Raw genomic sequence first — 57,671 nt, 5'->3', positions numbered from 1 at the left:
GGAGAACCGCTTTTGGAAGGAAACAATGGAAGCCTTTCACGTGAATGAAATAACCGAGAAAGAAACGAAGCCGTCACTATCCATTACATTCCTCAGTGAAGCAACAGAGACACCGCTTGCTAAAGCGTATGGCGCGTTTGAAGGTATCGTTCTTGAAAACCATGAGCTTCAGACAGCAAGCAGTTTGCGTTCGACGCGTCATATAGAATTGGAGCTCCCTGACTCAAAAACGTATAAAGAAGGCGACCACATCGGAATATTGCCGAAAAACAGCCAAGAGCTGGTTCAACGGGTTCTCAACCGATTCGATTTGCAGCCGCAGGCTGTGATAAAAATGAACGGCAGCCCGCATATGGCTCACCTTCCGCTGGATCGGCCGATCAGAGTGACGGAGTTATTATCATCTTACGTAGAGCTGCAGGATTCTGCTTCAAGGCTTCAGCTTCGTGAGCTGGCTTCATATACAGTATGCCCGCCTCATAAAAAAGAGCTGGAATTGCTTGTATCGAGTGATGAAATGTACAAGGAACAGGTTCTGACAAAACGTGTGACAATGCTGGATCTGTTAGAGGACTATCCGGCCTGCGAAATGCCGTTTGAACGGTTTTTAGAGCTTTTGCCATCACTAAAGCCAAGATATTATTCAATTTCAAGCTCACCGAAGGTCAAAGCAAATAGGGTCAGTATGACGGTGGGAGTTGTAAAGGCCTCAGCTTGGAGCGGACGCGGGGAATACAAGGGCGTTGCATCCAATTACTTAGCCGGACTCCGTCAAGGTGATACGGTTGCCTGTTTCATTCGGACGCCGCAATCTGGATTCCAGCTGCCTAATGATCCCGAAACCCCGCTGATTATGGTGGGACCGGGTACAGGAATTGCGCCATTCAGAGGTTTCATCCAGGCCAGATCCGTTCTGAAGAAGGAAGGAAGTGCGCTTGGCGAAGCTCATTTATACTTCGGATGCCGGCGTCCTGATCATGACGATCTTTATAAAGAAGAGCTTGATCAGGCGGAAAAAGCCGGTTTGGTAACAGTCCATCGATGCTATTCACGAATGGAAGACGAACCAAAAGTATATGTTCAGCACTTGCTAAATCAAGATGCACAGAAATTAATTTCACTGATCGAAAAAGGTGCGCACGTTTATATATGCGGCGATGGTGCGCAAATGGCTCCTGAAGTAGAGAACACACTGCGTGCGGCTTATGAAGCTGGCAAAGGAGCAAGTCAGGAAGCGTCAGCAGAATGGCTGAAGAAGCTGCAAGATCAAAAACGTTATGTAAAAGATGTATGGACTGGAATGTAAGCAAAAATAAATCCCGCCAGAGATGGCGGGATTGCTTTAGCATGTGAAAAAAACCGGCACGATATTGAAATCTACTGAAAAGGATGTTATAGGGAGTATCGCGCCGGCCTTGTTATTATTATCGTCCGAAAGATATAAAACTTTAGGTTTTTTTCTGGTTTTTTATAAATAAATAGTTATAAAGTTATATATTTGTATCTTGGAGTTTAATTTTCCAGAAACTTAATCAAGCGTTTTTTCCTTTTTATTCTTGCATCTCATCCTGCCGTTTGAGTTAGACTGTCCGATTTGAGACTATGCATTCATCTGTTCGCTTCCTCACACTTCAAGCTAGTCAGAGGATGTTCCATGATGATATAGACGCTCAAGATGTTTTCTGTAATGAAAATCATGAACCAAACGAATCGTCGGTCTGATTAAAAGCAGGAAGCTGCCAACCGCAAACAGCCATATCCCTGCAGACATTAATTCATCGTAAAAGAAGAAAAAGCTGCCGATTAAAAATAAAGCGCCAATGATAAAATCGTTTACTGTATAGAGAACTTTATATCGTTTTTTGAAAAAAAGCTCGTATCGATTTATTTGCTTTTTCATCTCTTTTTCTGCATTAGCTTCCACGATGATCCCTCCATTCTATATTTACTTACCCTCACGTAAACGATAGGTAAACATAAGGGCTTCACAGCTAGAAATAAAAATGATGAGGACCATATACAGGTCAGCCATTTCTCAAGTTAGGAAGGGCGGGGGATTGTGAGTTTTCTTACGCCTATTCATTAACAAAAATTGAAAAACATTGTAATATAAATAGATCATAAACGAAGGGGGTGGCAATATGAATAAAGAATCGAAGGTTATTATCGTATTAGGTGAATTTGAGAACGAAGCGGAAGGAATAATTTTAGAATGCAGAATATAAATTTCCAATAGATTAGGTTTTATGCCTGGTCCATGTCATCTATGTGACAGGCAATCCTTTTTTAAAAGCGGTTTTCAACCTGCAGGATAGCAAAAAAGAGGTCTAAGCAGGACCTCTTTTTTGCTAATCTATTTTATTGCCCGAACGATAAGAGCGGTTAAAGCTTCAGCCCCTTGGGGAATCAAGTGTACGCCGTCAGGGGTGAAATACTCCGGATGCTGGAGAGCTTCTGTATGCCAGTCAACCAACGTAATATTGTTATGCGTGTTAGCCTGCTGCCGCAAAGCTTCATTCACCTTGCTTTCCCATTGCCGGGGAACCCGCGTATTGACAAGATAGATATGAGCTTTTGAGAAAGATGTAAGCAATTGATCGATTTGGCTGTTTGTAAAGTAGCCATTGGTTCCCAGTTCAATGATGACAGATTTATTCGGCTGATTAAAAGACTTGTATTCCTGTGTCAGTTCTAAAGCTTGAGACATTTGTCTTCCCACCTTCCCATCAATTATGACATGTGAAAGAGACTGACGGAGGCTGGAGGCGATATCAAGCATGACGGAATCCCCTATTGCTAATACTTCTTTATCAGCAGCTGCCGGTTCTTTCTGAGATTTTACGTCCTTTTTTTTCTTAGTCTCCTGTCCGTTTGCCTTCGATTCCTCTTGGTCTTTAGTTGAGGCTGTTGTTTTTTGTTTGGATTTGTTTTCTCCGTCTTTATCGGATGCTGCCATCTTTCTATGCTCTGACGTCTGGTTTGTGTCAGCGCTTGTTTCTTGTGTACTATACGTCCATTGCGGATGTTTTTTCTCTCCGGCTATCCCTGACAGTCCCCCTGCAAAAATAAGCATAGCGAGAATGACGAAGCCAATTGACATTTTGCTGATGACAGATGTCGTTTTCCATTCCCGAATTCTATGAATAAAAGCCCGGCGGAAAAATGACTTAACCCCTTCTGTCCGTATCGGCTTCTCAATAAAATGATAGGATAGCTCGGCGAGTATAAATGTAGCGATGATCTTTAGCGCAATATGCCAAAAAACAGGGTTTCCGATTTCTTGAACCGGCGTGCTTAACACAATAATAGGGTAGTGCCAAAGATAAATACCGTAAGACCTCGTTCCAAGCCAACGAAGAGGCCTCCATGACAGCAGAATGCCCAAAAAGCTGCTCGGATGGGATACACATGCAATAAGGACCGCGGCTGTAATGCTTATTAAAAACATTCCGCCTCTGTAAAGAAAAGGTTCGTATTCATCTGTAAAATAGACACACAAAACTAAAATACAAAACGCCGAAAGTTCTGTGACATGCAAAAGGCGCTTCAGTTTGTATGGCAGCCTGTTGGAAGACAGCCTTTTCATCGGCCATATCAGAGCCAGAGCACATCCTATCAGAAGTTCAAACGAACGAGTATCTGTGCCGTAGTACACGCGACTCGGATCTCCGCCGGGTTCATACAGTACGCTCATCATCACGGCTGAACAGAGCGCAAGCAACGACACCGCTGCCGCCAGTTTCGCACGGTTTTTAAATATGTACATTCCAGCAACCAAAAACATCGGCCATACAATATAAAATTGCTCTTCAATTGCCAATGACCAAAGATTTTTAAGCGGTGACGGGGATCCAAAGCTATCAAAATACGAGAGTTTATGAAAAATAAACCACCAATTACTCATGTAAAAGAGAGAAGAGATGGCATCTCCGCGCACAGTGTGCAAAAGTTCCCGGTTGCACACGACGACCCAAATAACAGCGGAAATGATCATAAGGTAAGCCGCTGGCAGAAGCCGCCGAATTCGGCGCACCCAAAAGTCCCGAAAATCAAGGCTGATATCATTTCCATGTGCCGGCAATATAATAGATGTAATTAAGTAGCCTGATAATACAAAAAAGATATCAACTCCGATGAAGCCTCCGTTAGCCCAATTGAAGTTTAGGTGATAAGCGATAACTGCCAGGACGGCAAAAGCCCGAAGGCCATCGAGTCCAGTGATGTAGCGGTGATGCTGTGTCTTGTGATACATGGTATTCCTCCAATCATGTGCAGATATTCTCGTTGTTTTGGCTGCAAGGTTACGCCTTCTTGATATTTGTCAGGTCCTTTGCGAAAGGGTAAACACCCATGACAGATGATGACATGGATGTTTTTCTGTTATCGAACATAACGTTCTCCCATGAGCAGATTTGAGATGACGCTGGTCGGAATTTTAAACTCTGTAACGCCCATATAGCCGGGGGCAACTTCATATTCATCAAATGAAATCACAAGTTTATGGTCTTCTGTAATATAAAACGTTTGATCAGGCTGAATGTGTTTGAATGGTTCTGCATCCTCGTCAGTGACCCAATAGATTTTATTTGGATCTTCCTTCATTTGCTGTTTCATTTGTTCTTTGATGTTTTGGCTGATGACTTTGATATAGCGGTCATCTTTAAATAAGCTTTTTAATGTAAGTAAGATATCATTCTTTTTGTCAATTGTGATATAACGGCTTTGTGTGTAAGATGATGCTTGTGTTTTTTCAATATTACGCCGAATAGAAATTAAATCTGGCGTGTCTGTTACTGTCTCGTAATCACTGTAGATGCTGAGATGTCCTTTTTTGTTTTTGGATGTGGACTGTATAAATTCTTTATACATCTGCTTGCTTTCTTTCAAATATTTCTGGTTGATGCTGTTTTCAAGCTCTTTATTAGAAAGTCCCGACAGAGCAGGCGTTTTGACATCGATGCTTGATTCATCTTTCTCTTCTTTGATCTCAATAAAAGTGATGGCTTTGACGATCTTGCCGATGACAGGGATTTTTGACATCGCTTGAGCTGCATCTGGGTTGATGTTAACAAGTGCAGTGAATAAAATAGCTGCCGCGACAGCTGCTGATGTCGGCCACATGACGATTCTTTTCTTTTTTGGTTTTTGCTGAAGGGCTGTTTCGACAACGATATCCAGTTCTTTAGGAATCTGGACATTTTTATATTCTTCTCTTAATTGCTGTAATCTCTTATCCATTAAGAAAGATCCTCCTTCGTCAACTGAATGCGCATCAGCTTCAATGCTCTGTAAAGGCGCGTTTTGACGGTATTCATGTTTTCCCCTGTAATTTCCGCAATTTCTTCTAGTTTGAGGTCTTCAAAAAAACGCAAAATAATAATTGTTTTATAGTGGGACGGCAATTCGTCGAGCGCTTCATGAAGATCAGTGTCCTTATAGTGATCTTCCTTTCCGGAGCTTAAAAACTCAATCGTTTCGTCATCCATCACCTTTACCTTTTTTTGTTTTCGTAAAAAATCGATAGCTGTACGTACTAAGATTTTATAAAACCAGCTTTTTATCGTCTCAGGGTTTCTGACCGTTTCAACTGAGCTGAGCGCTTTTTTTATAGATTCCTGAATAATATCTAATGCGTCATCTTGATTTTTCACATAACTGAAGGCTAACCTGTAGAAATCTTGCTTATGGTCAGTTATACACGTGACAAGCAACGCTTTTATTGTTTGTTTTTTCTTCATTGCAATAAAGGGCTCCTTTTTGAATATACGTATATCGTAGGATGTTACCTAGGATAGACGGGGCAGTTTGAAAAATAGTTTGCGCAGATATTATTTTTTTAAAAAAAGTGATCAGGAGCGGGAGAGGAGGATCAATTGCTTAAAAATAAACGGAAAAGACCCTATTAATGGGGGAGTTGCATAAAAAAACATGACTTGTTGATACAAGCCATGTTTTTTGGTTACATGGTATACAGGAAATATCATGTGTTCTATTCCAAGTAATGTTTTTTAAAATCTGAGTGGATTGAAAATTTGCGTCGTAACTGGATGAGGTTTTTTCCAAAACTATCTTCTAAAAGCCCTCTATGCTTCTTCATAATTTCCATGAGATACAGATCATGAATGATCACTTCTGTAATAGGCATGACTAAACCTACATGCATCGTCCATGCAGCACGGCTATCGTTGCCAAGAGAGACAATACCTGCTACTACTTCTGAATCATCTCCGCTATATACAAGCCACCGTCCGTCATACTCTTCTGTAATTTCACTGCTCATATCATGAAGGTACACATTAGCAAAATCAGATGCGATATCTCCGTAGGCAATAATGGTGACTATGACACCTTTATTTGCCGCCTGTCTCAGCTCTGATTCCACCTCTTTGAAATCCTCTTTCCAGATCTCCAAGAGGATTCTTTTTTTTGCTGACAATATACAAGCCTTCACCTTTTCAAGAATTTCACTGCGGCCGGTAATATTCCAGATATTTTCCCGGTCATTTGCGGTCTGTTCGAATTTTTCAAAGTATTTTTCAGCCTGGTCAAAATTCTCTTCCGCTTTGAGCCGTCGGTTTTTAATCAGTTCTTTAGCGGGTACAGGGACATACTGAGGCGTGTTTCCGTGGCTTACAAAAACATCTCCTCTTAAGACAAGGCTTTCCAAGACTTCATATATTTTTGAACGAGGCACGCCGGAATTTTTGGCTACCGCATAGCCGGTTAAAGGCGATTCTTGCAATAATGCCAGATAAGCTTTTGATTCATATTCGGTAAAATTGAGGTTTTTTAAAATGTCTAACATATTTTCCTTCATACATCCTCCAATATAAAGAGCAGTCGCTGCCTTTGTAATCGCTATTTTAACAAACCAGATTGATTTTTTCCAAACGTATTGATACACTTTTTGCAGGGAGTTACTTTAGTAGTCACTATATGTTAAGGGGATTCATTTAAAGGGGGAAAGAACATGCACAGCTTACTCGCATACATACCGATCGCTGCCATGATGGTTATCATTCCAGGAGCAGATACGATGCTTGTTATGAAAAATACCCTTAGGTATGGCGCAAAGGCTGGCCGATATAATATTCTCGGATTGGCAACGGGACTTTCTTTTTGGACGGTTATTGCCATTCTAGGTTTATCAATGGTCATTGCCAAGTCGGTGATTCTTTTTACAACAATCAAATATTTGGGAGCAGCATACTTAATTTATTTAGGGATAAAAAGTTTTTTTGCAAAAAATATGTTTTCTTTAGACGACATGCAAGCTCAGGCAAAAACCGCAGCAATTTCTCCGAAACGACACTATAAATCTTCCTTTATGCAAGGTTCACTCAGTAACATTCTCAATCCCAAAACGGTTTTGGTCTATGTCACGATCATGCCCCAATTCATCAATCTGAAGGGAAATGTAAACCAGCAGCTTATTATTTTAGCTTCAATTCTCACCCTGTTAGCGGTGTTATGGTTTCTCTTTCTCGTTTATATCATTGATTACGCAAAAAAATGGATGAAAAACCCAAAGTTCCAGAAAGCTTTTCAAAAAATAACGGGAATCATGTTAGTGGGCTTTGGTATTAAAACTGGTTTAAATTGATGTCACGGCCACTTATCAAAAGACTCCGTTCAAAATATGAACGGAGTCTTTTGATAAGTATGGAGATTAAATCACGGAGGCATGTATGTTTTTATCTTCAGCATACGTTTATTTGGAGACATTTGTACGGGAAAAGATCATGACACTCAATGAGCGGGATCGTAAAACATGGAATATCCAGTGCCTTGCAGCACACTAAAAAGACAAGGGATAAACAGCTCCCTTGTCTTTTTTATGATTTCACTTAGTATGACGAACTTTATAAGCAATCATCAATAAGAGAAACCAAACAGGAGTGACAAATAGGGAAACACGCGTATCTTTCGCGAGTGCCAGCACAACCAGTATGAACACTAGGAAAGCCAGTGTTACGTAATTGGATAATGGAAAAAGCGGCATTTTAAATGTATTCACCTTTGCTGCATCCGGTCTTGTTTTCCGATATTTCAAATGGCAAATCACAATAATGCCCCAAATAAAGATGAAGCATATAGTAGAAACACTTGTGATAAGCGTAAAGACTTGCTCTGGCATTACATAGTTCAGAATAACACCAATAAGAATGGCAATGGCTGAAAAGAACAATGCATTGCTTGGTACATTTGAGGCAGTCAGCTTTTGCAATGGGTCAGGTGCATGATGATCCTTGGCAAGCGAGTATACCATCCGGCTTGTACTAAATAAAGCGCTATTGCCAGCTGAAGCAGCAGATGTCAGTACAACAAAATTAATTATGCTGGCGGCTGCTGTGATACCGACCGCTGAGAATACTTGAACAAACGGGCTTTCAGCAGGATTGATGATATTCCATGGATAAATACTCATAATCACAAGAAGAGCGCCAATATAAAAAAGCAAAATTCGAATAGGGATATTGTTAATTGCTTTAGGGATTACTTTTTCTGGGTTTTCTGCTTCGCCTGCAGTAAGCCCCACAAGTTCAATGCCCGTAAATGCAAACACGACCATCTGGAATGAGAGGATAAATCCATGTAAACCATTTGGAAACATGCCGCCGTGACTCCAAAGATTCGTGAAGGAGGCTATGCTTGACTGTGTGGAAAATCCTTTTATGATCAAGACAATACCGATAACAATCAGTGCCAGTATTGCGATGATTTTGATTAATGCGAACCAGAACTCCAATTCACCAAAAAGTTTTACAGTCGCTAGATTCATGATGAGCAACATCATAAGCGCAATGAACCCTGGCATCCATTGGGGTACACCAGGAAACCAATATTGTGTATAAAGACCGACAGCTGTTAAATCAGCCATAGCAAGTGAGATCCAGCAAAACCAGTACGTCCATCCGGTAATAAATGCTGCCATATTTCCTAAATAATCACTTACAAAATCAACAAAAGAGTGATATCCCGCGTTTGATAAGAGCAGCTCTCCCAGTGAACGCATAATGAAAAAGAGAAATACGCCCGTGATCATGTAAGCAAATAAAATAGAGGGTCCTGAAAAATGTATTGATTTCCCTGATCCTAGGAATAAACCAGTTCCGATTGCCCCCCAATCGCTATGAGTTGTATGTGCCTGTTTTTAAGGCCTCTGGACAATTTCCGTTTGTGCAGAGAATTGTCTATAGTGGAATCGTCCGTCACTTTATGTTTTCCTCCAATAAAAAATATAGTGATCTTGGTTGTTTAGGAATCATAGCTTCCTAAATTTTTTATCTATTATTATAACAGGAAACTGATATTATATTAAATTTTATTGATTTTTTTAATTAAATGTAACTAATGTACCTATTTTTATAAGGTGTCATATCCATCAGGATGTGTAAAGGATTTCTTTTCTGCCGCTCTAATAATATATCCCGCTATTTTTTATTAAAATAATAATGTTATAAAAAGAATAGAGAGTTTACATTCAGTCATATTTATAATGACAAGAGATTAAGTTTTGGGTTGTTTGCCCTGATCTTTAAGATGTATTTTCCGAAGTATCAGAACTTTGTCACCAATATGTTCACGGAGAGTGGTAAACTGTTTACGAATTATTACTTTTGAAGGGGGACAACCTGAGTGAATCATAGATCAAAAACACCAAAAAAGGGCGTCTGTTTAGACAAATAACGAAATTATTTTTTAATCGGTGCAAGCTTTTGTGTTGAGATACGTGCTATTGTTCCTGCATATAAAAACATTTCACAGAATATTGAAAAAGAAAATCCAAGTGCGGACGCAAGGCCATAGAATGAGGTGAGATCCTCAGTACAAGGCATAAAAACTGATGTCCGTTTTTTCAATTTTGACGAATAAGGACAAAGGATGATATAGATGAAAAGAATTGATAAAATATACCATCAGCTCATGCGCAATTTTCATGACTCCAGCTTAGATCATCTTTTAAAGGTACAGGGAAATTCAGCAAAGGAAATTGCTCAGCAATTGAAGATAGAGCGGTCCAATGTCAGTTTTGAATTAAATAATCTCGTGCGGTCCAAAAAGGTGATAAAAATTAAAACGTTTCCCGTGCGCTACATTCCAGTGGAAGTAGTGGAAAGAGCATTCAACAAAAAATGGAATACAGAGATAATGGAAGTTAAAGAACTGAAGGGGCTTTCTGAAAATCAAAAAAAGAACGATCAAAATATTTCTACGAATCCTCTTGAACTTATGATTGGAGCAAAAGGCAGTTTGAAGAAAGCAATTTCTCAAGCAAAAGCAGCTGTTTTTTATCCTCCACACGGTCTGCACATGCTTCTCTTAGGACCAACAGGCTCCGGTAAATCCCTTTTTGCGAACCGGATTTACCAGTTTGCGATTTACTCTGACATTTTGAAGCCTGGTTCTCCGTTCATCACATTTAACTGTGCAGATTATTATAACAATCCTCAATTATTACTCTCACAATTATTTGGTCATAAGAAAGGAGCATTTACCGGCGCCAGCGAAGATAAAGCCGGTTTAGTTGAGCAGGCCGACGGGGGCATTCTGTTTATGGATGAAATCCATCGTCTTCCGCCTGAGGGACAAGAAATGCTGTTTTATTTTATCGACAGCGGATCTTATAACCGTCTTGGAGAAACTGAACATAAAAGAACATCGAAAGTATTATTTATTTGCGCAACTACCGAAAACCCTAATTCTGCTCTATTAAAAACATTTTTGCGAAGAATTCCAATGACGATTCATATTCCATCGCTGGAAGAACGATCTCTTAAAGAGAGAGTTGATCTCACAACGTTTTTATTAGGAAAAGAAGCAGAGCGTATTAAGAAGAATCTAAGTGTGCATATCGATGTATATAATGCATTGATTCATTCTGCGAAGTTTGGGAATGTGGGACAGCTGAAATCAAATGTGCAGTTAGTTTGTGCACATGGATTTTTACATAATCTTGACAGAGATGACGTTGTTGAACTGACCGTTCGGGATCTCCCAGATGAAATCAAGCAAGATTGGATGTCAAGCAGCAAAAACATGAAAAGAAGCAAAACGATTTCTGAATATGTCAATATCACAACCATCATATCCCCGATAGTAGAAGATGAAACAACAAAAATTGATGATGATCTATCATTTAATTTGTATCATTTGATAGAAGAAAAGGTCGAAGTGCTAAACAAAGAAGGCTTGTCCAAAAAGGAAATAAATCAATATATTTTAACGGATATTCATTTGCATGTCAGAAGCTTTTTTAATCAAAGCGCGTTCCGAAATGACAACCTGCTGACATTTGTTGAGGACGGCGTGATTCAAATGACGAAGCAATTAAAAGAAGTTGCTGAACAAGAATTGAATTGCACATTTGACCGTAAATTTATCTATTTTTTAAGTATGCATATTGATTCATTTTTAAAACGCGGTAAGCAAATTGATGTTTTAAATGCGCAGGAAACGGATGAAATCCGTGATACCCATGTGAAAGAGTATCAGGTGGCGCTCATATTTAAAGACAAAATTCAGGAACACTTCAGAGTAACCGTTCCGGAAATAGAAGTCATCTACTTAACGATGCTGATTCATTCCATCAAAACGTTAAAAGAAAACAAAAGAGTTGGGATTGTGGTTGCCGCACATGGAAATAGCATGGCGAGTTCCATGGTTGAAGTAGCGACGGAGCTTTTAGGAAGCACCCCAATTGCGGCCGTCGATATGCCCCTTTCTGTTTCACCTGCGGAAATTATGGAGCGCTTAGCGGGAAAAATACAGCAAGTAGATGAAGGTGAAGGTGTTTTAATGCTTGTTGACATGGGGTCACTTGCAATGCTGGAAAGCAAGCTTGAAGAAAAAACAGGCATCAAAATCAAAACAATCAGCAATGTCACGACCTCAATGGTGCTGGACGCCGTCAGAAAGGTGAACTATCTGAATTTACATTTACATGCCATATATGATTCGGTCACAAAGGATTTTATTGAGTTATGGGATCGGCAGCCTGCCGCCTCACCAGGCAAAAAGAGGGCGTTGGTTTCGATTTGCACAACAGGCAGCGGAACGGCAAAAAAGCTGGAAGACATCTTAACAACGATCGTAAACAAGGCCTCTGATGTGCCCATCCACATATTGACCGTATCATCGATTAAATTGGCAAACAGCATCAAAGAAATCGAAAAAGAGTATGAGATTCTTGCGACAGTAGGAACAAAAGATCCTAAAATCAATGCTCCGCATGTATCTTTGGAGGTATTAATTGAAGGTGAAGGAGAGAAGATGATCCAACAGGCGATCACAAAAGGCAGCATTCCGATGAGTAATGGATTATCGGGCGCAAACATCATTGTACGGGAGCTTTGCGAGGATAGTTTGAAAAAGTATCTGGTTTTTTTGAACCCCCATCACATTATAGAAATCTTATTAGAGTGGCTTCAGACCATTCAAGATGAGTTAGGCATCATTTTCAATAACACAGTGATGATCAAAGTGATTATGCATACGGCTTTTGCCTTTGAAAGGGTGATTAAACAGAATCCGATTGCTTTTTCCGAAGAAGACGAAATAACCGATCAGCTGAATGAGATTTTTGAGGTGACAGAGCGAACATTAATCCCTTATGAACAAAAATTGGGACTGAACATAAGCGATGATGAAAAATTATTTATAGCCGCCATTTTTGCTGAAGAAGTACATGGCCACATGTGTTAAAAGCGGTTTTTTTACGTAAACCTGTATTAAATGGAACGCCATTTTAATACAGGTTTATTTTTATATTCACATGTGTTTCAATCAGCTTTCTTCATGTGCTGCAAAATAAATGAAAACGCTTAACACAGATTCTTTGGCACGATACTTGCATTATAAATGGATGTACGAAAAAGGAAAGGAGCAAACGTGTTATGATTTCAGTCATTATTAGCGGACATGGGGACTTTCCCATAGCATTAAAAGAATCTTCAGGCATGATATTCGGTGAAGAAAATCATCTGATAGCGGTGCCGTTTTTTAAAGGAGAGGGCATCCAAACGCTGCAAGAAAAATATCATCAGACGCTTCAGGATATTCCGAAAGAAAATGAGGTGCTTTTTTTAGTTGATATTTTTGGAGGCACACCATATAACGCAGCGGCTTCCTTCATCGCTAAGGATCAAAGAATGGATATGGCTGCCGGCATAAACCTGCCGATATTACTGGAGGTATTAAGCCTGAGAGAACACATGAAACTCAAAGAAATGCTGAATCACTTAAAAAAAATGAGCCAGCAAAGCTTTCAAGTTTGCAGCGAACATTTAGAAAAAGCAAAAACAGTTTGTGAAGAAAAAAGAGAGGATGAACTATGATGAACATTACATTGGCAAGAATTGATGACCGCTTTATTCACGGCCAAATCCTGACAAGATGGATTAAAGTCCATGCAGCAGACCGAATCATCGTTGTGTCAGATGACGTTGCGCAGGATGAAATGAGAAAAACCCTGATCCTTTCTGTTGCTCCTTCCAATGTAAAGGCGAGTGCCGTATCAATTTCTAAAATGGCAAAGGCGTTTCATAGTCCGCGCTACGAAGGGGTAACGGCGATGCTGCTGTTTGAAAACCCATCCGATATTGTATCTCTCATAGAAGCAGGCGTCCCTATCAAAACCGTAAATGTCGGAGGGATGCGTTTTGAGAATAATCGCCGGCAAATCACCAAATCAGTCAGCGTAACTGAAGAGGATATAGAGGCGTTTGAGACATTAAATGAATTAGGCGTCACACTGGAATTGAGGCAGCTGCCTTCTGATGCCAGTGAAGACTTTATGGAGATTTTGAGAAATGTGACAAAATCATCAAGGGGATGAGATGATGACTTCAATACAAATTATTTTGTTGTTAATCATTGCAGCCATTACAGGTATTGCAAGTGTATTGGATGAAGGACAAACACACCGTCCGCTGATTGCCTGCACTTTGGTTGGCCTTGTGCTTGGCGATCTAAAAACAGGAATCATTTTAGGAGGAACGCTGGAGCTGATGGCGCTGGGCTGGATGAATGTCGGCCTCGCCATGGCGCCTGATACAGCCATTGCCTCTGTGATTTCAACCATTTTAGTGATTACCGCTGATCAAGGCATTGGTGAAGGCATTGCCGTCGCTGTTGCTTTGGCAGCTGCAGGTCAAGCGCTTACTATTTTTGTCCGAACGATTACTGTCTTTTTCATTCACCGTGCTGATAAATATGCCAGGGAGGGGAATATCAAAGGAATTGAAATTATGCATATTACCGCCATGGTGTTTCAAGCGCTGCGTGTCATGATACCGACTTTGATTGTGGCCTTAATCAGTGTGAGCGCTGTTCAGGCGTTCTTGGGAAATATTCCGGAAGTCATTACCAAAGGTTTGCAAATAGGAGGAGGCATCATTGTTGTTGTGGGGTATGCAATGGTGATCAATATGATGAATATCCCTTATCTTAAGCCATTTTTCTATATTGGTTTTTTGTTGGCAGCGTTTACCGATTTCAATTTAGTAGGATTTGGCGCTCTTGGTCTCTGTCTGGCGCTTTTATACCAGCAGGTTATGCAAAAAAATAGCGCCCACGGGGCAGTCGCCGCAGCCGCGGACGGCAGCAATGCAGCTGTCTATGATGATGATGACGATCTTGATGCATAAGAACGAGGGGGGATGAAAATTGGAGAAAGAAAAAAGATTAACAAAGAAAGTCATTTTCAGTATGTTTATCCGTTCGAATTTCTTGCTCGGCTCATTTAACTTTGAACGTGTGCAGGCAATGGGATATTGTTATGTGATGATACCGGCGATAAAAAAATTGTACGGTCCGGGAGCGAAAAGAAACGCAGCTTTGCAGCGCCACTTGGAATGGTTTAATACACATCCGTGGCTGTCCGCACCCATATTTGGGGTGACAGCTGCCATGGAAGAAGAAATGGCGAACAATAAAGGAATAGACGGGAAAGCAATAAGCGGGATGAAAATCGGTTTAATGGGTCCGATAGCGGGTGTGGGCGACCCTATTTTCTGGGGAACCGTACGTCCCGTATTGGCTGCTTTAGGGGCTTCTCTTGCTTTAGGCGGAAACATTGCCGGTCCTCTGCTGTTCTTTTTCCTGCTGAATGCCATCAGATTAACCACAAAATATTACGGTTTAAAGTATGGCTATGTAAAAGGGATGGAGATTTTGCAGGATCTAGCAGGGAATCGTATTCAAAAACTGACAGAAGGCGCTTCCATCCTCGGGTTATTTGTGATGGGGGCTTTGGTCTCCAAGTGGACCACCATCAACATCCCGATCGTTGTCTCAAGAATTAAAGATGATAACGGAAAAGTTGACGTTCAAACTGTGCAAAATATTTTAGACAGCATTATGCCGGGGGTGCTGCCTTTAGGATTGACTTTATTAGTGGCATGGATGCTGAGAAAAGGAGTAAATCCGCTCCTTATTATCGTTGGCATATTTGTGATCGGTATTCTTGGCTATTGGGCTGGATTTCTGGCATAAGCGCTTAACAGTTAAAAGGGGAGAACCTGCAGAAGTCTTTCTCATAACCTCTTTATCATTCGATACAGCTTTTATCACGGATCACTCGTGCAGATGTCTCTCTTGAATGTTTTTATATGTTAGAGAGGAGAGAATCAGAATGAAAAAGAAGCTTATTCAAGTCGTGATCCTATTCACCATGCTGTTTACTATGGCGCTGCCAGTAAGTGCAGCCGATTCAAGCTACTATGATGAGGATTACCGTCCTCAATATCATTTCACACCAGAGGCAAACTGGATGAATGATCCAAACGGAATGGTTTATTATGCAGGGGAGTATCATTTGTTTTATCAGCATCATCCATACGGTCTGCAATGGGGGCCGATGCATTGGGGCCATGCAGTAAGCAAGGATTTAGTTCACTGGAAGCACCTTCCCATAGCGCTGTCACCTGATGAAAAAGGCACAATTTTTTCCGGGAGCGCAGTGGTCGATTGGAATAATACAAGCGGTTTTCAAACCGGCAAGGAGAAGCCGCTTGTCTCTATATATACGCAGGATCATGAAGACGGCCAAGTGCAAAGCGTCGCCTATAGTAATGATAAAGGCAGAACATGGACGAAATACTCAGGTAATCCGGCCATTCCAAACCCGGAAAAAAAAGATTTCCGCGATCCGAAAGTGTTTTGGTATGAAAAAGATAAAAAGTGGGTGATGGTCGTGGCAGCTGGTGACCGAATTCTCATTTATACATCGAAAAATTTGAAGCAGTGGACATATGCAAGTGAGTTTGGACAAGGACAAGGAAGTCATGGAGGCGTATGGGAATGTCCGGATTTATTTGAGCTTCCTGTAGACGGCAATCCGAAACAAAAGAAATGGGTGATGCAAGTCAGTGTCGGAAATGGTGCGGTTTCAGGAGGATCAGGCATGCAATATTTTGTAGGAAGTTTTGATGGAACAACTTTCAAGAACGAAAACCCGTCAGACAAAGTATTATGGACCGACTACGGTAAAGATTTTTATGCGGCTGTTTCTTGGTCCGATGTCCCTTCTTCAGATGGACGGCGGCTTTGGCTAGGGTGGATGAGCAATTGGCAATATGCTAACGATGTTCCTACATCTCCATGGAGAAGTGCAATGACTATTCCAAGAGAAGTAAAATTGAAAGCGTTTTCCGAAGGGGTCAGAGTGATTCAAACACCAGTAACAGAGCTGCAATCGATCAGGGGAGCCGCGCAGAAGTGGAAAAATAAGATGATATCGCCAGAGAGCAGTAATGTATTGGCGGGTATATCTGGAGATGCTTATGAAATGAATGCAGAGTTTCAAGTGAATCCAGGTTCGGCTTCTGAATTCGGTTTTAAGGTTCGAACAGGGAGAAATCAATATACAAAAGTCGGTTATCATCAACAGAGCGGCAAACTGTTCGTTGACCGAAGCCAATCCGGAAATGTCACTTTTAATCCAACCTTTAACACTGGGAAGCAAGCAGCTCCGCTGAAGCCGGTAAATGGAAAGATTAAAATGCGTATTTTTGTTGACCGCTCTTCAGTCGAAGTATTTGGTAATGACGGGCAGCAGGTGTTGACTGACATCATTCTCCCGGATAGATCAAGCAAAGGTCTTGAATTATATGCTGTTAATGGCCGTGCTAAGGTAAACTCCCTAACGATTCATCCTTTAAAAAAAGCATGGGGAGCGTCACCGTTTATATCCAATTTGACTGGCTGGACAACTGTAAACGGTACGTGGGCCGACACAATTGATGGAAAACAAGGACGATCAGACGGCGATTCCTTCATGATGTCTTCAGCATCAGGAGCTGACTTCACTTATGAATCCGATATAATCATTAAGGATGGGAACGGAAAAGGGGCAGGGGCTCTTGTGTTTCGTTCTGATAAAGACGCACAAAACGGTTATGTAGCCAATGTGGATGCGAAACATGATCTTGTGAAATTTTTCAAATTTGAGGACGGGATTGCCTCTGTTATTGCCGAACACCAAACACCAATAGATATAAATAAAAAATATCATTTGAAAACTGTGGCTCATGGCGCTCACTTTAAAATATATTTGGATGACCGTCTAGTCATAGATGCTGAAGATTCTGCATTCTCAGAAGGTCAATTTGGCTTGAACGTTTGGGATGCTACAGCAGCCTTTCAGAATGTCAACGCAAAGACTGATTAGAAAAGGCAAAAGAGGCATTTTAAATGAAGGGGGAATAGAGATTCTTACGCTTTCTCTATAAAAAAGGGCACAGACTCAAACAGTCTGTGCCTTTTTCTTATTTCAACAGGTTCAATGATTCGCGGTTAAATGCTTCCAAATCATCAGGTGTTCTGCTTGTTACAATGTTATGGCTGACGACTACTTCTTCATCTTTGTAATTTGCACCAGCGTTGATCAAGTCTTTGCGAATGCTGCGGTAGCCAGTGATGTCTTTGCCTTTCAGAAGATCCGTATCAATGAGTACCTGCGGGCCATGGCAAATAGCGAAAACAGGTTTCTCATTTTCTACAAATGCTTTCGCGAATTCACCCGGCCGGTCATCTCCGCGAAGCAAATCTGGGGAAAATCCTCCAGGAATTAATAAAGCATCGAATTCACTTGCATCTACGTCGGCGATCGATTTGTCGATCTTCACTTTCTCGCCATGTTTACCGGTAACTTCCTTGCCTGCTTCCAAATCAATGGCAACGACGCTATGGCCAGCTTCTTCGTATGCCTTTACCGGACTTGTATATTCGATATCTTCGAATTGGTCTGTAACGAGAACAGCGATTTTTTTGCTCATATTTATACCTCCTATGAATTCCTATATACCATAGAATAACAGGCACGTTCATCGTCCTTCAAAATATTTGCTTGAGATGTTTTTCGCAAGAGTCCTGGGAAGAGTTGTTTATACGTTTTATGATTTTCATAGGGTAAAAGCGCAGCCAAAACGAGGCTACCTCACCTTTTACAACTATAATGTAGAGATATCAATAACGAATCGGTAGCGTACATCACTGCGAAGAACACGCTCATATGCTTCATCCACTTGATCGGCACGAATCACCTCAATTTTAGGTGCAATGCCATGCTGAGCAGCGAAATCAAGCATCTCCTGTGTTTCTGGAATTCCGCCGACAAGAGAACCTGCTAGGCTGCGGCGGCCCATGATTAAGGAGAATACACTATATTTGTCCGGCTCGGCCGGTGCCCCTACATTCACAAGTGTTCCGTCTATCCGAAGCATTGATAAATAGGCATCTACATCAAGGTTCGCGGATACTGTATTTAAGATTACGTCAAAACGCCCGGCCAATTCAATAAATGCAGCTTGATTACTGGTTGCATAGTAATGGTCAGCCCCTAGTTCAAGGGCTTCCTCTTTCTTATTCATAGAGCGGCTCAGGACGGTTACCTCTGCACCCAAAGCATGCGCAAATTGAATCGCCAAATGACCAAGCCCGCCGACTCCTACAATTGCAACCTTTTTGCCTGGGCCGACGTTCCAGTGTTTTAGAGGGGAATAGGTTGTAATCCCTGCACACAGTAGAGGGCTGGCAACATCCATCTCCAAACTGTCCGGTATCCGAACAACGAACCTGTCAGTGACAACGATTTTTTGGCTGTACCCGCCATTAAATTGACGCCTGCAGAAGTTAGGTTTCTAGAAGGACCATATGTACCTCACCGAATAGTTGGTCATCATTAATTGTGCTCGAAAACGATATTGCTGGAAATCAACAAGATACTATGTTTCAGATTGAGAGAAAGAATAGAGGGCTTATGAATAAAAACTGGCCTATTCCAATTCTTTAAGGAATTTTCAGGCCTAAGGAGCAGGGAGAATGATAGAAAAACAGTATACAATTATCGCGAGTACAGGCTTCGCCCGTGCAGCGGCCTTGTTAGTACGTGCGGCTTGTCAATTCAGCTCCAGTATATATCTTGAATATCTAGGGGAATCTGTCGACCTGAAAAATACACCCAAGTCCCTCATTGATGTGATGTCACTAGGAATTAAACCTAATACCCACATGAAGATAAGAGCTAATGGCGTTGACGAGTATCAGGCTTTACAAGCGATAGAAGATCATTTGCAAAAAAACAAGTTCATAAAGAAATGAGGAGAAAAATCTTCCCTTTTTTATTGTCATTTTAAGGGACTCGCTCCAAGGTCTCCCGTTTTTATACGAGCGTTTTGTTAACTGGTTATCTTCAAAAGAAACCAACTCATTTCTCTTCATTTTAAAGCCGAAAATCTGAAAGAGTAGGGTAATAAAAAAGGCATCCATAAGGATGCCTAAAATGAATCTTTATTGAATCATTACCTATTGCATCTTTTTACTGGTTTACAGCATGGATTTCTTAAGTCACTTCCACAATCATATTCCTCAACGATATTTTCATTCTCTGCAGATTGTGTCACTGGATAGTAATTTTCTACTCTTGTAACATTTCTATTAACATTAACAATGTGAGTCGGCTGAACACGTCTAACAGTACGTTCATTGGTTGTCGTATTTACAACATTTCTTGTGGGAGAAACAATTGTTTCTACATTGTTGCCTCCATTGCCCCCATTAAAACCATTGAAGCCATTGAAGCCATTGAAGCTATTGGTACCGTTGTTCCCGCGACGAGAGCCGAACATGAATTCGTCCACACTTCTAAACCCACCGTTGCTGCAGCTCATCAAAATCACCCTCTCAAAAAATCTTGTCTTACTATATAAGTTATGATGAAGAAAAAAGGTTGTCCTAGACAAGAAACTCATATTATAAAAAATCCGCTATTATTTTAGGATGTCGATACACATGACAAGAAAGGGGGCAAAGTTCTCTGTCATTTTGATTTAGAAAACTAGAACGAGTAAGTCAGGACATTGGTGACGAGTTCAGAAAGTGGTTTCAGATAACAATGTGACTGAAGCTATAAAATTGGAGATCCTACGGCTGCTGGCTGATAGAAGAGGCATATCCTTAAAGTTACGAAATGCGGATGAAAAACAAGTGCAGGTGGTTCTTTATTTTTCAGTCTAATGATGTAGCTTAAATAAGCTAAATGTAGAAAGAATTTGTTTCTCATTTTAGATATATTAAGAGAGGGGGATGAAAATAGTGAAAATAAAAAATCTTGAAATATTTGTTTCTTGTTTTAATCAAACTGTAAGCTTTTATAAAGATATCCTTCAATTTAAAAGGCTGGCGTTAACTGATACATTAGCCATATTTCAAGTCGGAGAAAGCATTTTAACCTTGCACCAAGACGAAGCGAATCGCTATTACTATCATTTTGCGTTTAATATCCATTCGAATATTTTCGCACAAGCTAAAGAATGGCTGAAAAAGAAGGTTGATTTACTTGAAGAAGATGGTGACGATGAAGTGTATTTTGCAAATGCAAAGGCAAGATCGATATATTTTGAAGATCCTGCAGGTAATATTGTTGAGTTTATTTCTCGATTAGAAACCTCTCCGGAAACGAGGTCAAAAGTATTCACGCCCGACAATGTAATAGGTATAAGCGAGATTGGTTTATCTACAAATCATGTTAAAGAATGTTTTGATTACCTTTTAAAGCTGGGAATTCGGCAAAGAAATGATGAACCTTTCTCAAAAAATCATTTACTGTTCATGGGGGAGTATAAAGTAGGAGTCTATATTTTATTAGGTCCCGTCGGGAGAAGATGGATATTCTCGAATAAATACAGTATAGATGCACCACTCATGATAGAAACTGACCGAGGGATCATCAAAAATTTTGATTAGAAATCGCTTTTAATTGGTGTGTGACATATCTTTCATGCATTATTTCGGATTGCATTGCAATTCCTATATTCCCAAATTTTATCCTCTCTCCTGTCTGGAAATTCAGTAATAATGGCACTTCTCATATACCTGTTTGATGGTAATATGATATCAATATATGTAAACGAAAGGGGAGAAGGTGGTCTGCCGAATCATTCCTGAACTGAATGTAAGAAAGCCAGACGCATGACATTTATGATGAGGAGGAGTATAAGTTGAGAAAGCTAAAAATAGCAAGTTTGTTAACCGTTATGGTAGCGTCATTCTTCATTTTTTCTAGTCATGCACAAGCAGTTCAGTATTACACTGTCTCAACAAGCAGCGGTGCGCCTGTAAATATGCGCAGCGGCCCAGGTACAAGTTGGGGGATCGTAACGACTATTCCGAGCGGAACCCGCATCCCGATCTATTGCTACAAAACCGGTACAACTGTAACTGGAAAGTATGGAACGAGTAATATTTGGAATTACACAGAGCGGACGCTTGCCAGCGGGGAGATCGTTCCTGGATTTGTCTCTGATACATATATGTATACAGGCTCAGACGGTCCGGTTGTTCCTAAATGCAGCTGGTAGCATATGTTCTATCATTTTTAAAATGAAGGAATTGAAGAAAGAGGGATGACATTGACTAAACTGAAAATGCTGAGTATGTTAACCGTTATGGTTGCATCATTATTTATTTTTTCCAGTCAAGCACTTGCCGTTCAGTACTTTACTGTTTCAACAAGCAGCGGTGCGCCTGTAAATATGCGCAGCGGTCCAGGTACAAACTATCCTATTATGCTTTCCATTCCTAGCGGCTCGCGTGTTCCTTACTATTGTTACGCTTATGGAACGACTGTTACCGGGAAGTATGGAACGAGTAATATTTGGGATCAAATCCAGTGGAAAGATTCCCGGGGGATCGTGAATATTGGATATGTTTCTGACACATATGTGTATACAGGTTCTGACGGTCCGGTCGGTTACCGATGCAACTAGCTGTATACTCCGTACAATAGAGTCTCTTCTTAGGGCCTATCAGAATGAACCATACCAACTTTGTTGGTGTGGTTTTTTCCTGTTTATAGATAACTCAATCGCTAGGATAGCCCACTCATGAATGATAACTTTAATTACATAAATGAAAGACCGAGGAAATTGTGTTTGTATTTGTATGAACAGTCAAGAGGACAGAAAGTAAGATGATAAAATCATGAAAACATCTCATTTTACCTTTGATCTTTGCATAAGATAAATGTATAATACAAATCGTAATAATTTCGATTTGAGGAGAAGGAGTGTCGTAATGGGAATTTTATTTGCAAAGAGGTTAGGGATATTAGCGATTGGTTCATTACTAGTATTGGCAGGATGTCAGAATTCAGGTTCATCCGAAGGCGAGTCTAAAACAACATCATCCTCATCAGCTGCAGAAGACTCTTCTAAAACGCAAGAGCAATCATCTGAAAGTCACACACACGAACATGCTCACGATCATAATCATGCACATGATGAAGAAACAGAAAAAATTTATGAAGGCGATTTTAAAAACAGTCAAGTAAAGGATCGTTCACTTTCTGACTGGGAAGGAGACTGGCAATCTGTATATTCATACCTGCAAGATGGTACTCTTGACGAAGTATTTTCTTATAAAGCAGAACACGAAGGCGACAAGACAGCTGAAGAATATAAAGAGTATTATAAAAAAGGGTATAAAACAGATGTTGAGCGTATTGTAATTCAGAAAGATACTGTAACGTTCTTCAAAAATGGAAAAGAATATTCTGGTAAGTATACGTATGACGGGTACGAAATTTTAACATATGATGCGGGCAATAGAGGGGTAAGATACATATTCAAACTTGCTAAAGAAGCTGAAGGACTTCCTCAGTATATTCAGTTTAGTGATCATAGTATCTATCCGGCTAAATCCAGCCATTACCATCTGTATTGGGGTGACGACCGTGAAGCTTTACTTGATGAAGTCAAAAACTGGCCTACCTATTACCCGTCAAAAATGGATGGACACGATATTGCCCATGAGATGATGGCGCATTAAAAACGGCCCTTGGCCTTGAGCGTTTCCTCATCAATTGGAAATAACGGACTTGATATTGAATATATTATTATTGATAAGGACTTCTACAGAAGATGCATGTATAGCTGCTGACTCCTCGTCAGCAGCTTTTTGCCCTCTTTACATTTCTTCCGTTTACCCTATCCCTGCCTTATAATACGAAATGAAACGCTTTATTTTTTTGCCTATGCCTGAGTACGTTCAAAAGATAGGGGTGTATCCCAAATGAAATGGATTGTTAAACGGAGTTTTCTTGCTGGAGGGGTTTAATATCAATAAAAATTTATTAAAAAGGTTAATGATTGTTCCAATTTTATTCATCTGTTATGTTTTATTTTTAAATCCTGAAATTATACTAGAAGAGCAATGTCCTAACAAGCCTTATAGTTTAACAATCGTAAAGCACGGGACAGGTATATTTGATAAGAAAATTGTTTTAATATATTACAAGATCAACGGAAAAACAGTAGCTGTTGGGGATTTGGTGTTTTTTGAGAATTTTAACAGAGATATAGATGTTACTTGGGATACGAATACTGATGATGGAACTTGGTGGATAGATAAAAGCGTACATTTAACCATGACCTATGCTAAAAATGTTAAGGGGGATTTAGAAAAGAAAGATATTGATTTTGATTATGGTACTGTTCAATAATAACAATTAGTTTATCTAAAATATGACTATACACTAACAGAACCGCCAGTTGGTTCGGTCGAATTATACTCTGCTCTAAATTGCTTTAGGAGCAGTTTTTCCTTTCCTTACAAACACCATGATTCCAGGGATCATCATAAGTATAGCTGGTATTAAGTAAAACCAATCAATACATATAAGTCCTCCAATCCCTGAGATAAATAGTAAAACACTGCTCAACTTTGGTTTGAATAAGACAACAATTGAAGCGGTAAACCCAATGCATGAAAAGATCAAAGATCCCCATGCCCCAACAAGGAGGTCGCTTGTCATATCAAAGTATCTGATCAAGTGAAAAAATAAATCAAGGTAAGCGATACCTAAAGCTAGGATAGATGCTACAACACCCAATCTGCTCCCTATAAACTTAAAACAAACTCAATGGTTCTCTTCACAATAAACGCTCCTTATATAATTTTCATTTTTATATATGATAATGTAAAAGAAACCTACATGAAAATATAAATGAGAAAAACAACAAAAACCTATGCCCTGTAAGGGTTTCTAAGTTGTTCAAAAATCACTTTATAAATGAGAATCTAAATCTTATTAGTAAACAGAATTAAATAAACAGAAATCAATAATAATAAACTAGCTGCGTTTATTTATCTAATTTCCGTCTTTTCTGCAAGGAACGTTTCAGGATCGTTCAGTCCTTTTTTTGCTTCATACTTGAACACTTTTTCAAGTTTTCGGAGAACATTTTAATCATCTGACTCCAACTCAGCTGGGAGGAATTATTAGGAATTCGGTGATGTAAGCGGAATGTTGAATTCATTTTCACAACAAAATCGTGTATTATTCAACAATTTCGTTCGACAAATTTTGCGAATTGTAGACAACTTCCTGATTATTTGGATAATTATCTGGATAGGAGGAGAAAAGTTGTCATATGTCACTATACTTATAATTGTTGCATTAATCGGAGCATTAGTAACAGCAGTAGTCGGTATCATATCTTCAAAAGTGGAGGTGAACTCTCCAAAAACTCAAAGAGAACCAAAAGGAGAAGAACAGAAAAGTTTTTATATGCTGAAATAAAGTGCAGAAAAGAGCATCTCCTGCGGGGTGCTTTTTAATACAGAGGAGTTGAAAAAAACTGAGTCAAATGAATTTACTTCTAAGATTTTCACTTGAAGTTGCGGCATTGATTTTCATAGGTGTGTTTGCTTGGACTCACTTCAATGGTTTTTTAAAATATGTTTTAACTTTAGTTTTACCAATTGCAGTTATGATTATCTGGTCCGTGTTTGCAGTGCCCAATGATCCTAGCCGAAGCGGTCAAACTGTAATAGCCGTGAACGGGGTTATAAGATTATTTATTGAATTATTGATCTTTGCAATGGCTGTTGCAGCGCTTTATTTTAGTAATTTAAAAACAGTTTGTATTATCTTTTTTTGTCTTATATTGCTACACTATATAACTTCAGCTGGGCGTATAAAATGGCTTCTAAATCAATAAATTATATTAAGCTAAAACTGTGGACAATTTAAAAAAAGCTCATAGAGCTTCAGAAAGATGAAGATTGGTATTTTATAGTTCCTTGGTTCAGAAACTTTGTCAGCATATGGTGAGTTAATCACATAACAAAACGCCATATAGGTTTCTTATGGCGTTTTGCCGAACAGGGAGGTGCGCTGCGGAGGAGTTAGTCTATTAACTTAATATCTAAAGAAAGCTGCTCCCACAATGATTAACAAGATGAATAGCACCACAATTAACGCGAAGGAACTACCGTAACCATTAGACATATGTCCACCTCCTTTAGTGAGGATAGTATAAGATATGCTAAACGATAGTTTTCGACATAGATTGACGTCTAAATAAGAAAAAATGAATTTTTTGTCTAAAAAATAAACGGAAACGCCATAAAGGTTTCTTATGGCGTCAAACAACATGGAGGTACTCCTACATATCAATTAAATAGGAACGCCTTCTGGATAGCCTCCGAAGAAAGCTGCTCCCACAATGATTAATAAGATAAATAGCACCACGATTAATGCAAAGGAGTTACCATAACCATATGAGTATCCCATATGTCCACCTCCCTTAAAAAGAGATAGTACATGATATGCGGGTCGAGTTACTTCGATAGGGATGCTAGTTGAAATGAAATTTAAAATGATTTTTTAGTCTAAGTTGAAATAGAGGCGATTGGGACGGCAAGTATGTCCACATCGCATCTTGTCAGAGGCACGGGGGAGAAAGGTTAAAACCGCTATTGAAGCAGAATGGAAGGCGCCGGGCGGGAAATCAGGCTCATCTCATGCAAAACAAGTGCCGCCAAGAAAAAAACATTATGCCCACGTAGCAAAAAAACGAGAAAATACATTGGCACAAAATTATATACCTGCTCATTTTTATATGCACCTCTGCTTGGATGTTATGTAGGGGGTGCTTATTTTTGTTTGTATATCCCAGGCTGTTACACTCCTTAAAGAAAATTTTTGATCATGAGAACTACATGACCGAACCACTATTATCTCTATAAATGGATGTGTACATTATTAAAAATTTTATCCTAATTCTTATAATATGTGTTTCTTTCTGATTTGGAGTGTATACATAATTAACTATCTATACATCATTAGCAATTTAAATATAAATTGTGAAGAAATAAACCTTCTCAACTATCTCTCTGTCGTCTTGGCAACGATTAAATGCACCTTACAAGTGAATGAAGCATTATAGCCCAACACTTAACCAAACGATAAACTCGAAGGATTGGATTAAAAAAGAGTTGTATTCTGATATTCATTTGGATATATTGTATATAAAGTATATATACAATATGATAGTGAGGTTTATATGCAAATTATCATTTCAAATCATTCAAAAGAACCTATTTATGAGCAAATTTATGCTCAAATTAAAAAACATATTTTGACCAATGAATTACACGCAGGGCAATCCTTACCTTCAATGCGACAGTTAGCGAAGGATTTGGATATAAGTGTTATTACAACAAAACGTGCCTATGAGGAACTTGAGAAGAACGGATTCATATATTCAGTTGTTGGGAAAGGTTCTTTTGTATCGGAGCAGGATAGTGAGATGATTAAAGAAAGAAAAATGAAGGTAATTGAAGAGCAATTGTTGACGGCAATTCAAAACAGTAAAGAAATTGGCATCTCACTTACAGAATTAAAGGGCATACTTACACTGTTATATAGGGAGGAAGAATAGTGGAAAATGTTATTGAATTCAAACATGTTTATAAATCATTTGGTGATTTTCAGCTAAAAGATATTTCAATGACAGTTAAAAAAGGATTTATAACGGGTTTTATCGGTGGTAATGGTGTTGGTAAATCTACAACGATTAAACTTATGATGAACTTATTGCAGCCAGATAGCGGATCGATTTCAATATTTGGGTTAGATCATAAAGAACATGAAAAAGAAATAAAGCAACGGATTGGTTTTGTATTTGATGAAAATATTTTCTACGCACATTTAACATTAGCAGAAATGAAGGAGATTATAAGGCCCTGCTATATGAAATGGGATGATCGCCTATTTAATTCCTATGTTGAAAAATTTGAACTGCCGTTAAATAAAAAAATCAAATCATTTTCTAAAGGAATGATGATGAAAGCTTCTTTATCAATAGCCTTATCACATCATGCAGAGTTAATTATTATGGATGAACCTACATCGGGGTTAGACCCAATATTTCGCAGGGAGTTTCTAGATATACTACATAATATAATGCAAGATGGAAAGAAAACGATCTTCTTTTCTACTCATATTACAACAGATTTAGACCGTATTGCAGATTATATTACTTTTATTCATAATGGCGAGCATATTTTCACAAAGAAATCGTATCAAATTCAAGAAGAGTACGCCATTGTAAAAGGAGGCAAGGAGCTATTAGATCGAGATACAGAACAGGAGTTCATCTCCATTCGGAAATCTAATGCTGGTTTTGAGGCATTAGCAGCCAATAAAGCACGTATAGAAGATGTGTTTGGTGACTTAGTTTTGATCGAAAAACCAACGATTGAAGAGCTGATGTTCTATACAAAGAAAGGGGCTAAGTAAGGTGTTTCACTTAATAAGAAAAGATATCATTTTACAAAAGAAATCTCTTATGATATTACTGCCGGTTTTATTTGTTTATTTAACGTTAAATATATCATATATCTGGTCAGGTTTTGTATTTAGTATTGTCATAATAATGAACGTTTTTTCAATGGATGAAAAAGCCCGAATAAATACTCTGCTGAATTCACTTCCTTATACACGCAGGGAAATTGTTAGTTCAAAGTATATAGGGGTGCTTATTTTTACTTTAATTGTAGTTCTTACAATTTTTATAGGAAATTTGATCATTCATAGAGAACTAACATTCTGGATAGATCTAATGTTTATCGTATGCCTTGTGATGGTATCTGCTTCATTTATCTTTCCATTTAGTTATCAGTTTAAAAGCCAATATTTGTTCAAAGGCTCACTTATCTTATTTGGTATTTATATGGTATTAGTTAATACCTTGTTCCGAAATGTGAATGATATAATCAGAGAAAATATTAGAATATTACTATCAGTACAAAATCTTAATGTTTATTTGTTTATTCTGCTTTCGGTTATAATTCTATATGTTTGTTCTTGGCTTCTATCGATACGTATTTATAGAAATAAAGAATTTTAAAGGAAGGGTGTAGAAATTCTGCAGAAAGAGATTTTTACTGAGTGGTTTAATCATCCCTATTCTCATATGTTGCAAAAGGAACGGTATCTTAAATCAATGTTTGTGATGTATTTTTTGAAGTTAGATGTTACTCATGGTCCAAAAAAGCGAAATTCAAACAATATTGAAGTGAAAAAGAGCCCATCTCCTTTTATGAGAAGGGCTATCCACATATTTAACATTGGTTTCTGAGTGATACATAGCTTTTTCGAATGCAGCTATTCATTTTTATTTTCGTAATCAATATCCTGCCCGATCGGATCATGAAGGGACACATCTTTTTTTGTATTTTTCAATACGCGTAAATGCATGATGAGGATAGCTTTATTCATTACAAAAGGGGGGAGCATAGTTTCCTGTCACTGATTGATTAAATAAATGTTGGGTTAGCTTCCTGTAATACATGTTCAAACGGGGCACTGCGCATGTCTTAGAAGCTCCTGAGAATGGCAGAACAGTGATTCAAATAAGGGCAGCCTTGCGCAGGTTTAATCATGAGATAGATTTTAAGGTTATGTAAATGAATAATTTAAAAAAACCACTAAAATGTGGTTCTTTGTATGCGCTAACGTGGTATTCACTATTCTTCATCTTCAAAGAAACCGAATAGTTTTTCTTCATCATATTCATATTTACGTCCTAGATTATCTGTATCTCTTTCGTGCTGTAAAAGAACTTTATAGTTTTTTCCCTTTGAAGATTCATTTTCAGTAACACTTAGGACGGTTACTTTATCGTTCTCATATGTCTTTGCAAAAAGTCTAATCTCCTCAATTGTATCCTTTAAATCAGTTTCATCACCATTAAAAAAGTCTAAAGAAACTTCAGTTGTGTATTTTTCAGTCATGGCTAGCTCCCCGCTAAAAAATGTATTAGTTCTTAAAGGATAACGGAAAATCTAATCACCAGCTATCACTGGATGGTGAAAGAGGTTCAACAGTGGCAGAAAGTACTCTATGGTTCAGCAATTCTAATGTCAAATTGGGGTGTTGCTCAGTATGGATGAGATGGCGATCAATGGCGGTGCCGGATAATTACATAAATAAAGGAAGCAAGGAAATTAGGATGGGAAAGCAAAAAAGGTAAGTAGCACCGGGTAAAAGTATCGGGGGAGATATATACAAAAACAGTGAAAAACGTCTTCCTGAAGCTGATATAAACTATACCACAGGTTACAGAGGGAGTGGCAGATTACTCTATTCGAATGATGGATTAATATATAAAACAACAGATCATTATAAAACGTTTGTTAAGTTAAAATAATGGAGGACAGTTTTTAATGAAAAAAATAGTTGTAGATGGAAAAGACTTTGAAAATAAAGAAGGGTTACATGATGCATTAACAGATAAATTAGATTTCCCAGACTACTATGGGAAAAATTTAGACGCTTTATGGGATTGCCTTACAGGGTGGATAGAGTTGCCGTTAACTTTAGTCTGGAGAAATTTTGAGTTAAGTAAAAAGTTTTTAGGTTCATATGCTGATGATGTATTAGATGTTTTACAAGAGGCTCAACAGGAATTAGAGGATGAGTTTAAAATAATAGTAGAATAGACTTTCTTTTTTGGTTTTGTGAATTTGAAAAGTGAATCTTAGCGGCTTACTTAGGTTCAAGAATGCTGCTGAGGTATTTTATGTTTATTCAGACTTTAAGAGTCAAAAACTAAAGCGAAACTTGAAGAGTTCTTGAAATAAAAAAGGCCCTCTTGAAAGGGAACTGACCCCTGTTTTTGATACAGGGATCAAAACCCCTTTTAAACAGCATTATTACCTTCCTCTGATAATGAAATATAGATTGTATAAACATGGATAATCTGCATTAATTGGTTAAAACGAGCGTTGTTAGGAGTATATTTATGTCTGTGAAAATAATTATTGACACTAATATATTTTTAGGATTTTTTGGATCCAAACAAACATCTTTAAAAAAGTTACCAGCAACTCTCTGCGGCATCTCGCCGTGTTCAATTGTTTAGTCCTTTTTTTTCATAACCTTTACAAATCTGAAAAAGTCATCATCATCCGGCAGGGGCTTGTCATCTTCGCGTCCATTGCGATGCATATGCGGATCAGAGTGATGTTCATTGTAGAACTCTACGATATGGAATCCACACTTATTCACATAGAAGTTGATATTTCGCTTTTCGAAATAAGGTGTCACGGTTTCCCAAAGCACAGTATCCGGATACTGTGCTTCAATGGCTTTCCAAGCAGAAAGACCAATCCCTTGGCTGTGATATTCTGGAGATACATAGAATAAATCTAGCGAATTATGATGTGTTTGGCTGTTGATACGTACTACTGCACCACCGACCTTCTTACCATCCTGAAGAATATGGTATACCATTGCTCCGGGAGCATTGAAAGACTCCTGAACATCATTGTCCGATGGAATCGGTCCATCTTCACAATCACCGAACGTTTCAATCACGGCAATCGCAAAGGCTTCTTGTAATTTTTTTTGGAATTCTGGCAGATCAGACTCATTTGCTAGTTCCAGAATAACTTTTGGTTCCTTTTTTGTTTTCATGATTGCTCACTCCTTCATTTGCTATAATATCGAGTCCAGTCGTTCAGTAGAAACATTCCAGCTGTTCTACGAGCCCTTTTCACAAAAAGTGATTCCGTCGCTTTTTCTTCCGCAGTAAATTTGGCGTTAAAATACTTGCTGCAAAAGCTCTTTCCTGTCTTTTTGCACAATTTTTTTCTTTGTTTCCTTGGAAAACAAGCTGCAAGTAACCCTTATTTACTATCGTTCACTAGCGTATTAAGTGTCTTACGCGGGATTAGTTATTCTTCTCAAATTTTTTCTATCACAAATCACATAAAATAGTTGAATGTGTTGCCATTGACTATAGGCATGCGCAATAGATTCATTTTAAATTCGATCACGATTCACGAGCTATACACATTGAGTAAACTCTGGTGAATTTTCTGTCAGAGTTAGCCCAAAGAAGCACTAAATAATATAAAAATAACCAGTCCATACTAATCAAATCTGTCCGTTTAATACCTACTTCCGTCAACAACTAACTTGAAGTCCGTGCAATCTGGGAAAAGGGGTTATTTCTGAATTGATTTTTCCGAATGCAGCGGAGTTGCTTTGGAGCGCTCGTTTACTTTGCCGTACGTCAGCTTGCGCCATATCAATTCCATCGGACCGTATTTAAACCGTCTCAACCACAATGTACTAAAGATCATTAGCACGAAATACACGGCCAGGCTGAACATGAACGTGCCGGCAGATTGAATATGACCTGCAAGCCCGAATCCGTACCTGAGGAACAGAACTGTTCCAATGATAGAGTGAAGCAGATAACAGGTCAATGACATCCGTCCGACTTTAGTGAATATCATCATAGGGCCTCGCAGCTGAGGAACGTACAGAAACAGCATTGCAAAAGTACTCATATAAAACATACTTCCGGTTAAGCCGCCATTTTGACCCAAGACAGAGGAAATGTTCGAAAAATTAAACATGTCTAGCAATATACTGCTTTGTGTTATTAGAAAAGCGATTGTGCTAATGATCCAGATACGCTTCCATATAGGCTTTTTCGCTTCCATATCTTTGAAAAATTCCATCTTAACAAAGTACACGCCCAGCAGAAACATGAGAAACATGGAATAGATCATATGGAAAGAGCTAGCAGCCATCGTGACCATATCTGTCCACCGAGCGCTTATGGATTCTATGTAGGTAAGGCTGCTGTGGCTAAACAAAGTAAACTCTGAAAAATTCGGGTTTTTTTGCCCTGCAGTATTGATGACATTGTACAACATTGTGAAAACAGGAGTCAGGAATTGAAACACGATAAGTGCGATAATCCATCTAAGTACCGTTTTGGCCGTACGTTTATAGAAGGCGAGTAACAGGAAGCCGCTTATGGCGTAAAAGGACAATATGTCACCGACCCAAACAAATGTGATGTGCAAAATGCCAAATCCCAACAGGATAGATAACCTGCGGGCAAACAGCTTGTTGGGACTATCTACCTTCTGCGCGGCTCGATCCATAAAGATCATAAACCCGACTCCGAACAGGAAGGAGAATAACGTAACGAATTTCCCTTCGGCAAACCAGGAAACCAGATTGTGCAGTACGTCATCGGAGGTCATTTCGAATCCCTTTACTGAATCTACGATCAGAAAATAATTGACAATAATAATGCCCAGCAAGGCGAATCCGCGTACGATGTCCAGAAAATGAACCCGTTCCCGCAGACTCACCGGTTGCCCGTATCCTTCTTTTTGTACAGTCATATCAATGCTCCTTTTCCATTTATCATTGCAATGTGTGGTTCGGATCTGAAAAACCTGAGCCTTACAATGGATAAATATAAAGCCCGAATCTTAACAATTTATGAAGAGTCATCATTTTTTTAGAAAATGTGACAAGTTTGTGGCGGGCATCAGCTTTCATAAATTGTTAAGATTTACGTAGTATCTTATAACGTACTTAACTATGAACGATATATAGTAAGGATACACGATAAATAACATCAAGAATCATGAGGTGAGAGAGACATGACCCATCGAATATTAGTCGTAGAGGATGATCAGGATATTGGTGATCTTTTGGAGGAATCCCTTATGCGTGCAGGCTACGAGGTGCTAAGAGCCAAGGATGGCAAGCGAGCATTGCAACTTGTGAATGACTCGCTTGATTTGGTTATTTTGGATATTATGATGCCAGGCATTTCGGGAATTGAAACATGTCAGCACATCAGGAAATCCTCTAACGTCCCGATTCTGTTTCTGACGGCCAGATCGAGTACACTCGATAAAACTGAGGGATTACTCGCCGGCGGCGATGATTATATGACTAAACCATTCTCGGAAGAGGAACTTCATGCTAGAGTGATTGCTCAATTACGCAGATATACTATCTATCAGGAAAAGAAGGAACAGGAAGAAAGATTTCTTATCGGGGGCAAACTAAGAGTGAGCGAAGAATTTAATGAGGTCTGGAAAGAGGAGCAGCAAATCAAGCTGTCAGATCTGGAATATCGTATCCTGAAACTTCTGATGAGCAAACGCAACAAAATATTTTCTGCCCAAAATATATATGAGAGTGTCTGGGAACAACCTTACTTTTACTGTTCCAACAATACGGTGATGGTGCATATTCGGAAGCTGCGCTCCAAAATTGAGGATGATCCGGCACGTCCGGTTTATATAAGAACTGAATGGGGAAGAGGATATCGATTTGGCGCATCGTAAATTTACGCTAACCAAAAAACTGGCTTTGCTAATCATGGTTGCTTCGATTGTGAGTGGTGTGATCTTTCTGACGTTGCAAAAGATCACAGATGATCTGCTCGAGGGATATCTGAGTTCGGATGAATATTATCACGAGGAGTCAGCAAGATACATTCAAAAATTCAGCAAGTACGTTTCAGAAAATGAGTTGTCTACATCAGATAGAAAAGCGTTTGGCGAGTGGGTCAAAAAAGAAAATTACATTAACCTCACCATATTCAAGGATCAGGAGCTGCAATATGATTCCATTTATTCCGAATCGGATTATGGAAAGGAAAAGCTGACTCAGTACGCTCAAAATCATTCACATCCTGTCAAGTTTAGAGATGGTGAAGGGCGAGTCATTATCGACGGTTTCTACTCTTCCCGATATTATAATCTGGCCTTTACATTGGATTTGCTCGGGGCAACCCTCATCTTTTTAATCATTGTTCTCTTTGGCATTCGCCAAAGTCTTCGCTACCTTAAAACGATTCACCAAGAGATTCATATTCTTGAAGGGGGCGAACTGGACTACGAGATGACGATAAAAGGGCATGATGAATTAGCGATGATTGCAAAGAGCATTGAGGATCTGCGGAAAGCTTTCTTGGACAAACTTAAAGCGATCGAGGAATTGCAAGCTGAGAGCCGCAGCCTGGTTACCGAAATGTCGCACGATATGCGTACACCGCTGACGTCGCTGATCATGAATCTGGAGTTTGCCAAAAAAGAGGGAGGCGAAGCGGGTACCAGCAAAGATCGGTATGTAGCCAATGCTTATGATAAAGCACTGCAATTAAAAAGCTTGTCTGACAATCTGTTTGCGTATTTCCTGCTGGAAAGGGAATATGAGGCCGATCTGGAGACCGTTGCAGTGAAAGAAGTGATCTACGATCTAATCTCAGATCAGATTGCTATCCTTCATCAGGAGCATTTCCGGGTCCATATTTCAGGCGAGCTGCCGGAAACCTATATTAACGTGAATTTGGAGGAGCTTGGTCGTGTATTTGATAATGTGATGTCAAACTTATTTAAATACGCAGATCCGGAAGAAGAAATCAGCATCACGTTTGTATCGGATCAAGATATATTTGAGATCCATGTTAGCAATATGATTAAACTTGCGGATATAACACCGGAAAGCAACGGACTTGGTGAAAGAAGCATTGCGCGAATGATGTCCCGCATGCAGGGACAGTTTCACAGTATACAAAAGAATTCTAAGTACTACATTGTGCTGCGATTTTGGAACACCAAGATGTAGACTGAGAATAAAAACCACGAATATATTGAAATAGGAGACAACATGATGAGATTTTCCAACAAATTCAAAAAGGTGCCTTGCCTGTTACAAGCGCTGCTCAATGTCTGTCTGTTCTTCCTGGCGATAGCCTTAAGCGCACTTCTGATCAGCGAGACATGGTACATTGTGCAATTCGTATACAAGTCACTGTTCAACAAAGTGGACAGCTATTATGAGATGCTTGGAGAACTGCTTATATTCTTCATGTACTTTGAGTTCATTGCTTTGATTATCAAATACTTCAAATCAGACTTTCATTTCCCGCTTCGCTACTTCATTTATATTGGCATCACAGCTGTCATTCGTTTAATTATCATCGATCATGATCAGGCGATCTCAACGTTCTGGTGGGCGATGGCTATTCTTGCAATGATTTGTGGATTCTTTATTGCCACTAGACGAAATTCTGTTGTTGAACATTAATAAATTAATTCACTTTATGCCGATACGCCGCCGAAATGTCCTAATTGGTGAATGGGAACTGGAACAGAATAAAAAAATTGATAATCGGTATTTATAAGTCTAGCTGTCTAATGTCAGCTCAGAAATCTGTAGTGGATCAAAGTGGATTGTGGTTGTAAGTGGATATCTGAATGTATTTTTTGGCTACTTTAACAGACATGTCCCGATGCCATAGCATTAACTGTCTTGAAATGAAAATCGCTTCTTTATTTTACAAGGAAGAGGTTAAAATTCTTAATAAATAAGATGAAAAAGTTAGGATGTACGTTTATTGTTTTTTTATCTCTATTTTTTACCATAATTGATGTAAACGTATAGAAATGATAACAAATGAATATAAAGTGTGTAATGAAAATAAGCTTTCTAATAAGATAGATTTACTATATTGAGGGCCCAGTGATATAGAAAACAGATCGATGGTTCAAACCATCGGTTTTTTATTTGGACAAACAGTTATTACATAGCATTCCCCAAGGGGTGATGCATTTTATGAAGGTGATAATCATCGAGGGACCGCAAGCTGACAAATGCATGAACGATTCCTCTCATTATTTAATAAAACTTGATAGGAAGAAGATCCAGAGTGATGGCAATGTATATAAGGGTATCGACCGAGAAACAAGCGATCAAGGGATCGAGCAACTGCACTCAGATCGTGGCCTGTATAAAGAAGCAGGGATGATGCGATTAAAGAATTCATAATCAAGTTATCTGTATGATCCAGATTGTCTTTCTCATAGAGCTTATTAGTATACAAAAAATGATTTTCATAACTCTTTCATCTATACTTTCTTTATTTCTTTTAAAAGAAACTTTAGTGAAAATATAGAAAAGCCGGAATGTTCGATCCGGCTTCTTCAGCATTATTTCCCCTTCGCTTTCTTCCGCTTTTCCTTCTCCGCCCGATAAAACTCATGAAACATCTTCATCAGCGCCCGTTTCTCAATCCGCGATACATAGCTGCGCGAAATACCAAGTTCTTTGGCAATCTCACGCTGCGTTTTTTCCTTCTTTAAATCAAGCCCAAACCGCCCGACAATCACTTCTTTCTCACGGTCATCTAAAATGTCAATGTATTGCTTCACTTTTTCAAGCTCCATATTGAGCTGGATCGTATCAATCACGTCTTCATTTTCTGATTTCAGGACGTCGATCAGGCTTATTTCATTCCCTTCTTTATCCTGCCCGATCGGATCATGAAGGGAGACGTCTTTTTTTGTTTTTTTTAGTGCGCGCAAATGCATGAGGATTTCATTATTAATTACAAAAGGGGGGCGCACAGATTTCTCGTAACTGTTTGATTAAATAAATGTTGAGTCAGCTTCCTGTAATATATGTTCAAACGTTTCTTCGCAAACGATGGGGATACCTTAAAAAGCCAAGCTACATATTCAATTGCATGTGATTGTATGTACGAAAGATTAATATTACGCAACATGAAAGTTGGAATGCAAAAGTGATATGTAAAATAATTCGACTGCCACTCTAAATAATCAGTCCAAGTTGCAGGCATTGTTTTTTTATCGCCTTCATGTCTATATATGGCAAAATTCATGAGCGAAATCATACCATTGTTCAATACGGCTTTTTCGGCTGTCCAAGCATATGTTATAAATTCCGATGTGTTTAAGTGCGAAGCTTGTAACAGGTTTAAACGACAGTCTGATGTCTAAAGCTTCGGCAATCCGTTCAAAATTAATTTGTTCAGGCTCTGTAATATCAATCTTCCTGTTTAAGTTTTCAATCCAATCCTCTAAATGACTGTTTGTATACCTCAAGATGAAAAACCTCCTTAAACGACAATCTAAAAATTGGATTCGTTAAATATTATAGGAAAATCAAGACTTTTTTCATAGGAAAATGCGTCTAAGGAGATGGAATATGAATCCGTTTGATAATGGCTGTTTTCGTAAGTATGATGATTTTAACACTCATCTGGATTTCCCTCGAAAAGTAAAGGTCTTTAGGGAATTATGTCAAAATAATAGTAAGTACCTTATGCAACAAACAGGGAGTTTGGTTGATTAATAAGGAGGGGGAAGTATGAAAAAAAATATTCACATATTGGGAGCCTCTGGTGTCGGAACTTCAACATTGGGTGTTGCATTATCAAAGCGTTTGCCTCATACGCATCTTGATACTGATAATTACTATTGGTTAGATAAATTCACTAAAAAAGAGAAATTCCTGAAAGAAGAAAGTTGCTTGAAAAAGACTTAACAATAAATGAGAAATGGATTCTTTCTGGTGCAGTGTGTGGCTGGGGCGATAATCTAAAAAGCTACTTTGACCTTGTCGTCTTCTTATGGATTCCACAAGATATACGGCTTGAGAGATTAAGGCATAGGGAATTTCAGCGTTATGGAAATGAAGTGTTAGCCGGTGGCAGTAAATATGAACAATCAAAAGCATTTTTAGAGTGGGCTTCTTTATATGATACTGGTGGAATGGAAGTTAGAAGTAAAGCATTACACGGACATTGGATGGCAGATTTATCTTGTCCAGTGTTAAAAATTGAAGACGATTGCTCAGTCAATGAAAGAGTTGACCGTGTCTTGGATTATCTGAATTCTAATTAAACTAACGGATAGCGATAGCTGCATCAGAAAATAAACCCAAAAATCAAAGACAGTTCCAGTATGACATTTAATGAGCTGTTTTTTTATACCGCTATCAGTTTGCCTACGCAGTGATTTATTTTTGGTAGCATCTCCACAACAGAGAAGAGATTGTTCTTCATAAGGAAGTTTTTGGTTCAGTTGCAGGAAATGGAACCTAAAAGATTAGATACACCCTGAAACCTGTCCAGCTAGTGCTTATGCTGGTTACCATTGAGTGAAAAGCCCTTGCCGATCCTTTTTTATTATTAAAATGCAAGTGAAAGAGGCAAAGAAATTAAAATGGACTTCAAAGGAGTTTAATCATGAAAATAAATGATAAGATGAAAGAGGTTCAAAGAAAATATAGAGAAGAGATTAAAAAACAGAAACAAGAGCAAGAAGATAATAAAAATCTTAGTAAAGAAACAATTATTGTTGTAACGATAATTGTATTGTTTATTTTTTTCACTTACACCTTGCAAGGCTTTTAACAAAAAGATCCTTTTTTCCCTTTTCGATACTCTGCAATTTTCCTCACAATAAACGCTCAATTTTTTTAAATGAGAATATAAAAGAAACATAAATGAAAATATAAATGAGAAAAACAACAAAAACCCTTGTCGTGTAAGGGTTTCTAAGGGATTCAAAAATCACTTTATAAATGAGGATATGATTGAGATATAAATGAGAATCTAAATCTTATTAGTAAACAGAATTAAACATAATAAACAGAAATAAATAATAATAAACTAACGGCGTTTATTTATCTGATTTCCGTCTTTCCTTTAATTGCTCCGTTATAATCTCCAAAGCAGCCTGTAAGATTTCATCAGTTACTTCTCCGTCTTTTGCTGCAAGGAACGTTTCAGGATCGTTTAAGCAGTTGATTCTGAGTCACCGGTGGATATTCTGTCGGCTAAAGTGGTTTCCGTTTCACCAATTGAAATAAAGCTTAATGAAAATGACAAATTAATAATACCTGCTGATTTGATCATTGTTCCAAAGCGGCTGCGGGCCGGTGAAGAAGAAGCGTTGAATACTGGTGAAAGTGTGATGGTTGTCTCCTTAAAATTTAATAATAGTAATCCTGAAAAAATAAATAATTGTAAAGACCTAATCTATGCTTTAGAATAACTATAATATTTTGAAAACTTCATCCGAGGTGGGTTATGAAAACTATTGGTCTTATTGGTGGAATGAGTTGGGAATCTTCAGCTGAGTATTATCGAATTATCAATGAAGAAATAAAAAAGAAGTTAGGAGGGCTTCACTCGGCAAAATGTCTTTTATACAGTGTTGATTTTAAGGAAATTGAACATTATCAATCTGTAGGGGCTTGGGATAAAGCAGGTGAAGCTTTAGGGGAAGTTGCAAGATCATTAGAAAAAGCGGGTGCAGATTTTATTGTAATATGTACAAACACTATGCATAAAGTTCTTGGATATATACAAGAAATGATCACTATACCTATTTTGCATATTGCCGACGCAACTGCAGAACAAATTATTAGACAAGACATTCGTTCAGTAGGATTGCTTGGTACTAAATATACGATGGAACAAGATTTTTATAAATCACGTATTGCGTCTCATGATATTAATGTCATTGTTCCTGATGATGATGAAAGAGAATTAATAAATAATATTATTTATCAAGAACTATGTCTAGGTGAAATTAAACAGTCTTCCAAAAACGTTTATAAGAAGATCATAAATAATTTGGTGGATAGAGGAGCAGAAGGAATCATTCTTGGATGCACTGAAATTGGATTATTAGTAAAGGTAGAGGATTCAAAAGTGCCATTATTTGATACGACTTTAATCCATGCTCAAAAAGCAGTAAATAAATCTCTTTCGATTTCTTCTTAGAATGATTACTTCTTATATTTTAAAACCGCTCTTTAGGAGCGGTTTTTATTATGGTTCATTCAATCAATAAATGGAAAAACGTTATAGGAGTGTTTATTTCATGACCCTTTCCCCAGAAATTGAATTTGATGATATTGAAGATGACAGCGAAGTCATAGAGACCTCACCTACAAAATAGATTTTGAAAATGGCCGTATCACAAATGAAATCATCACAGGCCTTGAAGCGATCAAGCAGTTTGTATATTTATCCCTTCATACTGAGCGATATGCATATTGGTACCTTATTCATTGAAGAAAGTAACGATATGAATTCATGGACCACAGTCTCTTCATTGGTCGTTAAAGCAAAAGCGCTTGGCGAACTGAATGGATTCACTTAACTAAACGCTATTTCCGTTTCAGATACGTAAATGGTAACCTACAGCAATCTGAATTTTTACTATACCAGTCACTAGGCGCCGGTGAAGAGGATATAAACATTAACCACACTGTTCCTATTACAGCAGTTGCTCTGTTCTCAGTCCAGTTAGATAAAAGCGGGTTAACTAATGATGGTCGTTTAAAAGTTCAAACTGAAGGCTTGAACCTTAACTCATTAGACACTCAAGCAAAAACAATGGATGTTGTCTTTCACGATAAAACAGAAACCATAGGTGAGGGTAACCCATTCACCGTTGGATCATTCAAAACGTTACTCATTGAATTTTATGGGACGGCTGAGACAAGTGAATTGAAGTTCTGGGGTTAAATCCTTATCGGGAACAAAAAGAGCCTTGAGAGGGCCAAAAGTGGATGACGGAACATTTGCCACTAGCACAAAAGGAAAATCTGAAGCCTGATCTTTTGACATTACCGGTTTTAAAGAAATTGTTATGGAGCTTACATCTTTAACAAATGGAAACTTTTCAGTTAGAGGGACGGCCGTCTCATAAGATCCGGCTGTCCTTTTTTATTTGCCTCGGAGGAGGTGATTAGAAATGGAGGAGACAAGTTTGTTTATCAATTTTGAAACATTAGATTTAGCAAGAGTATATTTATTTGGAGGGGTGAAGTACCTTGATTTACTTCTAGTACTTAGCATAGTTGACGTTTTAACAGGAGTAATTAAGGCATGGAAATTCAAAAAACTGCGAAGCCGGAGCGCATGGTTTGGATATGTCCGCAAACTGCTTAATTTCTTTGCGGTCATTTTTGCAAATGTTATTGATACAGTCCTCAATTTAAACGGCGTCCTAACCTTTGGTACCGTTCTTTTTTATATCGCTAATGAAGGTTTGTCAATAACTGAAAACTTAGCACAGATTGGTGTTAAAATACCATCATCAATAACAGATCGATTACAAACAATTGAGAACGAAAAAGAACAGAGTAAGAATAACGCAGACAAAGCTGCTGGCTAAGCCAGTGGCTTTTTTTATTACACAGACGGAGGGAGAGAGGATATATGGCCATTAAAGTTGTAAAGAATCTAGTCTCCAAATCAAAGTATGGATTGAAATGTCCAAACCCCATGACGGCGGAATACATTACCATCCATAACACTGCGAATGATGCTTCAGCAGCCAATGAGATTTCTTACATGAAGAATAACTCTAGCTCAACGAGTTTTCACTTTGCGGTAGACGATAAACAGGTCATTCAAGGCATTCCAACAAATCGTAACGCTTGGCACACAGGAGATGGAACAAACGGTACAGGGAATCGTAAGTCGATTGGTGTCGAGATTTGTTATAGCAAGTCAGGAGGGGCACGATATAAGGCAGCGGAAAAACTCGCTATTAAGTTTGTAGCTCAACTACTTAAAGAACGCGGATGGGGTGTTGATCGAGTCCGCAAGCACCAATACTGGAACGGTAAGTATTGTCCGCATCGTATTTTGTCAGAGGGAAGATGGAATCAAGTTAAGGCTGCCATTGAAAAAGAATTAAAGTCGCTAGGTGGGAAAATAAGTACAAGCAAAACAAGTACAGCTAAAAAGAAAACAACAAGCTCAAGTAGCAAGAAAACGTCATATACGCTGCCTTCTGGCATCTATAAAGTGACAAGCCCGATGCGAAAAGGAGACGACGTAAGGCAAATTCAAAAAGCACTGGCTGCACTATACTTCTACCCGGATAAAGGAGCTAAGAATAATGGAATTGACGGTGTGTATGGCCCAAAAACAGCAGATGCAATTAGACGATTCCAGTTAATGCATGGCCTTTCTGCTGATGGAATTTATGGACCTAAGACTAGAGAGAAAATTGAAGCGTTAATGAAATAAAAAAGGCTCTCTTTTCAAGAGGCCTTTTTTATAAAATTAATCCTCAATATTTTCGATTACCTGTCTAACCATCTCATGTATTTGGTCAAACTGCCATTCTATATCACCTATTACTAAATGTAACTGTAGTAATTCTGAAGTTAGTTTTTCTTTATCTTCAATTTGACTTAAGTTAGCTAAAATTTTATTCATTCTTGCATCTATTTGCGGAAGTTCTTTAATATTTTCCTCTTCTTCTAAAAGTTCTTCTGTTGAAATTAATGTACTATTATATTTTTCATTTAATTCTTTTAAAGCATTTAAGATTTTTTCGATGTTTTTCATTTTTTATATCACCAATACCATCCTTGAACTTCACTTCACAATTAGGGTATGTTTGGATAATACTCTCTTACAATACCCAATGTTGCTTTTTTACAAAAACAGCTATCAAAAATGATTGGAGAATAAGACACTTATTTCACTTTATATTTTTCCTTTTATTTTTTGTAAATATCTTTGTACTACTTCAGCCTCTTCATTGTGTTTTTCAACATAAAAATCGCAGACTATCTGCAAATAATTACACAACTCGCCAAACGTGATAATATCATGCCAATTATCATCTATTCCATAATAGAATAAAACCTTATCTTCTCCAAAGTAGCCCTCATCGCTTTCGTCGAACTCATCTGAGTAAACACCAATTGTATCCCTTCTTATTACATCCTCTTTAAAGAAACCATCTAAAACTTTTATAAAGTCGAAATATCTAAAGCGAATTTAGCTAGGACAGTAATAACAAAACTTTTATTTAGTCCATTCTTTTTAAATCTGTCTACTAATAATTGATAATCTTTTTGAGGATTTTCTATAAAGTATCACTCCATTTTAAATGATCTGAAATAAATAGTTAATTAACTCTTTATTTTTTATCCATTAGATTTCACACCGAATTAATTAATCATATATAGCCTATATAACAAGAAGAGCTTTCCACCTTTTAATACTTTCTCCTCAAAAAGAAGGGGAAAGGCTTTATCCGTTTATCCCTCGTATAGTTTATTAATCAACTCTGTAAATGAATCACAAACATAGCTAATGGAACTTTCCTTATCTTCATAAGCGATCTCATGATCCCAAAAAACAATTACGGGTTCTTGAGAAGACATTCTGTAATCAAAACAAAAGAGGTTTCCCCCTGCATCTGTAGCAAAAGGTATGATCTTATCAACTAACCGGTCTTTAACATTATCAATTGTACTAAGGAGATCAATTGGCCGAGTAGGATCTCCTATGCTCAGTAAATTGTTGATTGATTCTCGAGAATCTTGTAATAAAACAACCTTTTTATCTATAGGGGAACATCCATTATGGTCTTTAATGAATTCTTTGTAATCTGTAGGGAACTTGATTTTTAATTTCTCTTCTACCTCTTTGATCTGACTGTTTGTCGCCTCTTGAAAGGTGCTTCGTTTTCTCCATTTAATACTTTGCATTGTTTAACCTCCTACTTGTTATATACCAAGCAAAGTCATCCCTTGTATTAAATAAAAAGAGCCTTTCTCCTCAAAAAGAAGGGGAAAGGTCTTATCCGTTTATTCCTCGTATAGTTTATTAACCAACTCTGTAAATGAATCACATATATGACTCAAAGCTTTATCAGGATCTTCATATGCAATCTCGTGATCCCAGAAAACTACGGACGGATTCTCTTTATTCAGACGATAATCGAAGCAGATTTCGTTACCGAAAGGATCACAAGCAAAAGGAACTATCCCAGGAAGCATTCTTCCATCCTGATAATCTTCTAAGACCTCTAGAATAAAGCTTGAACTATCCTCAGTTAGACCATGTAATCTATTAAAAACAGCACCTTTTGTATTTTTAAAGTCAAATATCTTTTTACTTGGGCGCGCCCCATGGTTGTTTAATATAGTTGTAACGTAGTCGCTAGGGAACTTAATATCTAATGCCTTTTCGATTTTTTTAACAGTTGTTTCCCCAATAGGTTTTTCGGCAAATCTCCACTCTGTCATATTGTCCAGTTAAGAGATCCCCAATAAACCTGGAGTGATGTTTTCGATTCTGGCCCAATCAAAAAGACATTCGAGTTGCATCTGATTATTGCACTTTATTTTTAATGAGCCATTACCATTAAGTTCACTAATTTCAAATTGATCAACAATATTATTTGTTCCTAAATTTTTTATCAGTAAATCCTGAACGCCTATAAAAGACATTTCTACATAAACAACATCCCACTTTCCCCAGCGTTTAGGTTTATTCTCAACAACTTCTTTTGTCATAAGACGCACAAATAAGCAGGGGCCATCTCTATTTAATTCAACATTCATTAATTCCGCGTCAGTAAAATTGGGCATACTCCCAAATATATTGATAATAGCTTGAGGATTCATGAATTTTTCTTCATTAATCATTTTAATGCTCCTTATTTCAATTATTTTCTGTTTCTTCTATCAAAGTAGTAATGGTCTTCCATACCATCTACTTTACCATTTCGTGTATTGTTTTCAGGTCTAACATTGTGATGGGAAGGTTGATTTCCAATGCCGCCCTCACCAAAATCATGGCCATGTGAGTGATCTTGTATTACAATTTTTTTGCCATTAATTTCGTAGGTTAATTCTCGAGTCATCACAGGTTGTTTTTTCTCATTAAGTATCCTATTACCGTTGCTGTCCGTTAGAGGAACCATTTTTTGACTAGCGGGTTGTTGCGTTCTGGGGATATTTAACTGTCGTTTGATTTCTCTTAGACTAGCACTTCTGGATTCATGATAATTTTTATTTGAGCCACTTGCAATGCCGCTGGTGGATTTAGACTTCGCATTTAGTTTCCCACTTACCCCATGGACTCCAAACGGAACAAAAGCAGACAAGGCTAAATTAATACTATTTTGTCTTTGTTCATCAGAAACTTTATTTCCGAGCATGTCATGTCCTGTTATAGCCTCACTAAAACCATTTGCAGAAGCAAGTCCATAAAGTCCTTTGCTGGAGTTTTGAAGAGCATGGAATGTCTTAGGTGTTTTGTATACATCGAGAGCTTTGTCTGCTCTATATAATGCTTTACTTGTTGAATAAACAGCTTTTCCACCTTTAGCTAATTTACCTGCCCATCCTACGATAGGGATGTATCCTGCCGCAGCCATTGCACCGGCAGCGACCCGTTGTCCAGCAGTTAGCTTTTCGCCGGTAACAGGATCAACCCCATCAGCGGCTCTTTTATAATCATAATATCCAGAGACCTCTCCTGTAAAATTACAAACAGCATCCCAAGACTTTTCATACCATGGTCTGTTCGCCAGTTCTTCTTGTTCTTTTGCAATTCTTCTTTGTTCCGCCTGTTGGTCCTTAAAAGAGATGTAGTCTGTTGATTGTTTCTTTACATCCTCAGTCATCTTGTGAATCTCACTGTCTCTATAAGCCTTCGCATTATAGTGAATAGGAGAGGCGCTTTTGCCTTTTGCTGTCGCATTTATTAAAGCTTGATAATCAGCTTGAATCATTTGTTCATTTGCTTCTGATAGTCCGTATTCTGAAGTTAAATTTTCGTCAACTTCATCCATTTTCTCAATGGCTTCTTTACGTTTCTTTTCGGCAGACGAAAGTTCATCTTTAAAAGTTTCTGTCGAGAACAGATCCAAGGGCAGTATATCGTTGATATCATTTAATATATCTTTCATGGCCTTTTTCTGTTCAGACATGATGGAGTTTGATTTGGTGTAGGCGTTAGCAAGCTCATGCGCTAAAAAGGTTTCTTCTATGTAGGCATCTGATAAGTTGGCATCTTCTAAGAAACCAGGAATACTCGTTAAGAAAGAAATTTTCATCTCAATTAAATCAATCCATTGGTCAGCAATGCCAGCTTGATCTTCATAAAATGATTTGATGTTATTAGCACCTTTGCCTGAAAACTCGCTATCATCTAAATCTGCAACAGCTTTGAACGCTTTCTTTAATTTGACCATTTTACTTTTTAAATCTTTGTATTCCTTTGCTCGCTTTTCAGCCTCGGAGAGCAAGGTTTTGGCTTCAAATACTTTCATGATCATATCCTTTCATTTAATCGTCATAACAAAATATTACCATGGAAGAATGATGAAACTAACTGTTATGTGGATCAAAGGGTGGAAATGAATCATTCGATCTGTGCTATTTTACCTATTTACTAATCGTTTCAATGAAAGGGGGCTTTCCAATTGTAACATCGCCATCATGAAAAAATTCGATAATGTAGCCAGATTCACTAAACATAAAAGTATCTGATCCAACGGCAGTTACATCATCAATTACGTTTAATGCATGCTCAATGCTGGTTTTTAATGCTGGCTGTTCTCCATAACCCCAAAGGATGATAATGTTTCTATCTTTAAAATGGTGTTTAGCTAGCCAATCGTAAATCTCTTCCTCGTAATCTATAAATTGGTGACAACAAACTTCTTCCCACTTGATTCGTCCCCAAGATGTAAAGGGAAAACTGTTTGAAAGCAGTTCATAATATTTTGCCGTTAATTCTTCTGATAAGATTTCTTTGTTTTTTCCTAGAGCTTCTAAGCATTCATCAAATAAGTCCAAAATGTTCACCTCAAAAGCTTTATGTATGTTCAGTATTAGAAATAAGAAAAAGCCGTTATGCAACGGCTAAAGGGAATTAGAACTAATGTTGTTTATCGAATCAAACAAGGAATTCATGAGTAGGTGCGAGAGTTACATTCCGGGATGCTTCCTTCATTTCGCCATTAGACATAGATCCGAAAAAGGCAAGTCCAATTAAAACGGCGGATAAACTGATAAACAATTTAGATTTCATACATGCATTCCCCTTTCGATATTTGCTTTTTGTATATACACTATTTTTTGGGAGGGTAGATCTGTAGCCGCTACCGCTTTAAATCCCGGATCTGTCCAGCTATCCCGCTGACCAATTCGTAAGATTCGATAGGTGGTCCTATTGTTGTTCGGCCTGCGCATATCATGCTACATGAAAACAATTTCAGAATGTTTGTGAATAGTATTATACTATAAATAATTCTTTAATGAGGATTATCACAGTAAGGTGCAACGAATAAAATACGTAAAAAGCCCATTTCATAAAAGTACTTGAGTAACCTTTTTTACCGTTATACAGGAGAAAGAACGGGAAAGCGAAAACCATCATCCATTGATAGTCATATAGAAACAACTGGTTAAACAAGTCCAGTGCACCTAAATTGGTCAGTAAGAAGAACAAGCTGAACAAGATATAAGTAATAATCTTCAGGCCTTTCTTTTCTCTTAAGAAGTAGAATATGAGTACCATCCCCAGACCGTATAGGGATGCTTCGGTGAATAACATAAGTATACCAATAACAATAGCTGCAATCGTACTCAATGCGTATTTTTTCGTCCGTTTACCATAATCCAAGACTGTTAGCAGCACTATACCGCATCCTAAGGATAAGAAAATGTTATTTGGTATTTTAAGTATATAATCTAATGCAACCATTATAATCGCAAAACCAAATAACCGAATAATATATTTTTTCCGATTTCTCGTATAAATAAATCCTTCAACAATCATAAAGAAAAATATAGGTGCCGCTAATTTTCCAACGTATCCGAACCATATGGGATATTTGGGGATATAAGTATAAACGTGGTCAAATACCATAAAAATGATGGCTAATAATTTTAAAACAAATGAATTCATAATTTACTCCTTTAGAAAATTTTTAAGTTTCATATGTTATTTCCTGCTAAGAGCGGCGAAAATTCATCTTAATCCTTCAGAGCTTGTAAAACTGTTTTTTTATTCGGCCCATAAGTCAAAACGAATTTCCCTCTACTTTCTGGCACAGTATGCACAGTATAAAATAAAGGACTCACAAAAAAAATAGAGAAAGATTACGCTAAGCTTTCAGTTTTGTAATCTTTCTCTGTTTATATTCCTAATTTTCGACGTTCTATACCTAGAACTTCTTGATCAATGGGCACTTAACAATCCATGACACATAGCCGCGCGAAATCCCAAGGCTCCTTCATTCTTCTCTTTCTCAAATCAAGGCCGAATGGACCGAAGATGGCTTCTTCGTTTTCCGATTTGAGGACATCAATTGGCGATATATCATTCTCTTCTTTATCGTGTCTAATCAAAATCATAAAGGGAAAGGCCTATTCCATTAAAGGTGAAGTAGTTTGGTTTTAGCTGCAAGTTTGGCTCGGTTTAGTGTTCGTTATATCGGTGATTAAAAAAGGTAAAGGAAATGTTCTAACATGAAAAGTATGAAGTACATATTGTTTTTTCTGGTCTCTTTAGTTTTACAAGCTATTTTGTTTTTTGGAATAAAAAGAGATTCGGGGATTACTATACTCGACATGTTAGTTATGTCCTTGTTATTCAGTTTATTTATGTTTTTAATTGATAGAGTCCTTACAAAAAAGCAGGCATAATGCCTGCTTTTTTATTATGAACGAACCGAAGAAAATGTTTGCGGTTTTTTTGCGGTCCGAACACTTTTTAGAAATGTTAGAATATTACATAAAAAGACATAAAAGGAGGGGTCCTGTGAATCCGGTTTTATCATCGTCAGAAGTTGGCGTAAAGATCAATGAATGGTATAAAATGATACGTCAATTTAGTGTCCCGGATGCAGAGATTTTAAAGGCAGAGGTGGAGCAAGAAATCCAACGGATGGAGGAAGATGAGTATTTACTCATTTACTTCTCCCTAATGAAATTCCGTCATCAGCTCATGTTAGATTATTTGGAACCCGTAACTACACGTATAAGACCAACTATTGAGGAACTTCTTGAGAAAATTGAGACTTCAAATAAAGGCATATCTGGCCTGTTGTCGTATTATTCTCTGTTTTTCAGAGGGATGTACGAGTTTGATAAGAAGCAATACATGAAAGCTATCTACTATTATAGAGAAGCCGAAAAGCAGCTTATATATGTCCCTGATGAGATCGAAAGGGCAGAGTTTCATTTTAAGTTAGCTGAAGCATATTATGGTATGAAGCAAAGTCATGTGTCTATGCATCACGTTAAACAAGCATTGGATATTTATAATCAATATGAACTTTATAAGGTGCGAAAAGTTCAATGTATGTTTGTTATCTCAGGAAATTATATTGATTTTAAACGTTATGAAAAAAGTCAGCCGCATCTTGAAAAGGCATTAGAGTTATCTAAGGAATTGAATAACAAAAGGTTGATCAGTTCTGCACTATATAATTTAGGCACAAATTTTGCTGACAGTGGCGATTACGAGCAAGCAGAAGTATTCTTGAAGCAAGCTGTGGAGATTACAGAAAAAGAAAAGCTCACAAACTTGCCACATTCATTATTTTCTTATGCAAAAATCCTTTTCAAACTAGGAAAAATGAATGAAGCTATCCAAGTAAGTAAGAAAGGTTTGTCAGCAGCTATTTATCAAGGTGATGAGCTTTTCGCTAAATTACAGGGTTATTTAAAAGCTCTTTACGTTGATGCGGTGGATCAACATGGAGTTAATCAAACCATAGAATACTTAGAGAAGAATAAGAACTATTCTTATGTTGAAGACATTGCCTGTGAGACCGCAGCTGCTTATGCAAACTCAAAAGAATTTGAAACATCTTATGTTTATCATCAGAAAATGGTTGAAACTCAAACACAAATTCAAAGGGGAGAATGCCTGTATGACTTTTAAAAAGAGGTTAAGCATTATCCTGGGTTTGTCATTTGTTTTAGTATGTGGTTTTGGTACCGACTTCACAGAGAACCAAACTCAAAACACATTTCATATTGCTTCAGATCGTCTTCAAACTTGATGATACTACCCTAAACCTCCTTCATAAATGGAGGTTTTTTTATTTGATATCAACAGAAACAATTGAATCAAATGCTACATAAATAGTATCCCCTTTTAAATCCTTGAGCATAACCTTATTTTTGGGAGAGAAAAAGGCAATAGGGCACCGCAATTTAAATTTTCGGTGAGAACGCAATAACTTTTTTGGTTTTCATGGAAAATCTCTCAAGGGGGAGTGGTTTGGGGATTAGCTCATTAAAAAATTCACTTCACTTCATAGATGAAGACAGTGTTCAAATGGTGGTTTCAAACTTGCCGTAGATCGAGTTGGTGCAAAAGAAAAGAAGTGGGCTTTTTAATCCCACTTCTTAGTTCATATTAATCGCATTCTACCAAATTTACAATAATTCTTCCTCTTGCTTCGCCTCTCAGTAAGGTAGGAAGAACATCTGGTAATTGATCAAGTGTTACTTCATTCTGAACGAATTTTTCTAAATTTGCTGGTTTAAGTTCACTGGCTAGGCGTTGCCACGTTTTTTGTCTAGTTTCCATTGGACAATAAACAGAATCTATTCCTAACAAATTCACTCCGCGTAGTATGAACGGAAATACTGTGGTTGGCAGCGTTGTACCGGCTGTTAACCCACTAACAGCCACTGAACCTCCGTACTGAATTTGGCTAAGTATTGATGCTAGAGGTTCTCCGCCTACAGGATCGACAGCAGCTGCCCATTTTTGTTTTTGCAATGGTTTTAAGGTACCGTTATATACTTCATTCCGATGAATGACAGTTTTAGCGCCCAGTTCTCTCAGATAACTGCTTTCTTTTTCTTTCCCTGTACTTGCTTCAACATGATAGCCGCCTGCTGAGAGCATAGACACAGCAAAACTACCGACTCCGCCTGTCGCTCCTGTAACAAGTACCTTACCCTTTTTAGGTGTAACATGGTTTTCTTCAAGGCGCTGTACGGATAATGCTGCAGTAAAGCCAGCAGTACCAATAATCATCGCATCTTTTAAAGTAAGACCCTCAGGAAGGGGGACGATCCAATCAGCAGGAATACGAGCGTATTCACTATAGCCTCCAAAATGGGAAACACCTATTTCGTAGCTAGTAGCAATTACTTTGTCTCCTACTTTGAAACGGTCATCTTCTGAAGAAACGACCACTCCAGATAAATCAATACCAGGAACAAATGGATAGGTTGATACAATTTTCCCTTCAGGAATGGCAGCAAGACTATCTTTATAATTTACACTGGAATAACAAACACGAATTAATACTTCTCCCTTTTGTAAGTCAGAAGAAGTTAACTGTTGGACATTTACTGAAAAATTATGATTTGCATTGTTTATAACCAGAGCCTTAAATTCCATGGCCAACATGACTCCTTTGATTTCCATCTAATATTTCAAACAAATTTTTATACTTTGATATGATTTCTTGGTCCTCGATTTTATGACCAGAACGATAAAAGGTGATTGAACCCGATCCTTCACCAAGCTGGTTATGATCTGCAAGAATTTTCTTCAACTGTCTTGCAGTACCGATACTGCCTGAAATAATATCAACATTTATACCAAACAATTTTTCAAAACTTTTTTTAAAAAACGGAAAATGAGTACAACCTAACACAACGGTCCCGTATTGTTTTAAATCAAAAGAAGACAGCTCGTTCGTTAGATATTTAATGACCTTGTATTCACTAAAATCAAAGTTCTCAGCAAATTCAACTAGTCCTGGAAGAGCTAAGCAATCAACAAGTTCATGGTGATCAATTTCTTTGACTAGATTATGAAATTTCTCTTCTTTAAGCGTCAAGTTAGTAGCAACTACGAGAACTCTTTTTCTTTCGTCTTCACAGTTTTTTACAGCGGGCTTAACAGCAGGTTCGATTCCGATTATCGGAAAATCGAAATTTTTCCGAAGATCCTCTATCGCAATGCTAGTAGCTGTATTACATGCAATAACGAGAGCTTTGATATTTTGACTGGCCATAAATTCAACTGCATTAAAAATATATTCTCTAACTTCTATCTTTGATTTTTCACCGTATGGAACGTTTAAAGTGTCTGCATAAAAAATGTAATCTTCATAAGGAAGAACTTTTATGGCCTCATATAATACAGACATTCCACCTATTCCGGAATCAAAAAATCCTATTTTCATAACTTTTCACGCTTTCTATCTCATTCTTTTTTTATCATATGACTTCCTATCATCTTAATCAAACGAAAAAGAACCATTTTAATATTCGAATTTAATATGGGAGATATCTATTTTTCGAATAGGATAGTTTTAATTCAATATGTTACCTTAGAGCAAAGCTTGAGAAGGGAGAGATAGGGTGGAAATGTTTAATAGTAAAAATGTTGGTGGTGTAATATGGTGAAGTCATCAAAATCGAATCAACCAATGAAGTTTTCGGGTTTTGGGCTCATTCAGAATCAAGATAAAGACAGCCTTTCGAGAAAAATTACTAGGGAAGGGGATTTATTCAAAGTATGGCATCTTGGTATTCCTGATATTAATAATCGTGAATGGATGCTAAGTATCAACGGAATGGTTGATAGACCGAATCAATTCAGTTTGGAAGATTTAAAAGCATTTCCACAAACATCTGTAATGGCGTTTCATGAGTGTGCAGGAAATCCCCTTAATCCAAAAGTGCCGCAACGGAGAGTTGGAAACGTTGTTTGGAAAGGAATCAGACTCACAGATGTATTAAGTGTGGTAGGTGTAAAAGAAGAGGCGTGCTATGTTATCTCAAAAGGTATTGATCAAGGAGTTTACAACCAAGAATACTATTCAGAATACGAGAAAGATCTCCCCCTAGCAAAGGCGTTAGATCCAAATGTATTAATAGCTTTGGAAATTAACAATGAGCCGTTAACTGTAGAGAGAGGAGGTCCTGTTCGACTTGTTGTTCCCGGCTATTATGGAACTAATTCCACAAAATGGCTGACTCATTTGACTGTTTCAGACTCCCGAAGCAACAGTGCTTTCACTACCAAATATTATGTTGACCGGGAAGTAGTAGATGGACAACTAAAAGAGTCACCGGTATGGACTGTTAGTCCAAACAGTATTATTGTACATCCGCAGAATGGACAATTGGTTGAACTTGAAGAGATTGATATTTTCGGTTGGACATGGGCAGAAAATCCAATTGTATCAGTTGAAGTATCTACTGATGGAGGAGAGAATTGGAAAGAAGCCAAGGTTGAAGGCCGTATGAGTGTAGAGTGGCAGAAATTCTCTTTCCGTTGGCGCCCGAAATCTGTAGGTGAATATTTAATAGTTGTGAGAGCGATTGACTCTTTAGGAAATAGTCAGCCTTTAACTTCAAGACGCAACCAAGTGTCTAGGGCAATGATCTTCGTTCAAAATTCTTTGGATGAGGAAAATCTACATCCTAATATCGACTAGGTTTAACGATTCAGAGTGCGAAATCACGAAGAAAAAGCAAACTACATATCGAAGTTTGCTTTTTTTGCTATATCAACAATGAAATGCATTATATTTTTATATCTTCATGACAAAGCTTATTTAAAAGCTGCTTAACCGACATTTCCTCAGTCAATGATCTTATTCCTTGCCCTGCCCACAAAGACATCTGATCATGGTTATTTTGAAGTGAAGCCTGCTGTCTCATTGCCTTCGTTAGTGTATTTTGATAAGGATACGGAAGGGTTTGTGTTTCAAACTGTTCTTTTTCTTCCATCCATTTATTTACGATTCCTCTGGCCTCTTTACCTGAAAATAATTTTGTAAGCTTTGTATCTGCTTCGTTTGCTTCTCGTATTTTCTGTTTATGCACTGGATGTGCGTTACTTTCGTGACAAATTAAAAAGGCAGACCCAATTTGAACGCCTTGGGCTCCAAGGGTTAAAGCTGCTTTTACTCCTCTATGGTCTATAATTCCCCCAGCAGCTATGACAGGTACACTCAATGCATCTGCTGCTTGTGGAATCAGAGCCATTAAACCTATGGCAGATTCACCTTTGGAAGGTAAGAACGCTCCACGATGTCCACCGGCTTCACTTCCTTGAAGGACTACTATATCCATTCCCCGTTCTTCCATTAACAATGCTTCTTCTACTGTTGAAGCGGTTCCAATTAAACAGCAACCAGAAGTTTTTAGTTCCTTTACAGCGTCTTCCGGCGGCAGATCAAAAGTGAATGAGCAAGCCTTTACCTTGTATCTTAAAATCATATCAATTTTTTGATAGAAGTCATCCCACTCTTCTTGTACAGATGTGAATTGATTTACTTGATTAGCTAACGGTATGTTTTTTTTCCACGAGTCTATTTGATCTTCTGACGGCATTTCTAGACCTAACGGAACAAACACATTCACTTGAAAAGGAGCGTCTGTCAGCTCATACATTTCTTTCAGTTGTTGCTCTAGTAATTCTGGCGTAAGATATCCCGATGCTAAACTGCCGAGAGCACCTTGATTCGAAACGGCAGATGCCAGTCGCGGCTTTGTAATACCGCCAGCCATTGGAGCTTGAATAATTGGTTTTGTTAAGGAAAACCTCTTCATAAATTTATTCATACCGAATCCCCCCGTTAAGACATGAATTTTGAAAAAAGATTATTTTCAATTTTAGTCAAAGACTCGTATTCGCTTAAATATATCGTTTTCCTTCTTTTTGTCAATTCATGTTTTTCTGAAAATGATCCCTCATATTCGTTAAAAAAGCAGATAAAGCAGGTGTAATTAAAGTGTCCTTTCGCCTAATAAACATAGTTGTTACTAAAGAATACTTGTCAGAGATCGTATGGCTGCGGATGCGGCCTTGTTTTTCATGCGCGGCAATAATTGAACGAGGCAGCAGTGAAATACCCAAGCCGGCGCTAACACAGCCAATAATTGCTTCAAGTATGCCAAATTCCATTAATTTTACAGGCAATAAACCTTCTTCTTGCAGGATATGATTGAGCTTTGCTCTGTAAGAACACCCTTCACGGAATACCAGCATGGTTTGTGTTTGAACATCATGGATGGTAGAAATATTAGGGTGTGAAGCACTCGTAACCAGAACCATCTCTTCTTCCAATACTTTTTCTTGAACTAAATCAGGATGTTCAATAGGTCCTGAAATAAAAGCACCGTTTAGCTCATAGTGTAAAACAGCTTGTATTTGTTGTTCCGTAGGACCGGTTACTAGGTTTAAATCAACATTTGGATAGAGTTTATTATAATGTGCAAGGAGTTGAGGAAGCCAGACTGCAGCCGTTGTTTCCATTGATCCTATACGCAGAGGTCCAGAAGGGGCGGATGATTTGCCCATGGCTGCTCTAGCCTCTTCAACAGTATTTAGAATTTTTTCTGAGTAAGAAACAAGAATTTGCCCAGGGGGAGTAAGTGTGATTCCTCTACTATGGCGGTAGAATAATGTTGTCTGTAAATCGGTTTCTAGTTGTTGTATCTTATTCGTTACGTTCGATTGAGCATAATTTAAAGTCTGAGCTGCCTTAGAAATACTGCCTTCACGAGCAGTAGTAAGAAAAACCTGTAACAATTGAATATTCATGTAGTCCTCCATAGTTGGTATCTGTTTTTGAGATGTCTCACATCTTAATTTTGAATTATATATGATAGGAGAACTTCATGTAAACTAAAGCTTAGAAAGAATAAATGATTTCCTGAGTGAGTCATACAGATAAGGGTTATTCCATTCAAGAGTAAAAAAATCGACATGACACACCCTAATATAAGGAAAATTGCACAGGAGGGATATAAATGACAACATATCATTTTGTTGAAATAGAGGGTATAAATGTATTTTATCGTAAGGCTGGAGATCCTGAAAAACCAGTCATTTTATTGCTTCATGGTTTTCCAACATCAAGTCATATGTTCCGTGAACTGATACCCATTCTAAAAAATCACTATTATGTAATTGCGCCTGATTACCCGGGTTTTGGTAACACGGCCTCACCCGATAGAGAAAAGTTTGAATATACATTTGATCACATCACTGAAATTGTTGCAGCTTTCGTTGATAGACTTAGTCTAAAGAAATATGCCCTTTATGTCTTTGATTATGGCGCGCCCATTGGCTTTCGTTTAGCTATGAAAGACCCGGAACGCGTCACGGCAATAATTAGTCAAAATGGGAACGTCTATCGTGAAGGGTTGGGTAAAAAATGGGCTGAGCGGGAAGATTATTGGGAAAATCCTACACAGGAAAAAAGGGATAGCTACCGTACAGCATTTGCACCGAAAACAATTAAAAATCAGTATCTTGATGGGACACAAAATAATCAAGTATCGCCAGATGGATATACTCTTGATATTTTATATATGTCTCGACCGGGAATTGACGAAAAACAATTAGATTTAATTTTCGATTATAAAAATAACGTGAAGCTTTATCCGGCATTTCAACAATATTTACGCGAATATCAACCACCTTTATTGGCAACATGGGGCAAAAATGATGTTTCGTTTATTCCTCAAGGTGCTTTAGCCTTTAAAAAAGATTTGCCCGATTCCGAGATTCATTTATTAGATTCTGGACATTTTGCATTGGAAACACATGCGGATGAAATCGGAAAATTGATTTTGAACTTCATGGAAAAAATGAATGTTATATAAATTCGTGGTCACGGTTCGAGGATAAACCTTTTGCAAAAGACATTTAATTTTTAAAGGAGAGAGACGGTTGAAGGCTGTATCACCGAAACAAGGGGTTATTCTTATTATTTCCCTTGTTATTATTTGGAGTTTGAATTGGCCCGTTACAAAGATTGCTTTAGAGTATACACCTCCTTTTCTGTTCTCAGGCATGAGAACTTTTCTGGGGGGAATAATTCTATTGATTATTTTTTTGCCGAAACTGAGAAATTTGAATCTGAGAGAGAATTGGGGCATATATTCAATATCCACTATATTTAATGTTATTCTTTATTACGGACTCCAAACAATTGGACTAAATTATTTACCTTCTGGTTTATTTTCAGTTATTGTTTTCCTTCAGCCAGTATTAGTTGGAATTATGGCTTGGATATGGCTTCAAGAGAAAATGACAAAATTCAAGCTCATTGGTTTGATGTTGGGCATTATAGGTGAATTGGTGATTAGCGAAGGAAGCTTTTCAGGGGATATTTCAATTGTGGGTGTTTTACTTGCCTTGGGTACAGCAGTAAGTTGGGCGATTGGCACAGTCTACGCTAAAAAAATAGAACAGAGGGTAGATATATTAAGTATGATCATTGTTCAGTTTATCATTGGAGGTATTATACTAACGGCTATTGGTGCTTCTATAGAAAATTGGAGAGATATCCAATTGAATTTTTCCTATATGTTTGGCTTATTATTTGGTGGTATTCTAGTCATTGCCTTGGGGTGGTTCATTTACTTCACGTTAGTTAGACATGGAGAGGCGAGTAAAGTAGCA

Annotated in this window: 58 protein-coding genes and 13 pseudogenes (2 of these 71 only partly in view); 39 read left to right on the top strand and 32 right to left on the bottom strand. The window is 38.0% G+C overall.

From position 1 onward, the window contains the following. Positions 1–1,306 carry the end of a bifunctional cytochrome P450/NADPH--P450 reductase CypB gene (gene cypB, locus AU387_RS08865; RefSeq protein WP_059335492.1) on the top strand. It extends 1,859 nt beyond the left edge of the window, so only the last 1,306 of its 3,165 coding nucleotides appear in the window; the start codon falls outside the window, past its left edge; it ends in the stop codon at positions 1,304–1,306. Positions 1,307–1,636: 330 nt separating this feature from the next. Here the strand turns inward: cypB and AU387_RS08860 are convergent, their stop codons facing one another. From AU387_RS08860 to AU387_RS08840, 5 genes are all read right to left on the bottom strand, one after another. Continuing rightward, entirely contained in the window at positions 1,637–1,900 is a 264-nt protein-coding gene (locus tag AU387_RS08860) for a YrhK family protein (RefSeq protein WP_207203690.1), read from the bottom strand. Positions 1,901–2,353: 453 nt separating this feature from the next. Next, positions 2,354–4,252 (bottom strand): acyltransferase family protein, encoded by a 1,899-nt coding sequence (locus tag AU387_RS08855; protein ID WP_059335491.1) that lies wholly within the window; start codon positions 4,250–4,252, stop codon positions 2,354–2,356. 128 nt (positions 4,253–4,380) lie between these two features. Further along, positions 4,381–5,238: an anti-sigma-V factor RsiV gene (gene rsiV / locus AU387_RS08850; RefSeq protein ID WP_044154362.1), complete on the bottom strand. Its 858-nt coding sequence runs from the start codon at positions 5,236–5,238 to the stop codon at positions 4,381–4,383. Further along, positions 5,238–5,738: an RNA polymerase sigma factor SigV gene (gene sigV / locus AU387_RS08845; RefSeq protein ID WP_044154367.1), complete on the bottom strand. Its 501-nt coding sequence runs from the start codon at positions 5,736–5,738 to the stop codon at positions 5,238–5,240. The genes rsiV and sigV overlap by 1 nt, the downstream gene beginning before the upstream one ends. A gap of 251 nt (positions 5,739–5,989) precedes the next feature. Then, positions 5,990–6,817, bottom strand: a complete 828-nt coding sequence (locus AU387_RS08840; protein WP_059293538.1) for a TrmB family transcriptional regulator — start codon at positions 6,815–6,817, stop codon at positions 5,990–5,992. Between the two features lie 153 nt (positions 6,818–6,970). On the opposite strand from AU387_RS08840, the gene AU387_RS08835 reads away from it, so the two are divergent. After that, the gene (locus AU387_RS08835; protein WP_044154377.1) at positions 6,971–7,603 is read left to right on the top strand and encodes a LysE family transporter; all 633 of its coding nucleotides are present in this window, start codon (positions 6,971–6,973) and stop codon (positions 7,601–7,603) included. Positions 7,604–7,843: 240 nt separating this feature from the next. Here the strand turns inward: AU387_RS08835 and AU387_RS08830 are convergent. Then, positions 7,844–9,216, bottom strand: a pseudogene (locus AU387_RS08830) (amino acid permease). A gap of 678 nt (positions 9,217–9,894) precedes the next feature. Here AU387_RS08830 and AU387_RS08825 point away from each other — a divergent pair. The 6 genes from AU387_RS08825 to AU387_RS08800 all read left to right on the top strand — a co-directional run bounded on the left by AU387_RS08825 (position 9,895) and on the right by AU387_RS08800 (position 17,671). Then, on the top strand, positions 9,895–12,705 hold the full coding sequence (locus tag AU387_RS08825) for a sigma-54-dependent transcriptional regulator (RefSeq protein WP_059335490.1): 2,811 nt from the start codon (positions 9,895–9,897) through the stop codon (positions 12,703–12,705). A 191-nt stretch (positions 12,706–12,896) separates the two neighbouring features. Next, the gene (gene levD / locus AU387_RS08820; protein ID WP_059335489.1) at positions 12,897–13,337 is read left to right on the top strand and encodes a PTS fructose transporter subunit IIA; all 441 of its coding nucleotides are present in this window, start codon (positions 12,897–12,899) and stop codon (positions 13,335–13,337) included. Further along, on the top strand, positions 13,337–13,837 hold the full coding sequence (locus AU387_RS08815) for a PTS sugar transporter subunit IIB (protein ID WP_059293540.1): 501 nt from the start codon (positions 13,337–13,339) through the stop codon (positions 13,835–13,837). The genes levD and AU387_RS08815 overlap by 1 nt, the downstream gene beginning before the upstream one ends. Before the next feature lie 4 nt (positions 13,838–13,841). Beyond that, on the top strand, positions 13,842–14,648 hold the full coding sequence (gene levF, locus AU387_RS08810) for a PTS fructose transporter subunit IIC (RefSeq protein WP_044154405.1): 807 nt from the start codon (positions 13,842–13,844) through the stop codon (positions 14,646–14,648). A 19-nt stretch (positions 14,649–14,667) separates the two neighbouring features. Next, positions 14,668–15,495 carry a PTS fructose transporter subunit IID gene (levG, locus tag AU387_RS08805; RefSeq protein WP_059293541.1) on the top strand — a complete coding sequence of 276 codons (828 nt, stop codon included), beginning with the start codon at positions 14,668–14,670 and terminating at the stop codon, positions 15,493–15,495. A gap of 139 nt (positions 15,496–15,634) precedes the next feature. Next, positions 15,635–17,671: a glycoside hydrolase family 32 protein gene (locus AU387_RS08800; protein ID WP_059335488.1), complete on the top strand. Its 2,037-nt coding sequence runs from the start codon at positions 15,635–15,637 to the stop codon at positions 17,669–17,671. A 97-nt stretch (positions 17,672–17,768) separates the two neighbouring features. Here AU387_RS08800 and yraA read toward each other — a convergent pair whose 3' ends face one another. Both yraA and AU387_RS08790 read right to left on the bottom strand, forming a co-directional pair. Continuing rightward, on the bottom strand, positions 17,769–18,278 hold the full coding sequence (yraA, locus tag AU387_RS08795; RefSeq protein ID WP_059335487.1) for a cysteine protease YraA: 510 nt from the start codon (positions 18,276–18,278) through the stop codon (positions 17,769–17,771). A gap of 174 nt (positions 18,279–18,452) precedes the next feature. Then, positions 18,453–19,112: pseudogene (locus tag AU387_RS08790) on the bottom strand (NAD(P)-dependent alcohol dehydrogenase); the annotation flags it as partial. Positions 19,113–19,323: 211 nt separating this feature from the next. On the opposite strand from AU387_RS08790, the gene AU387_RS08785 reads away from it, so the two are divergent. Beyond that, the gene (locus tag AU387_RS08785; protein ID WP_059335486.1) at positions 19,324–19,602 is read left to right on the top strand and encodes an HPr family phosphocarrier protein; all 279 of its coding nucleotides are present in this window, start codon (positions 19,324–19,326) and stop codon (positions 19,600–19,602) included. 200 nt (positions 19,603–19,802) lie between these two features. Here AU387_RS08785 and AU387_RS21175 read toward each other — a convergent pair whose 3' ends face one another. Continuing rightward, a complete protein-coding gene (locus AU387_RS21175) occupies positions 19,803–20,171 on the bottom strand; it encodes a CotD family spore coat protein (protein ID WP_082687869.1) in 369 nt (122 codons plus the stop codon). Between the two features lie 415 nt (positions 20,172–20,586). On the opposite strand from AU387_RS21175, the gene AU387_RS08775 reads away from it, so the two are divergent. The 5 genes from AU387_RS08775 (at position 20,587) to AU387_RS08755 (ending at position 24,001) form a co-directional block, all read left to right on the top strand. Beyond that, positions 20,587–21,246: a VOC family protein gene (locus AU387_RS08775; RefSeq protein ID WP_241495291.1), complete on the top strand. Its 660-nt coding sequence runs from the start codon at positions 20,587–20,589 to the stop codon at positions 21,244–21,246. Between the two features lie 254 nt (positions 21,247–21,500). Then, the gene (locus AU387_RS08770; RefSeq protein ID WP_044154422.1) at positions 21,501–21,860 is read left to right on the top strand and encodes an SH3 domain-containing protein; all 360 of its coding nucleotides are present in this window, start codon (positions 21,501–21,503) and stop codon (positions 21,858–21,860) included. 51 nt (positions 21,861–21,911) lie between these two features. After that, positions 21,912–22,268, top strand: coding sequence for an SH3 domain-containing protein (locus AU387_RS08765; RefSeq protein WP_059335484.1), 357 nt, complete (start codon positions 21,912–21,914; stop codon positions 22,266–22,268). Positions 22,269–22,575: 307 nt separating this feature from the next. After that, positions 22,576–23,328: a metal-binding protein ZinT gene (locus tag AU387_RS08760; RefSeq protein ID WP_059335483.1), complete on the top strand. Its 753-nt coding sequence runs from the start codon at positions 22,576–22,578 to the stop codon at positions 23,326–23,328. Between the two features lie 253 nt (positions 23,329–23,581). Beyond that, entirely contained in the window at positions 23,582–24,001 is a 420-nt protein-coding gene (locus tag AU387_RS08755) for a hypothetical protein (RefSeq protein ID WP_232460775.1), read from the top strand. 75 nt (positions 24,002–24,076) lie between these two features. Here the strand turns inward: AU387_RS08755 and AU387_RS08750 are convergent, their stop codons facing one another. Next, on the bottom strand, positions 24,077–24,391 hold the full coding sequence (locus AU387_RS08750) for a hypothetical protein (RefSeq protein ID WP_063623045.1): 315 nt from the start codon (positions 24,389–24,391) through the stop codon (positions 24,077–24,079). 534 nt (positions 24,392–24,925) lie between these two features. Between AU387_RS08750 and AU387_RS21755 the strand changes: the two genes are divergently transcribed. Together AU387_RS21755 and AU387_RS08745 are read left to right on the top strand one after the other, a co-directional pair. Further along, positions 24,926–25,081, top strand: coding sequence for a hypothetical protein (locus tag AU387_RS21755; RefSeq protein ID WP_169793536.1), 156 nt, complete (start codon positions 24,926–24,928; stop codon positions 25,079–25,081). A gap of 67 nt (positions 25,082–25,148) precedes the next feature. Beyond that, positions 25,149–25,502, top strand: a complete 354-nt coding sequence (locus tag AU387_RS08745) for a YrdB family protein (protein ID WP_059293554.1) — start codon at positions 25,149–25,151, stop codon at positions 25,500–25,502. Between the two features lie 200 nt (positions 25,503–25,702). Here AU387_RS08745 and AU387_RS21170 read toward each other — a convergent pair whose 3' ends face one another. Together AU387_RS21170 and AU387_RS21165 are read right to left on the bottom strand one after the other, a co-directional pair. Beyond that, positions 25,703–25,792 (bottom strand): YjcZ family sporulation protein, encoded by a 90-nt coding sequence (locus AU387_RS21170; RefSeq protein WP_024122253.1) that lies wholly within the window; start codon positions 25,790–25,792, stop codon positions 25,703–25,705. Between the two features lie 168 nt (positions 25,793–25,960). Beyond that, a complete protein-coding gene (locus AU387_RS21165) occupies positions 25,961–26,077 on the bottom strand; it encodes a YjcZ family sporulation protein (protein WP_082687868.1) in 117 nt (38 codons plus the stop codon). Between the two features lie 772 nt (positions 26,078–26,849). Between AU387_RS21165 and AU387_RS08730 the strand changes: the two genes are divergently transcribed. Genes AU387_RS08730 through AU387_RS08720 form a run of 3 tightly spaced genes read left to right on the top strand, consistent with a single transcriptional unit; the run spans position 26,850 to position 28,697 of the window. Beyond that, positions 26,850–27,227 (top strand): GntR family transcriptional regulator, encoded by a 378-nt coding sequence (locus AU387_RS08730; protein ID WP_059293556.1) that lies wholly within the window; start codon positions 26,850–26,852, stop codon positions 27,225–27,227. Beyond that, entirely contained in the window at positions 27,227–28,087 is an 861-nt protein-coding gene (locus AU387_RS08725) for an ABC transporter ATP-binding protein (RefSeq protein ID WP_059293557.1), read from the top strand. Before AU387_RS08730 ends, AU387_RS08725 begins: the two co-directional genes overlap by 1 nt. Before the next feature lies 1 nt (position 28,088). Further along, a complete protein-coding gene (locus tag AU387_RS08720) occupies positions 28,089–28,697 on the top strand; it encodes an ABC-2 transporter permease (RefSeq protein ID WP_059335480.1) in 609 nt (202 codons plus the stop codon). Between the two features lie 619 nt (positions 28,698–29,316). On the opposite strand, the gene AU387_RS08715 is transcribed toward AU387_RS08720, so the two are convergent. Then, a complete protein-coding gene (locus tag AU387_RS08715) occupies positions 29,317–29,583 on the bottom strand; it encodes a hypothetical protein (protein WP_059335479.1) in 267 nt (88 codons plus the stop codon). Positions 29,584–29,655: 72 nt separating this feature from the next. Between AU387_RS08715 and AU387_RS22375 the strand changes: the two are divergent. From AU387_RS22375 to AU387_RS08710, 3 genes and pseudogenes are all read left to right on the top strand, one after another. Continuing rightward, positions 29,656–29,739, top strand: a pseudogene (locus AU387_RS22375) (sigma-70 family RNA polymerase sigma factor); the annotation flags it as partial. A gap of 20 nt (positions 29,740–29,759) precedes the next feature. Beyond that, a pseudogene (locus AU387_RS21155) lies at positions 29,760–29,999 on the top strand (ribonuclease domain-containing protein); the annotation flags it as partial. Positions 30,000–30,015: 16 nt separating this feature from the next. After that, positions 30,016–30,291 (top strand): barstar family protein, encoded by a 276-nt coding sequence (locus AU387_RS08710; protein ID WP_059335478.1) that lies wholly within the window; start codon positions 30,016–30,018, stop codon positions 30,289–30,291. 418 nt (positions 30,292–30,709) lie between these two features. On the opposite strand, the gene AU387_RS08705 is transcribed toward AU387_RS08710, so the two are convergent. The 3 genes and pseudogenes from AU387_RS08705 to AU387_RS08700 form a co-directional block, all read right to left on the bottom strand. Then, positions 30,710–31,267, bottom strand: coding sequence for a GNAT family N-acetyltransferase (locus tag AU387_RS08705; protein WP_059335477.1), 558 nt, complete (start codon positions 31,265–31,267; stop codon positions 30,710–30,712). A gap of 358 nt (positions 31,268–31,625) precedes the next feature. Continuing rightward, positions 31,626–31,882 (bottom strand): annotated as a pseudogene (locus AU387_RS22370) (hypothetical protein). Next, on the bottom strand, positions 31,801–33,000 hold the full coding sequence (locus tag AU387_RS08700; protein ID WP_059335476.1) for a DUF418 domain-containing protein: 1,200 nt from the start codon (positions 32,998–33,000) through the stop codon (positions 31,801–31,803). The pseudogene AU387_RS22370 and the gene AU387_RS08700 overlap by 82 nt, the downstream one beginning before the upstream one ends. A 264-nt stretch (positions 33,001–33,264) precedes the next feature. Between AU387_RS08700 and yrkP the strand changes: the two genes are divergently transcribed. The 4 genes from yrkP (at position 33,265) to AU387_RS22190 (ending at position 36,448) form a co-directional block, all read left to right on the top strand. Continuing rightward, on the top strand, positions 33,265–33,960 hold the full coding sequence (gene yrkP / locus AU387_RS08695) for a two-component response regulator YrkP (RefSeq protein WP_044154451.1): 696 nt from the start codon (positions 33,265–33,267) through the stop codon (positions 33,958–33,960). Then, a complete protein-coding gene (gene yrkQ / locus AU387_RS08690; protein WP_059335475.1) occupies positions 33,947–35,245 on the top strand; it encodes a two-component system sensor histidine kinase YrkQ in 1,299 nt (432 codons plus the stop codon). Before yrkP ends, yrkQ begins: the two co-directional genes overlap by 14 nt. A 45-nt stretch (positions 35,246–35,290) precedes the next feature. Further along, positions 35,291–35,707 carry a phosphate-starvation-inducible protein PsiE gene (gene psiE / locus AU387_RS08685; protein WP_082687867.1) on the top strand — a complete coding sequence of 139 codons (417 nt, stop codon included), beginning with the start codon at positions 35,291–35,293 and terminating at the stop codon, positions 35,705–35,707. A gap of 528 nt (positions 35,708–36,235) precedes the next feature. After that, positions 36,236–36,448 (top strand): hypothetical protein, encoded by a 213-nt coding sequence (locus AU387_RS22190; RefSeq protein WP_059335474.1) that lies wholly within the window; start codon positions 36,236–36,238, stop codon positions 36,446–36,448. Positions 36,449–36,609: 161 nt separating this feature from the next. Here AU387_RS22190 and AU387_RS08675 read toward each other — a convergent pair. Together AU387_RS08675 and AU387_RS08670 are read right to left on the bottom strand one after the other, a co-directional pair. Continuing rightward, positions 36,610–37,008, bottom strand: a pseudogene (locus AU387_RS08675) (sigma-70 family RNA polymerase sigma factor); the annotation flags it as partial. Further along, positions 37,008–37,524, bottom strand: a pseudogene (locus AU387_RS08670) (ImmA/IrrE family metallo-endopeptidase). The pseudogenes AU387_RS08675 and AU387_RS08670, both read right to left, overlap by 1 nt. A 265-nt stretch (positions 37,525–37,789) precedes the next feature. On the opposite strand from AU387_RS08670, the pseudogene AU387_RS08665 reads away from it, so the two are divergent. Next, positions 37,790–38,325, top strand: a pseudogene (locus tag AU387_RS08665) (ATP-binding protein). 344 nt (positions 38,326–38,669) lie between these two features. Further along, the gene (locus AU387_RS20505) at positions 38,670–38,837 is read left to right on the top strand and encodes a hypothetical protein (protein ID WP_063623046.1); all 168 of its coding nucleotides are present in this window, start codon (positions 38,670–38,672) and stop codon (positions 38,835–38,837) included. Between the two features lie 268 nt (positions 38,838–39,105). On the opposite strand, the pseudogene sknR reads toward AU387_RS20505, so the two are convergent. Beyond that, positions 39,106–39,225: pseudogene (gene sknR, locus AU387_RS21985) on the bottom strand (transcriptional regulator SknR); the annotation flags it as partial. Here sknR and AU387_RS08660 point away from each other — a divergent pair. From AU387_RS08660 to AU387_RS08645, 6 genes and pseudogenes are all read left to right on the top strand, one after another. Further along, a pseudogene (locus AU387_RS08660) lies at positions 39,226–39,480 on the top strand (DUF2577 family protein); the annotation flags it as partial. 35 nt (positions 39,481–39,515) lie between these two features. Continuing rightward, a complete protein-coding gene (locus AU387_RS08655) occupies positions 39,516–40,214 on the top strand; it encodes an aspartate/glutamate racemase family protein (protein WP_059335472.1) in 699 nt (232 codons plus the stop codon). 100 nt (positions 40,215–40,314) lie between these two features. Next, positions 40,315–40,505, top strand: a pseudogene (locus tag AU387_RS20500) (DUF2634 domain-containing protein); the annotation flags it as partial. After that, positions 40,492–41,148, top strand: a pseudogene (locus AU387_RS21980) (phage portal protein); the annotation flags it as partial. The pseudogenes AU387_RS20500 and AU387_RS21980, both read left to right, overlap by 14 nt. A 45-nt stretch (positions 41,149–41,193) precedes the next feature. Then, positions 41,194–41,616, top strand: a complete 423-nt coding sequence (locus AU387_RS08650; RefSeq protein WP_059335471.1) for a phage holin family protein — start codon at positions 41,194–41,196, stop codon at positions 41,614–41,616. A gap of 44 nt (positions 41,617–41,660) precedes the next feature. After that, positions 41,661–42,479: a peptidoglycan recognition protein family protein gene (locus AU387_RS08645; protein WP_059335470.1), complete on the top strand. Its 819-nt coding sequence runs from the start codon at positions 41,661–41,663 to the stop codon at positions 42,477–42,479. A 36-nt stretch (positions 42,480–42,515) separates the two neighbouring features. Here AU387_RS08645 and AU387_RS08640 read toward each other — a convergent pair whose 3' ends face one another. The 9 genes from AU387_RS08640 to AU387_RS08605 all read right to left on the bottom strand — a co-directional run bounded on the left by AU387_RS08640 (position 42,516) and on the right by AU387_RS08605 (position 48,173). Continuing rightward, positions 42,516–42,803 (bottom strand): hypothetical protein, encoded by a 288-nt coding sequence (locus tag AU387_RS08640; protein ID WP_059335469.1) that lies wholly within the window; start codon positions 42,801–42,803, stop codon positions 42,516–42,518. Positions 42,804–42,944: 141 nt separating this feature from the next. Beyond that, positions 42,945–43,181: a ribonuclease toxin immunity protein CdiI gene (cdiI, locus tag AU387_RS21975; RefSeq protein WP_232460805.1), complete on the bottom strand. Its 237-nt coding sequence runs from the start codon at positions 43,179–43,181 to the stop codon at positions 42,945–42,947. Between the two features lie 323 nt (positions 43,182–43,504). Continuing rightward, positions 43,505–43,957, bottom strand: a complete 453-nt coding sequence (locus AU387_RS08635; protein WP_059335468.1) for an SMI1/KNR4 family protein — start codon at positions 43,955–43,957, stop codon at positions 43,505–43,507. Between the two features lie 99 nt (positions 43,958–44,056). Further along, a complete protein-coding gene (locus tag AU387_RS08630) occupies positions 44,057–44,497 on the bottom strand; it encodes an SMI1/KNR4 family protein (RefSeq protein ID WP_059335467.1) in 441 nt (146 codons plus the stop codon). A 9-nt stretch (positions 44,498–44,506) separates the two neighbouring features. Next, positions 44,507–44,899, bottom strand: coding sequence for an immunity 50 family protein (locus AU387_RS08625; protein WP_014477420.1), 393 nt, complete (start codon positions 44,897–44,899; stop codon positions 44,507–44,509). Between the two features lie 20 nt (positions 44,900–44,919). Beyond that, positions 44,920–46,530: a T7SS effector LXG polymorphic toxin gene (locus AU387_RS08620; protein WP_059335466.1), complete on the bottom strand. Its 1,611-nt coding sequence runs from the start codon at positions 46,528–46,530 to the stop codon at positions 44,920–44,922. A 115-nt stretch (positions 46,531–46,645) separates the two neighbouring features. Beyond that, the gene (locus AU387_RS22365; protein ID WP_059335465.1) at positions 46,646–47,059 is read right to left on the bottom strand and encodes a CDI toxin immunity protein; all 414 of its coding nucleotides are present in this window, start codon (positions 47,057–47,059) and stop codon (positions 46,646–46,648) included. A 100-nt stretch (positions 47,060–47,159) separates the two neighbouring features. After that, positions 47,160–47,294: a phosphatase RapE inhibitor PhrE gene (gene phrE, locus AU387_RS08610; RefSeq protein ID WP_014114495.1), complete on the bottom strand. Its 135-nt coding sequence runs from the start codon at positions 47,292–47,294 to the stop codon at positions 47,160–47,162. Between the two features lie 204 nt (positions 47,295–47,498). Next, positions 47,499–48,173 carry a TraX family protein gene (locus AU387_RS08605; protein WP_082687866.1) on the bottom strand — a complete coding sequence of 225 codons (675 nt, stop codon included), beginning with the start codon at positions 48,171–48,173 and terminating at the stop codon, positions 47,499–47,501. 855 nt (positions 48,174–49,028) lie between these two features. Here AU387_RS08605 and AU387_RS08600 point away from each other — a divergent pair. Then, positions 49,029–50,156, top strand: coding sequence for a Rap family tetratricopeptide repeat protein (locus AU387_RS08600; RefSeq protein ID WP_059335463.1), 1,128 nt, complete (start codon positions 49,029–49,031; stop codon positions 50,154–50,156). Positions 50,157–50,636: 480 nt separating this feature from the next. Here AU387_RS08600 and AU387_RS08595 read toward each other — a convergent pair whose 3' ends face one another. Next, positions 50,637–51,644, bottom strand: coding sequence for an NADPH:quinone oxidoreductase family protein (locus tag AU387_RS08595; protein WP_059335462.1), 1,008 nt, complete (start codon positions 51,642–51,644; stop codon positions 50,637–50,639). Beyond that, the gene (gene murI / locus AU387_RS08590; protein WP_059335461.1) at positions 51,625–52,428 is read right to left on the bottom strand and encodes a glutamate racemase; all 804 of its coding nucleotides are present in this window, start codon (positions 52,426–52,428) and stop codon (positions 51,625–51,627) included. Before murI ends, AU387_RS08595 begins: the two co-directional genes overlap by 20 nt. A 216-nt stretch (positions 52,429–52,644) precedes the next feature. Between murI and AU387_RS21970 the strand changes: the two are divergent. Together AU387_RS21970 and AU387_RS21965 are read left to right on the top strand one after the other, a co-directional pair. Then, positions 52,645–53,247, top strand: a pseudogene (locus tag AU387_RS21970) (molybdopterin-dependent oxidoreductase); the annotation flags it as partial. Next, a complete protein-coding gene (locus tag AU387_RS21965; RefSeq protein WP_241495293.1) occupies positions 53,230–53,688 on the top strand; it encodes a molybdopterin-binding protein in 459 nt (152 codons plus the stop codon). The pseudogene AU387_RS21970 and the gene AU387_RS21965, both read left to right, overlap by 18 nt. Positions 53,689–53,776: 88 nt before the next feature. Here AU387_RS21965 and AU387_RS08580 read toward each other — a convergent pair whose 3' ends face one another. Continuing rightward, complete coding sequence (locus AU387_RS08580) at positions 53,777–54,820, bottom strand: nitronate monooxygenase (RefSeq protein WP_059335459.1); 1,044 nt, start codon at positions 54,818–54,820, stop codon at positions 53,777–53,779. Positions 54,821–54,920: 100 nt separating this feature from the next. Beyond that, positions 54,921–55,802, bottom strand: coding sequence for a glutamate biosynthesis transcriptional regulator GltR (gene gltR, locus AU387_RS08575; RefSeq protein ID WP_059335458.1), 882 nt, complete (start codon positions 55,800–55,802; stop codon positions 54,921–54,923). A 209-nt stretch (positions 55,803–56,011) separates the two neighbouring features. Here gltR and AU387_RS08570 point away from each other — a divergent pair, with 209 nt between their 5' ends. Together AU387_RS08570 and AU387_RS08565 are read left to right on the top strand one after the other, a co-directional pair. Continuing rightward, positions 56,012–56,869 (top strand): alpha/beta fold hydrolase, encoded by an 858-nt coding sequence (locus AU387_RS08570; RefSeq protein WP_059335457.1) that lies wholly within the window; start codon positions 56,012–56,014, stop codon positions 56,867–56,869. Positions 56,870–56,936: 67 nt separating this feature from the next. After that, positions 56,937–57,671: the 5' portion of a DMT family transporter gene (locus AU387_RS08565; RefSeq protein WP_059335456.1), read on the top strand. 165 nt of this gene lie beyond the right edge of the window; only the first 735 of its 900 coding nucleotides appear in the window; the start codon lies at positions 56,937–56,939; its stop codon lies off the right edge, out of view.

The sequence above is a fragment of the Bacillus halotolerans genome (assembly GCF_001517105.1).
Lineage (GTDB): Bacteria > Bacillota > Bacilli > Bacillales > Bacillaceae > Bacillus > Bacillus halotolerans.
Note: the sequence above shows the minus strand (reverse complement) of the source record. Positions and strands in the feature narration are given on the sequence as shown.

Bases quoted from the DNA above. Each gene is read 5' to 3' on its own strand.
- AU387_RS08860 (WP_207203690.1), bottom strand. From the start codon at position 1,900: ATGAAAAAGCAAATAAATCGATACGAGCTTTTTTTCAAAAAACGATAT.
- AU387_RS08855 (WP_059335491.1), bottom strand. From the start codon at position 4,252: ATGTATCACAAGACACAGCATCACCGCTACATCACTGGACTCGATGGC.
- rsiV (WP_044154362.1), bottom strand. From the start codon at position 5,238: ATGGATAAGAGATTACAGCAATTAAGAGAAGAATATAAAAATGTCCAG.
- sigV (WP_044154367.1), bottom strand. From the start codon at position 5,738: ATGAAGAAAAAACAAACAATAAAAGCGTTGCTTGTCACGTGTATAACT.
- AU387_RS08840 (WP_059293538.1), bottom strand. From the start codon at position 6,817: ATGAAGGAAAATATGTTAGACATTTTAAAAAACCTCAATTTTACCGAA.
- AU387_RS08835 (WP_044154377.1), top strand. From the start codon at position 6,971: ATGCACAGCTTACTCGCATACATACCGATCGCTGCCATGATGGTTATC.
- AU387_RS08825 (WP_059335490.1), top strand. From the start codon at position 9,895: ATGAAAAGAATTGATAAAATATACCATCAGCTCATGCGCAATTTTCAT.
- levD (WP_059335489.1), top strand. From the start codon at position 12,897: ATGATTTCAGTCATTATTAGCGGACATGGGGACTTTCCCATAGCATTA.
- AU387_RS08815 (WP_059293540.1), top strand. From the start codon at position 13,337: ATGAACATTACATTGGCAAGAATTGATGACCGCTTTATTCACGGCCAA.
- levF (WP_044154405.1), top strand. From the start codon at position 13,842: ATGACTTCAATACAAATTATTTTGTTGTTAATCATTGCAGCCATTACA.
- AU387_RS08800 (WP_059335488.1), top strand. From the start codon at position 15,635: ATGAAAAAGAAGCTTATTCAAGTCGTGATCCTATTCACCATGCTGTTT.
- yraA (WP_059335487.1), bottom strand. From the start codon at position 18,278: ATGAGCAAAAAAATCGCTGTTCTCGTTACAGACCAATTCGAAGATATC.
- AU387_RS08785 (WP_059335486.1), top strand. From the start codon at position 19,324: ATGATAGAAAAACAGTATACAATTATCGCGAGTACAGGCTTCGCCCGT.
- AU387_RS21175 (WP_082687869.1), bottom strand. From the start codon at position 20,171: ATGAGCTGCAGCAACGGTGGGTTTAGAAGTGTGGACGAATTCATGTTC.
- AU387_RS08775 (WP_241495291.1), top strand. From the start codon at position 20,587: ATGAAAATAGTGAAAATAAAAAATCTTGAAATATTTGTTTCTTGTTTT.
- AU387_RS08760 (WP_059335483.1), top strand. From the start codon at position 22,576: ATGGGAATTTTATTTGCAAAGAGGTTAGGGATATTAGCGATTGGTTCA.
- AU387_RS08745 (WP_059293554.1), top strand. From the start codon at position 25,149: ATGAATTTACTTCTAAGATTTTCACTTGAAGTTGCGGCATTGATTTTC.
- AU387_RS21170 (WP_024122253.1), bottom strand. From the start codon at position 25,792: ATGTCTAATGGTTACGGTAGTTCCTTCGCGTTAATTGTGGTGCTATTC.
- AU387_RS21165 (WP_082687868.1), bottom strand. From the start codon at position 26,077: ATGGGATACTCATATGGTTATGGTAACTCCTTTGCATTAATCGTGGTG.
- AU387_RS08730 (WP_059293556.1), top strand. From the start codon at position 26,850: ATGCAAATTATCATTTCAAATCATTCAAAAGAACCTATTTATGAGCAA.
- AU387_RS08715 (WP_059335479.1), bottom strand. From the start codon at position 29,583: ATGACTGAAAAATACACAACTGAAGTTTCTTTAGACTTTTTTAATGGT.
- AU387_RS08710 (WP_059335478.1), top strand. From the start codon at position 30,016: ATGAAAAAAATAGTTGTAGATGGAAAAGACTTTGAAAATAAAGAAGGG.
- AU387_RS08705 (WP_059335477.1), bottom strand. From the start codon at position 31,267: ATGAAAACAAAAAAGGAACCAAAAGTTATTCTGGAACTAGCAAATGAG.
- AU387_RS08700 (WP_059335476.1), bottom strand. From the start codon at position 33,000: ATGACTGTACAAAAAGAAGGATACGGGCAACCGGTGAGTCTGCGGGAA.
- yrkP (WP_044154451.1), top strand. From the start codon at position 33,265: ATGACCCATCGAATATTAGTCGTAGAGGATGATCAGGATATTGGTGAT.
- psiE (WP_082687867.1), top strand. From the start codon at position 35,291: ATGAGATTTTCCAACAAATTCAAAAAGGTGCCTTGCCTGTTACAAGCG.
- AU387_RS22190 (WP_059335474.1), top strand. From the start codon at position 36,236: ATGAAGGTGATAATCATCGAGGGACCGCAAGCTGACAAATGCATGAAC.
- AU387_RS20505 (WP_063623046.1), top strand. From the start codon at position 38,670: ATGAAAATAAATGATAAGATGAAAGAGGTTCAAAGAAAATATAGAGAA.
- AU387_RS08655 (WP_059335472.1), top strand. From the start codon at position 39,516: ATGAAAACTATTGGTCTTATTGGTGGAATGAGTTGGGAATCTTCAGCT.
- AU387_RS08650 (WP_059335471.1), top strand. From the start codon at position 41,194: ATGGAGGAGACAAGTTTGTTTATCAATTTTGAAACATTAGATTTAGCA.
- AU387_RS08645 (WP_059335470.1), top strand. From the start codon at position 41,661: ATGGCCATTAAAGTTGTAAAGAATCTAGTCTCCAAATCAAAGTATGGA.
- AU387_RS08640 (WP_059335469.1), bottom strand. From the start codon at position 42,803: ATGAAAAACATCGAAAAAATCTTAAATGCTTTAAAAGAATTAAATGAA.
- AU387_RS08635 (WP_059335468.1), bottom strand. From the start codon at position 43,957: ATGCAAAGTATTAAATGGAGAAAACGAAGCACCTTTCAAGAGGCGACA.
- AU387_RS08630 (WP_059335467.1), bottom strand. From the start codon at position 44,497: ATGACAGAGTGGAGATTTGCCGAAAAACCTATTGGGGAAACAACTGTT.
- AU387_RS08625 (WP_014477420.1), bottom strand. From the start codon at position 44,899: ATGATTAATGAAGAAAAATTCATGAATCCTCAAGCTATTATCAATATA.
- AU387_RS08620 (WP_059335466.1), bottom strand. From the start codon at position 46,530: ATGAAAGTATTTGAAGCCAAAACCTTGCTCTCCGAGGCTGAAAAGCGA.
- phrE (WP_014114495.1), bottom strand. From the start codon at position 47,294: ATGAAATCTAAATTGTTTATCAGTTTATCCGCCGTTTTAATTGGACTT.
- AU387_RS08605 (WP_082687866.1), bottom strand. From the start codon at position 48,173: ATGAATTCATTTGTTTTAAAATTATTAGCCATCATTTTTATGGTATTT.
- AU387_RS08595 (WP_059335462.1), bottom strand. From the start codon at position 51,644: ATGTTGGCCATGGAATTTAAGGCTCTGGTTATAAACAATGCAAATCAT.
- murI (WP_059335461.1), bottom strand. From the start codon at position 52,428: ATGAAAATAGGATTTTTTGATTCCGGAATAGGTGGAATGTCTGTATTA.
- AU387_RS08580 (WP_059335459.1), bottom strand. From the start codon at position 54,820: ATGAATAAATTTATGAAGAGGTTTTCCTTAACAAAACCAATTATTCAA.
- gltR (WP_059335458.1), bottom strand. From the start codon at position 55,802: ATGAATATTCAATTGTTACAGGTTTTTCTTACTACTGCTCGTGAAGGC.
- AU387_RS08570 (WP_059335457.1), top strand. From the start codon at position 56,012: ATGACAACATATCATTTTGTTGAAATAGAGGGTATAAATGTATTTTAT.